The 57,671-nt window shown below is 34.1% G+C and carries 48 protein-coding genes and 3 pseudogenes (2 of these 51 only partly in view); 35 read left to right on the top strand and 16 right to left on the bottom strand.

Features of this window, described 5'->3' with window-relative positions:
- Together BM350_RS10740 and BM350_RS10745 are read right to left on the bottom strand one after the other, a co-directional pair.
- On the bottom strand, positions 1–261 hold the start of the coding sequence (locus BM350_RS10740; RefSeq protein ID WP_090912157.1) for an MFS transporter. The gene continues 945 nt to the left of window position 1, outside the view; the window shows 261 of its 1,206 coding nt (coding positions 1–261); the start codon lies at positions 259–261; its stop codon lies off the left edge, out of view.
- Positions 262–345: 84 nt separating this feature from the next.
- The gene (locus BM350_RS10745) at positions 346–924 is read right to left on the bottom strand and encodes a DUF2087 domain-containing protein (protein WP_090912156.1); all 579 of its coding nucleotides are present in this window, start codon (positions 922–924) and stop codon (positions 346–348) included.
- 1,284 nt (positions 925–2,208) lie between these two features.
- On the opposite strand from BM350_RS10745, the pseudogene BM350_RS10750 reads away from it, so the two are divergent.
- The 6 genes and pseudogenes from BM350_RS10750 to BM350_RS10770 form a co-directional block, all read left to right on the top strand.
- Positions 2,209–4,179 (top strand): annotated as a pseudogene (locus tag BM350_RS10750) (GW domain-containing glycosaminoglycan-binding protein); the annotation flags it as partial.
- Positions 4,153–4,788 (top strand): annotated as a pseudogene (locus tag BM350_RS27480) (glycoside hydrolase family 25 protein); the annotation flags it as partial. The pseudogenes BM350_RS10750 and BM350_RS27480, both read left to right, overlap by 27 nt.
- A 429-nt stretch (positions 4,789–5,217) precedes the next feature.
- The gene (gene mgtA, locus BM350_RS10755) at positions 5,218–7,923 is read left to right on the top strand and encodes a magnesium-translocating P-type ATPase (protein WP_090912630.1); all 2,706 of its coding nucleotides are present in this window, start codon (positions 5,218–5,220) and stop codon (positions 7,921–7,923) included.
- Positions 7,924–8,651: 728 nt separating this feature from the next.
- The gene (locus tag BM350_RS10760) at positions 8,652–9,680 is read left to right on the top strand and encodes an ABC transporter ATP-binding protein (RefSeq protein ID WP_090912152.1); all 1,029 of its coding nucleotides are present in this window, start codon (positions 8,652–8,654) and stop codon (positions 9,678–9,680) included.
- A complete protein-coding gene (locus BM350_RS10765) occupies positions 9,655–10,443 on the top strand; it encodes an ABC transporter permease (RefSeq protein ID WP_090912150.1) in 789 nt (262 codons plus the stop codon). The genes BM350_RS10760 and BM350_RS10765 overlap by 26 nt, the downstream gene beginning before the upstream one ends.
- Positions 10,444–10,448: 5 nt before the next feature.
- The gene (locus BM350_RS10770; RefSeq protein WP_090912148.1) at positions 10,449–11,249 is read left to right on the top strand and encodes an ABC transporter permease; all 801 of its coding nucleotides are present in this window, start codon (positions 10,449–10,451) and stop codon (positions 11,247–11,249) included.
- A gap of 386 nt (positions 11,250–11,635) precedes the next feature.
- Here BM350_RS10770 and BM350_RS10775 read toward each other — a convergent pair whose 3' ends face one another.
- Positions 11,636–12,091 carry a GNAT family N-acetyltransferase gene (locus tag BM350_RS10775; RefSeq protein WP_090912146.1) on the bottom strand — a complete coding sequence of 152 codons (456 nt, stop codon included), beginning with the start codon at positions 12,089–12,091 and terminating at the stop codon, positions 11,636–11,638.
- Positions 12,092–12,387: 296 nt separating this feature from the next.
- On the opposite strand from BM350_RS10775, the gene BM350_RS10780 reads away from it, so the two are divergent.
- A complete protein-coding gene (locus BM350_RS10780; protein WP_090912144.1) occupies positions 12,388–15,753 on the top strand; it encodes a trifunctional glycoside hydrolase family 18/polysaccharide deacetylase/glycosyltransferase family 2 protein in 3,366 nt (1,121 codons plus the stop codon).
- A gap of 284 nt (positions 15,754–16,037) precedes the next feature.
- Positions 16,038–16,616, top strand: coding sequence for a cysteine hydrolase family protein (locus BM350_RS10785; RefSeq protein ID WP_090912142.1), 579 nt, complete (start codon positions 16,038–16,040; stop codon positions 16,614–16,616).
- 323 nt (positions 16,617–16,939) lie between these two features.
- Here BM350_RS10785 and BM350_RS10790 read toward each other — a convergent pair whose 3' ends face one another.
- A complete protein-coding gene (locus tag BM350_RS10790; protein ID WP_090912140.1) occupies positions 16,940–18,187 on the bottom strand; it encodes an MFS transporter in 1,248 nt (415 codons plus the stop codon).
- A 111-nt stretch (positions 18,188–18,298) separates the two neighbouring features.
- Between BM350_RS10790 and BM350_RS10795 the strand changes: the two genes are divergently transcribed.
- From BM350_RS10795 to BM350_RS10820, 6 genes are all read left to right on the top strand, one after another.
- Entirely contained in the window at positions 18,299–19,156 is an 858-nt protein-coding gene (locus BM350_RS10795) for a LysR family transcriptional regulator (RefSeq protein ID WP_090912138.1), read from the top strand.
- 134 nt (positions 19,157–19,290) lie between these two features.
- Positions 19,291–19,959, top strand: a complete 669-nt coding sequence (locus BM350_RS10800; RefSeq protein ID WP_090912136.1) for a response regulator transcription factor — start codon at positions 19,291–19,293, stop codon at positions 19,957–19,959.
- The gene (locus BM350_RS10805) at positions 19,946–20,959 is read left to right on the top strand and encodes a sensor histidine kinase (RefSeq protein WP_090912134.1); all 1,014 of its coding nucleotides are present in this window, start codon (positions 19,946–19,948) and stop codon (positions 20,957–20,959) included. Before BM350_RS10800 ends, BM350_RS10805 begins: the two co-directional genes overlap by 14 nt.
- Positions 20,960–21,244: 285 nt before the next feature.
- Positions 21,245–21,994: an ABC transporter ATP-binding protein gene (locus BM350_RS10810; RefSeq protein WP_090912132.1), complete on the top strand. Its 750-nt coding sequence runs from the start codon at positions 21,245–21,247 to the stop codon at positions 21,992–21,994.
- A 5-nt stretch (positions 21,995–21,999) separates the two neighbouring features.
- Positions 22,000–23,988 carry an ABC transporter permease gene (locus tag BM350_RS10815; protein WP_090912130.1) on the top strand — a complete coding sequence of 663 codons (1,989 nt, stop codon included), beginning with the start codon at positions 22,000–22,002 and terminating at the stop codon, positions 23,986–23,988.
- A gap of 304 nt (positions 23,989–24,292) precedes the next feature.
- Positions 24,293–24,862 carry a response regulator gene (locus BM350_RS10820; protein ID WP_211482628.1) on the top strand — a complete coding sequence of 190 codons (570 nt, stop codon included), beginning with the start codon at positions 24,293–24,295 and terminating at the stop codon, positions 24,860–24,862.
- A gap of 58 nt (positions 24,863–24,920) precedes the next feature.
- On the opposite strand, the gene BM350_RS10825 is transcribed toward BM350_RS10820, so the two are convergent.
- Complete coding sequence (locus BM350_RS10825) at positions 24,921–25,466, bottom strand: 2'-5' RNA ligase family protein (RefSeq protein WP_170857681.1); 546 nt, start codon at positions 25,464–25,466, stop codon at positions 24,921–24,923.
- Between the two features lie 503 nt (positions 25,467–25,969).
- Between BM350_RS10825 and BM350_RS10835 the strand changes: the two genes are divergently transcribed.
- Positions 25,970–26,341, top strand: coding sequence for a hypothetical protein (locus BM350_RS10835; RefSeq protein ID WP_244547974.1), 372 nt, complete (start codon positions 25,970–25,972; stop codon positions 26,339–26,341).
- Positions 26,342–26,476: 135 nt separating this feature from the next.
- On the opposite strand, the gene BM350_RS10840 is transcribed toward BM350_RS10835, so the two are convergent.
- On the bottom strand, positions 26,477–27,322 hold the full coding sequence (locus BM350_RS10840; protein ID WP_090912125.1) for a hypothetical protein: 846 nt from the start codon (positions 27,320–27,322) through the stop codon (positions 26,477–26,479).
- Positions 27,323–27,470: 148 nt separating this feature from the next.
- Between BM350_RS10840 and BM350_RS10845 the strand changes: the two genes are divergently transcribed.
- Positions 27,471–28,508, top strand: a complete 1,038-nt coding sequence (locus BM350_RS10845) for an SDR family oxidoreductase (RefSeq protein ID WP_090912123.1) — start codon at positions 27,471–27,473, stop codon at positions 28,506–28,508.
- Between the two features lie 343 nt (positions 28,509–28,851).
- Entirely contained in the window at positions 28,852–29,364 is a 513-nt protein-coding gene (locus BM350_RS10850; protein WP_302847784.1) for a GNAT family N-acetyltransferase, read from the top strand.
- Positions 29,365–29,630: 266 nt separating this feature from the next.
- Here the strand turns inward: BM350_RS10850 and BM350_RS10855 are convergent, their stop codons facing one another.
- A complete protein-coding gene (locus BM350_RS10855) occupies positions 29,631–30,104 on the bottom strand; it encodes a hypothetical protein (protein WP_090912119.1) in 474 nt (157 codons plus the stop codon).
- A 237-nt stretch (positions 30,105–30,341) separates the two neighbouring features.
- Between BM350_RS10855 and BM350_RS10860 the strand changes: the two genes are divergently transcribed.
- The 3 genes from BM350_RS10860 (at position 30,342) to BM350_RS10870 (ending at position 33,294) form a co-directional block, all read left to right on the top strand.
- Positions 30,342–30,647 carry a hypothetical protein gene (locus BM350_RS10860; RefSeq protein ID WP_244547975.1) on the top strand — a complete coding sequence of 102 codons (306 nt, stop codon included), beginning with the start codon at positions 30,342–30,344 and terminating at the stop codon, positions 30,645–30,647.
- Positions 30,648–31,011: 364 nt separating this feature from the next.
- On the top strand, positions 31,012–31,590 hold the full coding sequence (locus BM350_RS10865; RefSeq protein ID WP_090912117.1) for a GNAT family N-acetyltransferase: 579 nt from the start codon (positions 31,012–31,014) through the stop codon (positions 31,588–31,590).
- Between the two features lie 429 nt (positions 31,591–32,019).
- A complete protein-coding gene (locus BM350_RS10870) occupies positions 32,020–33,294 on the top strand; it encodes an MFS transporter (RefSeq protein ID WP_090912115.1) in 1,275 nt (424 codons plus the stop codon).
- A gap of 145 nt (positions 33,295–33,439) precedes the next feature.
- Here the strand turns inward: BM350_RS10870 and BM350_RS10875 are convergent, their stop codons facing one another.
- Positions 33,440–33,841: an SMI1/KNR4 family protein gene (locus BM350_RS10875; RefSeq protein ID WP_090912113.1), complete on the bottom strand. Its 402-nt coding sequence runs from the start codon at positions 33,839–33,841 to the stop codon at positions 33,440–33,442.
- A gap of 319 nt (positions 33,842–34,160) precedes the next feature.
- Here BM350_RS10875 and BM350_RS27485 point away from each other — a divergent pair.
- Together BM350_RS27485 and BM350_RS10885 are read left to right on the top strand one after the other, a co-directional pair.
- Positions 34,161–34,292 (top strand): annotated as a pseudogene (locus BM350_RS27485) (protein kinase); the annotation flags it as partial.
- A gap of 512 nt (positions 34,293–34,804) precedes the next feature.
- Positions 34,805–35,857 (top strand): ParB/RepB/Spo0J family partition protein, encoded by a 1,053-nt coding sequence (locus tag BM350_RS10885; RefSeq protein WP_170857683.1) that lies wholly within the window; start codon positions 34,805–34,807, stop codon positions 35,855–35,857.
- Positions 35,858–36,729: 872 nt separating this feature from the next.
- On the opposite strand, the gene BM350_RS10890 is transcribed toward BM350_RS10885, so the two are convergent.
- The 3 genes from BM350_RS10890 to BM350_RS10900 all read right to left on the bottom strand — a co-directional run bounded on the left by BM350_RS10890 (position 36,730) and on the right by BM350_RS10900 (position 40,121).
- Positions 36,730–37,251, bottom strand: coding sequence for a DUF4367 domain-containing protein (locus tag BM350_RS10890; RefSeq protein WP_244547976.1), 522 nt, complete (start codon positions 37,249–37,251; stop codon positions 36,730–36,732).
- 234 nt (positions 37,252–37,485) lie between these two features.
- Positions 37,486–37,959 (bottom strand): hypothetical protein, encoded by a 474-nt coding sequence (locus BM350_RS10895; protein WP_090912108.1) that lies wholly within the window; start codon positions 37,957–37,959, stop codon positions 37,486–37,488.
- Positions 37,960–38,297: 338 nt separating this feature from the next.
- The gene (locus BM350_RS10900; RefSeq protein WP_090912106.1) at positions 38,298–40,121 is read right to left on the bottom strand and encodes an APC family permease; all 1,824 of its coding nucleotides are present in this window, start codon (positions 40,119–40,121) and stop codon (positions 38,298–38,300) included.
- A gap of 395 nt (positions 40,122–40,516) precedes the next feature.
- Between BM350_RS10900 and BM350_RS10905 the strand changes: the two genes are divergently transcribed.
- Both BM350_RS10905 and hflX read left to right on the top strand, forming a co-directional pair.
- Positions 40,517–41,317: a polyphosphate kinase 2 family protein gene (locus BM350_RS10905; RefSeq protein WP_090912104.1), complete on the top strand. Its 801-nt coding sequence runs from the start codon at positions 40,517–40,519 to the stop codon at positions 41,315–41,317.
- A 671-nt stretch (positions 41,318–41,988) separates the two neighbouring features.
- Positions 41,989–43,251, top strand: coding sequence for a GTPase HflX (gene hflX, locus BM350_RS10910; RefSeq protein WP_090912102.1), 1,263 nt, complete (start codon positions 41,989–41,991; stop codon positions 43,249–43,251).
- A 55-nt stretch (positions 43,252–43,306) separates the two neighbouring features.
- Here the strand turns inward: hflX and BM350_RS10915 are convergent, their stop codons facing one another.
- Positions 43,307–43,867 (bottom strand): GNAT family N-acetyltransferase, encoded by a 561-nt coding sequence (locus tag BM350_RS10915; protein WP_090912100.1) that lies wholly within the window; start codon positions 43,865–43,867, stop codon positions 43,307–43,309.
- Between the two features lie 259 nt (positions 43,868–44,126).
- Between BM350_RS10915 and BM350_RS10920 the strand changes: the two genes are divergently transcribed.
- Positions 44,127–45,344: an MFS transporter gene (locus BM350_RS10920; protein WP_090912098.1), complete on the top strand. Its 1,218-nt coding sequence runs from the start codon at positions 44,127–44,129 to the stop codon at positions 45,342–45,344.
- Positions 45,345–45,395: 51 nt separating this feature from the next.
- Here the strand turns inward: BM350_RS10920 and BM350_RS10925 are convergent, their stop codons facing one another.
- Positions 45,396–47,030, bottom strand: a complete 1,635-nt coding sequence (locus tag BM350_RS10925; protein WP_090912096.1) for a putative polysaccharide biosynthesis protein — start codon at positions 47,028–47,030, stop codon at positions 45,396–45,398.
- A gap of 183 nt (positions 47,031–47,213) precedes the next feature.
- Here BM350_RS10925 and BM350_RS26885 point away from each other — a divergent pair, with 183 nt between their 5' ends.
- The 3 genes from BM350_RS26885 (at position 47,214) to BM350_RS10935 (ending at position 48,695) form a co-directional block, all read left to right on the top strand.
- Complete coding sequence (locus tag BM350_RS26885; protein ID WP_170857684.1) at positions 47,214–47,390, top strand: hypothetical protein; 177 nt, start codon at positions 47,214–47,216, stop codon at positions 47,388–47,390.
- A gap of 106 nt (positions 47,391–47,496) precedes the next feature.
- Positions 47,497–47,760: a CD3324 family protein gene (locus BM350_RS10930; RefSeq protein ID WP_090912094.1), complete on the top strand. Its 264-nt coding sequence runs from the start codon at positions 47,497–47,499 to the stop codon at positions 47,758–47,760.
- A 296-nt stretch (positions 47,761–48,056) separates the two neighbouring features.
- Entirely contained in the window at positions 48,057–48,695 is a 639-nt protein-coding gene (locus BM350_RS10935; protein WP_090912092.1) for a FusB/FusC family EF-G-binding protein, read from the top strand.
- Positions 48,696–48,762: 67 nt separating this feature from the next.
- Here BM350_RS10935 and msrA read toward each other — a convergent pair whose 3' ends face one another.
- Together msrA and BM350_RS10945 are read right to left on the bottom strand one after the other, a co-directional pair.
- Complete coding sequence (msrA, locus tag BM350_RS10940; protein ID WP_090912090.1) at positions 48,763–49,299, bottom strand: peptide-methionine (S)-S-oxide reductase MsrA; 537 nt, start codon at positions 49,297–49,299, stop codon at positions 48,763–48,765.
- Between the two features lie 92 nt (positions 49,300–49,391).
- Positions 49,392–50,525: a CapA family protein gene (locus tag BM350_RS10945; protein ID WP_090912088.1), complete on the bottom strand. Its 1,134-nt coding sequence runs from the start codon at positions 50,523–50,525 to the stop codon at positions 49,392–49,394.
- Positions 50,526–50,831: 306 nt separating this feature from the next.
- Between BM350_RS10945 and BM350_RS10950 the strand changes: the two genes are divergently transcribed.
- On the top strand, positions 50,832–51,536 hold the full coding sequence (locus tag BM350_RS10950) for a CPBP family intramembrane glutamic endopeptidase (RefSeq protein WP_090912086.1): 705 nt from the start codon (positions 50,832–50,834) through the stop codon (positions 51,534–51,536).
- Positions 51,537–51,985: 449 nt separating this feature from the next.
- Here BM350_RS10950 and BM350_RS10955 read toward each other — a convergent pair whose 3' ends face one another.
- The gene (locus tag BM350_RS10955) at positions 51,986–52,747 is read right to left on the bottom strand and encodes a DODA-type extradiol aromatic ring-opening family dioxygenase (protein ID WP_090912084.1); all 762 of its coding nucleotides are present in this window, start codon (positions 52,745–52,747) and stop codon (positions 51,986–51,988) included.
- Between the two features lie 218 nt (positions 52,748–52,965).
- Here BM350_RS10955 and BM350_RS10960 point away from each other — a divergent pair, with 218 nt between their 5' ends.
- The 6 genes from BM350_RS10960 to BM350_RS10985 all read left to right on the top strand — a co-directional run.
- A complete protein-coding gene (locus BM350_RS10960; protein ID WP_090912082.1) occupies positions 52,966–53,889 on the top strand; it encodes an alpha/beta fold hydrolase in 924 nt (307 codons plus the stop codon).
- Between the two features lie 213 nt (positions 53,890–54,102).
- Complete coding sequence (locus tag BM350_RS10965) at positions 54,103–54,669, top strand: AAA family ATPase (RefSeq protein ID WP_090912624.1); 567 nt, start codon at positions 54,103–54,105, stop codon at positions 54,667–54,669.
- Between the two features lie 242 nt (positions 54,670–54,911).
- Positions 54,912–55,358 carry a GNAT family N-acetyltransferase gene (locus BM350_RS10970; protein WP_090912080.1) on the top strand — a complete coding sequence of 149 codons (447 nt, stop codon included), beginning with the start codon at positions 54,912–54,914 and terminating at the stop codon, positions 55,356–55,358.
- A 50-nt stretch (positions 55,359–55,408) separates the two neighbouring features.
- Positions 55,409–55,756 (top strand): YunG family protein, encoded by a 348-nt coding sequence (locus tag BM350_RS10975; protein WP_090912078.1) that lies wholly within the window; start codon positions 55,409–55,411, stop codon positions 55,754–55,756.
- A 111-nt stretch (positions 55,757–55,867) separates the two neighbouring features.
- A complete protein-coding gene (locus tag BM350_RS10980; RefSeq protein ID WP_090912076.1) occupies positions 55,868–57,175 on the top strand; it encodes a bifunctional S-methyl-5'-thioadenosine deaminase/S-adenosylhomocysteine deaminase in 1,308 nt (435 codons plus the stop codon).
- A gap of 157 nt (positions 57,176–57,332) precedes the next feature.
- Positions 57,333–57,671, top strand: partial view of a peptide ABC transporter substrate-binding protein gene (locus BM350_RS10985; RefSeq protein ID WP_090912074.1) — the start only. The gene runs 1,296 nt beyond the window's last position; the window shows 339 of its 1,635 coding nt (coding positions 1–339); the start codon lies at positions 57,333–57,335; its stop codon lies beyond the right edge, outside the window.

Here is a 57,671-nt window from a genome sequence, read left to right on the forward strand (position 1 = left end):
TAGAATTCTTATAAGGTCTGTTACAACTAATATTGTTTTTCTTGAAAATCGATCAGCCAACATTCCGCCTATTGGTCCGAAAAATAAAGAGGGGATGAGACGAATTGCTAAAGTCATTCCCACAGCAAATCCTGAACCTGTTAAATGTAGTAGCATCGCTAGCACAGCTACGGAACTAAATCGATCTCCAATACCATTTACAATGCCAGCTAAAAATAACCGCCGATATTGTTTTTCTTCATTTACAAATGAAATATTCATAGCTATTCCCCTTGTTTTATAAGTATCTAATTTCGTAATCATCTAATTAGATGATTAAAAAAATAAGGCGCTAGGTAACGCCCTTTATTTTAACCACCATAACTCAACGGGGTTTAACTCATATTGATTATTTTCTCGATACATATATTGGCACATAATGAGTTCACGTCTTAATGTTGCATAATCCTCATGAAATTGCTTTAAATATTCATTCATTTCTTTCTCTTGATAAACTTTTCCGAATTCTAATCCTTTAATCATATGTGCAAGTACCACAAGTTTTTTCTTTCGTTGTGCAGGATAGGTTTTTAGTTTTCCATCTTTTGTGAAGAAATTATTGATAATAGCTGAACGTTCCTTTTCAGTAACTAACATTTCCATATTTGAATCGCCTCCTGTTCCTACAGTAAAAATAGCCTTAGCATTCATCTCCAATATTTTTGTGTTAAGAGAAAAATAGATAGTATTTTTATCACGGCGTTCTTTTATAAGTCCAACATCTCGCAGCTTTGTCATATGGTGGGTAATTGTTGGTGGCTTAAGTCCTAACTTTCCAGCAATCTCTTGCCCACTCAAATGTCCTTGCTGTAGCAAGGCGATAATACGAACACGTGTAAGATCACCTAACGCTTTATGAAATTCAACAATTTTGTTTAATTGCATGTAGAAATCACCTACTTTTATGTTTGTCTAATTAGATTATAATCTAATTACTTTTGGCATTCAAGTAATGAAATGATAAAGGTGTTAATAACGGTAGGTAGGCTTATTTTTCTACTCTGTTTAAAGTGAGTACAATTGGCAGTGGAAAGAGGGGAGCAAAGAGATACACAAGGAGTGTATTGTATATATATCTTCGCAAAATCATATATTTTGAAGTTTTTTCGATTTTATTGAAAGAATTTCAAAAAACTACCCCCACAAAAAGATTAGTCGGTTCGAATATTATATATAGGGAAGGAGGAATTAGTGTAATACTTGGTATAAGATACTCATTCTGAATCTATTAAAGTATGAAATACCTTAATTTATTGTGTTATTGAATGTAAAGATGTTACAATGTGTTATTGTACGCTTAATTTCTTCATTAGCAGATTTATTAATGATTCTAGAGATTTTTAGTAGTGGTCTTCTAAAAGTTTTGAAGGTTTTATTATTTATTCTTTGTAATTGATGTTCTTGCTTTGATTTAAGAAGAAGTAAAGCATTCAATTGGGAAGTCAGGAAGTATAATGGGTACAACCTTTTTTTATCATCTTTCACTGTGCCTCTTATTTTATGTTTCTATGAATAGATTATTTCTTCATTACCTTGCCTTTGGATGAGCCATGGGTAAATTCTCTTAAATTTTAAAGTAGGAGACTAAGACCTAGAAATAGCGGGATACATTAATATTCGCTAAAGAAAGTACAATTACATATATATATCCAAATTAAAAAACCGACATAAAACCATTTTTTTTAGGTGGGCGAGAGCATCTGGTCATGCGTAGAAGCGGTCAGGGCCTTTTTCTGCCACATGCGCAGTGAAAACCAGAGATAGCAAGCAAGTACAGTTTCCTTTTTCTCTGCATAGCAGCAATCTATATGTCGAAAAATTAAAGTGGATTTATATAATATATGGAATAGATTATTTATATTAGAATAATAGAATAATATGTATTAGAAGGTGTCGTTCGTTTGTGTAAAACACGAATGAACGTTTCCATATAAAGGTTTTTGATGAGTGTGTATGTTAAAAATATTTCAAAATACTTGTCAAAAATACTATATTAAAATTTCTATAAAAATAGTAATATGTAAAGGTAGTAAAGAGGGACATAAATGTTAGGGATTTTAATTATTAGAACATATATTAAAAGATTACATAAAAATAGACCTCTTTCAGCTACAAGATTATTACAATTTAAGGAGAGGGTGTCTAGAAGTGAAAAAAATTTGGCTATCTGTGTGTACCGCGATTACGGTTTGTGGTGCCCAGACAGTAACTGTTGGAAATCCAAGCACTGCTTTGGCAGCTAGTACAGTTACAAATGAACAAGCAGTCAATTTCGATGGCTTGCTTAAAAATAACATGAATGGTAATGGTGTATGGACAGTACCATATGGTTTACAAGGAGCTAGTTACCTTGGAGACGTTACCAAATATAGTGGTAAGGTGATTCATGTTATTGGTAGTGTACAGGCTGGAGGTGTGCTTTGGTATCATGTACAGGTAGATGGAAAAGATGGAGGATGGTTTGATAGTAAAGTTCTATATACTACAACGAATGTTAATCAGAATCAGTTAATCGTCTCTACATCTGGGAACGGAGTTTGGTCTGTTCCATATGGTCTAAACGGCGCGAGCTACATTGCTTCCGCTAATAATTATGTAGGAAAAGACGTAAAGTTGATTCAGAAATTAACGCTTGGAAATGTCACATGGTATCAATTTAGCGTAAACAATCAAGTCATTGGCTGGCTCGATGGTCGTGTGTTAAGTAGCTTGACAAATATACAAGTTATCAATCAAGCGGCTGTTATGGGGGCGACAAATGACAATGGTATATGGAGCATGCCATATGGTCTTCCAGGTGCAAATTATTTAGGATCTACCAATCAATATGCTTTGCGAGATCTGCAGTTAATCCAGAGTACTACATATCAAGGTGTACAATGGTATAAGTTTAGTGTAAATGGTCAAGCTATTGGCTGGATTAGCAGTTATGCATTAGACAATACAGGTATAACAAAGCCGGCGAACTTTTCTGTTACTATCGGAAGTACGAATGGCAATGGTATATGGACAGTACCGTACGGCCTTGCCGGCGCAAAATATGTACAAAGTACAAATGATTATGCTTATCAAACGCTTCAAGTTGTAAAGACTGCAACAATAGGAAATGTTACTTGGTATCAAGTAGCGAAGAACGGTAACATATTAGGCTGGCTTGATGGCGGAAAGGCGCTTACAGATTTAACTAATATTAAAGATGAGAATCGAGCAGCAGTTATAAAGCCATCAACGAACGGTGATGGTATATGGACAGTACCTTATGGGGAATATGGAGCGAAGTTCGTAGCGCCTACAAATGATTATAAATTCCAAATGGTGCAAGTTGTACAAAGTGCTACAATAGGATCTACCACTTGGAATAAAATTAAGCAAGGCGATCGTATTTTAGGCTGGGTTGATGCGAATATACTATCTTCGCAACTTGCTTACACTCAGCTGGACCAAAACGGTGAAGTTCATTATAACTGGGGATCAGGAGGTCCTGCTGGTTTTCCTTCTCAACAGTTTCAGGCTGATTTTGTTCAGAATAAGCAACTGTCTGGAGGGGATTATTTTGTTCAATCGTTTGCAGATGATGGCGTAAAGGTTTCAGTTGATAATAATTTAGTCATTAATCGCTGGTCAGCAGCTGCTGGTGAAACGAATCGTGCCTTATTACCAAACCTAGCAGCAGGTTCTCATAGTATTCACACCCAATATTATCAAGAGGGTGGACAAGCAGCTGTGTTTTCAGATGTAGTACCATTTGGTAGTTGGCTTGCATATTACTATCCGAATGAATCTCTTTCTGGATATCCAGTTGCAGCTAAGGTTCTTTCACAAGCAGCAAATGGCGGCTTGCAAGAAGATAATGGATTTGAACGCTCACCGGCTACAGGTGTATCAGGAACCCATTTCTCAGCACGCTATGTCACAGCTAAGCGTTTGAAAGCTGGTCAGTATCTTCTGTATACGGGAGCGGATGATGGAATTCGTGTATATGTAGATGGTGTAAAGGTTGTAGATGCATGGGGATATCATGGTTACAATGAAAAAGCATTAAGAATGAATATTCAAGATAATCCAAATGCAGCAAATGGATTGACAGATGTTCACTGGATTGAAGTGGAATATATGCAAGGTACAGAAGATAGTAAAGTAACGACAACCCTGAAACCTTCTTATACATTTATTGACGTTTCACACTGGGAAGGAAATATAGATTGGAATCAAGTAAAGCAGTCTGGTATTAATGCTGCTTATATGAAAGCAACTGAAGGTGTTTCATATACAGATCCAACCTATGCACAATATGTACAAAATGCATCTGCAGCAGGTCTTTTAGTTGGAGCATATCACTTTGCTCGTCCAGAATCAAATGACCCGATTGTGGAAGCAAAACATTTTGTTGATGTATTGAATCGATATCATACGGATTTAATGCCTGTTCTTGATCTGGAGTCACCATCTAGTCCGACAGGCAATATAACAGGGCTGTATGTGTCAAACTGGGCACGTACTTTTATTAATTACGTACAGCAGACAACAGGAAAACGCGTTATGCTTTATACAGGGCCTTGGTATATAACTGGCTTTAATTTATCCGGACTTGGCGATGTACCTCTTTGGATTTCTAGATATAACTCTACTACTCCAACTAAATATAGTGATTGGAATAACTGGAATTCTTGGCAATATACAGAAAGCGGGAATGTAAATGGAGTAGAAGGAGCGGTTGATATTAACGTTACTACTTCATTAGATGGACTTAGACCATAACGGATTTCTTTCCTGTATAATCAAGGAGAAGCAAGAACGAAACTTAATGAAAAAGCAGACCTTTTTAGAAAAAGGTCTGCTTTCTTTTATAGACTACTTGAACTAGTAGTTTTATTAGTGTTTGTTTGTGTATTCAGGCCTTTACTCGTCTATGAGTAAAGGCCTTTTTTATTGGAATGATACACTTTTCTCTCAAACCTTACATAATATATTCAAGAAAATTGATTCGGATAAGGAGGTGGGGAATGATGTCACATGGAGACCCAAGCCCGATACCCATATGTTTTACATTTATATTTCATCATGTAGGTAGGAAACGACTTGTTCCTCCCTCTCCACAAAATAGATAGTCGAGAAACAATGAATTTTCTCCTGCGTGTATAAAGGAGGAAACTACCAATGTTACGTACAAAAAAACAAATGGACATCCATCAAGCAAATAAAGGTACACCAAAACGAAACAAACAAACTTCTCATCATCAAGAAATGATGAAGCTAAATAATGAAATATTGGTGGAAGTTGCTACAAGAGATGTTCAATCAGCATTCGTTTTTTTAGAAACAACTCCAAACGGAATTTCTGAAAAAGAAGCTGAAAGGCGTATGGATACACATGGAAGAAATGAAGTGGCATATGAAAAGCCACCAGCATGGTATCTTCAATTCCTTCTTTCGTTTAAAAACCCATTTATTTTCGTATTATTAGCTTTAGGAGTTTTATCCTTCTTGACTGATGATATGAAGGGAACAGTTGTTGTAACTGTAATGGTTGTTTTAAGTGCTACCATCCGTTTTTTACAAGAATTTCGTTCTCAACAAGCAGCAGAAAAATTAAAGGCAATGGTCCGTACGACAGCTACTGTTTTAAGAACAAAAGAATTCACAAATAACATAGATAAAAACGTTGATATAAATAATAACCAACTACTAGAACTTCCTATTGAAGATCTTGTACCTGGTGATATTATCACGCTTTCCGCGGGTGATATTGTTCCAGCTGATGTTCGTATCCTTTCAGCTAAAGATTTATTTGTAAACCAATCTGCTCTAACTGGAGAAGCTTTGCCTGTTGAAAAACACGAAAATTTCCATAATTCCAGTATTAATACAAAAAGAAATGATGACCCACTTGAAATGGGCAATTTATGTTTTATGGGAACAAATATCGTAAGTGGAACTGCAACAGCTGTCATTGTATTAACAGGTGCAAATAGTTATTTTGGTTCATTAGCCAAGAGTATAGTTGGAAAGCGTCCAGAAACAAGCTTCGATAAAGGAGTTAATAAAGTAAGTTGGCTTTTAATTAAATTTATGTTTATCATGACGCCAGTTGTATTTTTAATTAACGGGATTTCAAAAGGTGATTGGAAAGAAGCGTTCTTCTTTGCGATTGCAATTGCTGTAGGATTGACACCAGAAATGCTTCCAATGATTGTAACGGCAAACTTAGCTAGAGGCGCTGTGCAGATGTCTAAAAAGAAAGTAATTGTGAAACAGCTAAATTCGATTCAAAACCTTGGGGCAATGGATGTTCTCTGTACAGACAAAACAGGAACATTGACTGAAGATAAAGTCGTATTAGTCCGTCATCTTGATCCAACAGGAAACCAATCTAAAAGCGTATTACAACTAGCCTATTTAAATAGTTTTTATCAAACAGGATTAAAAAATCTTATCGATAAAGCTGTTATTAAGCATACAGAAGAGAAACATCGATTAGATACGAAGGAATTTCATAAAGTAGATGAAATTCCATTTGACTTTGCTCGGCGTCGTATGTCCGTTGTTGTTAAAGATACAAGCAATATGAGCTTAATGGTTTGTAAGGGAGCAGTAGAAGAAATTTTATCTATTTGTACACACACAGATATGAATGATGAAATACTTCCTCTTATGAAAGAAGCAACGAGCAAAATTAAGTATCTTAGTGAACAATTAAATGCGGACGGTATGCGTGTAATTGCAGTGGCTTATAAGCTTGAAGCAGCTAATAACGAGAAAGCTTATTCTATTCAAGATGAATCGGATATGATTTTTGCAGGATATATTGGGTTTTTAGATCCTCCCAAATCATCAGCGGCACATGCAATTCGAACATTGCAGGAACAAGGTGTACAAGTTAAGATTTTAACTGGTGACAATGAAATTGTAACGCGTAAAGTATGTAAAGAAGTAGGATTAGAAATAGGGGAACCTGTACTTGGTTATGAAATTGATCATTTACCTGAAAAGGAATTAGCACAATTAGCAGAAAGAACAACTGTATTTGCGAAATTAAATCCAATGCAAAAGTCGCTTGTCATTAAAGCATTGCAAGCAAACGACCATACTGTAGGTTACATGGGTGACGGTATTAATGATGCGGTTGCACTGCGCGATGCTGATGTAGGTATCTCCGTTGATACAGCTACAGATATTGCGAAAGAATCATCTGATATTATCTTGCTTGAGAAAAGTCTGAATGTACTGGAAAAAGGAATTATTGAAGGGCGTACAACATTCGGGAATATTTTGAAGTACATGAAAATGACAGCAAGTTCCAACTTTGGAAATGTATTTAGCGTGTTAGTAGCGAGTGCATTTATTCCATTTCTTCCAATGCTGGCTATTCATTTATTAATTCAAAACTTGCTATATGATTTATCTCAGCTTTCTATTCCATGGGATAAGGTGGACAAGGAGTTCTTAGAGAAGCCTAGAAAATGGGAGACTTCAAACTTGCGTAATTTTATTATTTGTATTGGTCCTATTAGTTCAATTTTTGATATTACAACTTTTATTGTGATGTGGAATGTGTTTGGCGCTAATACAGTTGCGGAACAATCTTTGTTCCAATCCGGTTGGTTTGTAGTAGGATTACTTACGCAAACGTTAATTGTGCATATGATTCGCACACAAAAGATTCCGTTTATTCAGAGTACGGCTTCTATGCCAGTCCTATTATTAACAGCACTCATTATGGGGATTGGTATTTACATTCCGTTTTCCCCGCTAGGAACTGCTGTAGGGTTACAGCCACTGCCACTTAGCTATTTCCCGTGGCTACTGGGAATTTTAACAGGATATGCTGTTTTGACTCAATTTCTTAAGCGGTTATATATTAAGAAATTTCATAGTTGGTTATAACATCTTCTTTTCTGGACATGTAAACCTGGTTTAATAGAGATTTTATTATATATAAATACAAATTAAAAAATCGGCATAAAAACCCTTTTTCTTTTTAGGCGGATGAGAGCATCTGGCCATGCATAGGAGCGGTCAGGGCCTTTTTCTGCCACATGCCAGGTTTAAAACAAAAGGAGAAAGCAAGTAGCGGTCATGTTGTATTCTGCATAGCAGCGATTTATGTGCCGGAAAATTAAAATGGATATATAAAAATAAGTTAAGGTATAAAAAATATATCTTAACTTATTTTTATATGTATCTCAGTTAAATTCCAAGAGAGTATTTCTAAAGATTATTAAGATTGGAAAACAAAGAAGTAGTTAATAAAGTGAAACTTCCATCAGTGGAGAGTTTTTTTATCACCTACTCTTTGAAAAACATAATGTTGCTACTTACTCAGTCATCTTAATAATGAGTTTTATTACTTTGCTTATTTCTGTTTAATTAAAAGAATGTCTTTGTATATGGTTTGTTACGACATACTTAAATTTGTTGATAATATTTAAATGCTACTGTAAAATTATACTAGTTTCTATTTATGCAAACGTTTTCGTAGGGGATGTTAGCTTATAATTTACAATTAATCCTTATTTTATAGGAGGCAGGTGTAAGAGGCGGAAGGAATGTATTTAATTACTCTAACGGTATAACGGCTCATATTTGTAAAAGGGGAAGGAGGAGATTTATAAATGATCGAAGTAAAGAATGTTACTAAAAGTTATAAGATTTTAGAGCGAAAACCAGGTCTAACAGGTGCAATAAAGGCTTTAATAAAACGTAAGTATTATGACAAGCAGGCAGTGCAACCGATTTCTTTTTCTGTTGAAAAAGGGGAAATGGTTGGGTATATCGGATTCAATGGTGCTGGAAAGTCAACCACTATTAAGATGTTGTGCGGAATTTTAACTCCGGATACTGGTGAAATTAAGGTGAATGGAATTATTCCATACAAAAATAGACAGGAAAATGCTAAAAATATTGGAGCTGTTTTTGGGCAACGCACACAACTTGCTTGGGATATACCGGTGCAAGAGTCTTTTGAACTATTAAAACATGTTTATGAAATTCCAGAAACAAAATATCAGGAAATGTTGCATTTATTTGAAGATGTACTGGATCTCGGAACTTTAATGCCATTACCTGTTCGTCAACTATCACTCGGACAAAAAATGCGTTGTGAGTTGGCCGCTGCCTTTCTTCATCAACCTTCTGTTGTGTTCCTAGATGAACCTACAATTGGTTTAGATATTGATGTAAAGGAAAAAATACGTAATTTTATTAAGGAAATGAATAAGAAATTGGATGCAACAGTGGTATTAACTACTCATGATATGCAGGATATAGAAGCGCTTTGCCAGCGGATTATTATTATTGATAAAGGGTCTATTATTTATGATGGGGACTTACAAGATCTTAAAGATCGTTTTTCTTATAACCGCATTCTATCTTTAGAATTAGAAGAGCGCACAAAGTTTGAGATTCCTGTATCATTACAAAATTACATCGTGATACAGAAAAATGAAACAGAAAATGAATCCCACGTAGAGCTAAGTTTTCACACAAAGACTGTTTCATCGGAATTTGTGCTTTCAGAACTTGCAAGGCACAATAAGATATCAGACTTGACTATTTCAAATCCTAAATTGGAGACGATTATTAAAGACCTTTATCAGCATGGAGGTGAGGAATCCCTTGAGGAAATATTGGGAAATGCTTAAAATGCAGATAAAACTAGATACCTCATATGCAGCGTGGTATTGGGCAGGTACGTTTGCGATTATCGTTAAATTATGTACGTTATATTATTTTTGGAATGCTGTTTACGAGAACAAAGAGACTGTTGGCGCCCTTTCACTATCTAATATGCTAACGTATATGGTTATTGCTTTGTTATTGGAACAATATGTATCTGGAGTAGGGAACAATTTAGCGAGAATGATTAAACAAGGTGACATAGCAATGGAACTTATGAAGCCATATCATTTGTTAGATAAACTTGTAGCGATGGATATAGGACAAAAAATTTCTAACTCTATGCGCACAACGTTTCCTATGCTACTGTTTGCTATTTGGTTTGTAGGGATTCAACTACCACAATCATTAGAGTCTTTTCTATTATTTATGGTAAGTGTAGCTTTAGGTATTTTAATTGGAACGCAATTAGATCTTATTATTGGTATATTAGCTTTTTGGACTGTTAATATATGGGGACTTCGACTTCTGCGAGAGTCTGTTGTTCAGTTTTGTTCCGGTGCACTTGTCCCATTATCACTTTATCCACAATGGTTTCAAGAAATTAGTATGTTTTTACCTTTTCAGTCTATGGTCTATATACCTGTTTCTATTTATACAGGTTCTATATCAGGAACTCAGGCTTATATGGCAATTGCGACACAATTCATCTGGTTAATTTTCATTACAGCACTTGTCAGATTCTTATGGACTTTAGCAATCCGGAAAATCACAATATTTGGGGGGTGAGTGAATTGTTACATACTCTTAAACGATACTCATTCTTATACATTGTCTATTTTAAGCAACACTTAAAAGTTATGATGGAGTATAAAGTAGACTTTCTAATCGGAATTTCTTCAGTCTTCATTCAACAATTTGCCTCCATCTTTTTCATAAAGGTGGTATTTGATCATATTGAAACTTTAAAGGGATGGAATTTTTATCAAATTCTCTTAATCTACGGTATTGCTTTTGCAGGAAGGGCAATCCATCATATTTTCTTTGATAATTTATGGACGATTGGATGGCAATACATTCGGACAGGAAATTTAGATCGTTTGCTTATCCGGCCTATTAACCCGTTGTTCCAAATTATAGCGGAGCGTGTTCAACAAGATGGATTAGGACAACTGATAATAGGGGGAATTGTTCTTTATTATTCCATTAGTAATCTAGATATTGCAATTACACTTGGAAATGTACTGATACTCATCATAATGATTCTATCAAGCGGTCTTATCTTTGTTGCGTTAAACCTGTTTTTTATTACTTTTTCTTTTTGGATGACAGATAGCCTCCCTGTTGTATCAGCGGTATTCAGTTTAAGTGATTTTTCACGGTATCCGATTACGATTTATAATAAAGTTATAGCATTTATTTTAACGTTTATTATTCCTTACAGTTTTACATCCTTTTATCCAGCAGCCTTTTTCTTCGATAAGGGGTATAAATGGGTTTCTTTATGTACACCACTCGTTGCTATCATACTATGTTTCATTGCTTATCGTTTCTGGAAATATGGATTAAGTGCATTTACTAGTACAGGAAGCTGATCTGAAGAATGGTATAGTAGTACAAAAAGATACTCTGTGATATTTTATGAAATGGAGAGACCAGCTGAAAATGCTTTCTTTCGATAGAATGCATTTCTACTGATCTCTTTTTCGTTATATTATTAATCTATTAGCATTTTTTAGGATCTTGTTTAACAGAGTAGACATTAAAAACTATATCATAATACACGACTTACTATTAATTCAAAGCAGGATGTTTTAATAAAATGTAGCCAAATGTTGTAGTAACATATCTAATTCCCAATCCAAATCTACAAATGATTTGGATTTTTCGCTATTAACCACCCCGATAAAGTTGGTATCAGCAAATTTCATACAAAGTTGCATTTACATCCTCACTTATAATCTGAAAATAAAGCTTGAAATCACGCGAATTTATCTATTTTCCAATTAATCATTGTTTCTGTAGTATCTATTTTTTTCATGTTTAGTTTTTCTAATACACGAATAGAACCATGATTGTCATGTAGTGTTTCAGCTATTATTCTATCAACTTTTGATGTTTCAAAAGCCCATTGAATTAAGGCTCCTACAGATTCTGTTGCATAACCATTATTCCAATAATTTTCAAGGAAACCATACCCAACTTCTACTTCTTTATTCTTATCTGGTTTTCCCTTAAAACCTATGTCACCGATGACAACACCATCTGGTTTTCGAATAACAAGCCAAGTACCCCAATATAATAGAGAGGAATCTTCTTTTAACTTCCTCAAATAATTTGAGATTTGCGGCCCGTTATCGTATTTCTGATTTATAGCAATCTCAACTGTTTCTTCCGTACACGGTATAATGCTTAGTCTTTTCGTTTCTAATTTCATGATTATTCCTCCTCGTTATGAAATGCAATCACCTCAATGAAAATAGATGTACAAAACATAAAATCCGCCCCTTTAACAGTTAATATTTCTCATTATATCATTTTTGGACTTTTCTGATTCTATTGAATATATAAATTTCAAAAAACTACCCCCACAAAATGTTTGATTGGACCGAATATTATACTAGGGAAAAGAAAGAATCATGTTAGTGCATGACATATCGTATTCATCCTTAGTTCAGGTAAGTAGTATCTATAGTTATTCAATAAGGAAATAAAAGGAGTATATAAAAAATAATGGAAAAAACAACGCAGCAAGAGAAACAACAATCTAAAGTTATTTTTTATGATGCTAAAGGAAGAAGGAAAATATTTTTTAATTGGTTTCTATGTCTTACGATAATTATTATGATTATTGTTTTTTACTTTTTCTTTCGAAGTATTTTATCAGATGTGAATTTTCCGTATACGGAATCTTTTATAACGCAAGATAAAAAAATTGTACCTATTAATGAAAAACTTAACGATCAGCAGTTACAGAAAGAATTAAAAAATGGAGGATATGAGTACTCTAATCCTAAAACGGATAACAATAAAAATTCTCAACATTCGGAAGTTAATGATAAGCAGCCTAAAGAAGTTTACGGTTTTTATGTAAACTGGGATAAAAATAGTACGACTTCTTTAAAGGATAATATTCGTTCATTAACTATGTTAATACCAGAGTGGTATCGTTTAAATGAAGATTTAACAATTAGTAGTGAGATTAAACCTGACATTGTAAAGTTAGCGAAAGAAAATCATGTAAAAATTATGCCTTTAATTAATAACTTTACTCAAAAAGGTTCTGGCGCGGATAGTGCATTAATTCATAAATTACTGCGTGCACCGGCTAATGTACAGACAAAGTTTATTAATGATTTAGTAAAACAGATTGAAACCAATCAATTTGCAGGTATTAATATCGACTTTGAGTCAATACCTGAAGAAGATCGAAATGAATTAACAAGATTTATGAAAGAACTTACTACTGTGTTTCATCAACATCATTTGCTTGTGACACAAGATGTTCCGGCTGCTGATAATACTTTTGATTACGGAGCTTTAGCAAAAGAAATAGATCGTATGATTGTGATGATGTATGATGAACATCATCAAACTGGAAGTTCAGGTCCAATTGCTTCAAATAAATGGTTTGAGAATATGCTTAATCATTTAGATATTCCTTCAGAAAAACTAATAGTTGCTTTCGGGAACTATGGGTATGATTGGGAAAGGAATAGTAAGAAACCGGCTAAGCCCTTAACTTTTTCAGACATTATGAAGATGACACATGATTCCAATGCAAAAATTCAATGGGATAAGATAAGTGGAAATCCTTATTTTCGATATAGAGAAGGTACACAGGATCATATTGTTTGGTTTTTAGATGGTATGACTCTTTACAATCAAATGAAAATAGCATTGAAAAATGATGTAAAAGGATTTGCATTCTGGAGATTGGGAGCAGAGGATCCGACTGTATGGAAATCATTAAGAAATCCTATCGAAATACAAAAGGATCCTAGTCCATTACGTAAAATTGATAGTATAAATCAAGTAAGTTATTCTGGGAAAGGTGAAATCTTAAAAGTTACGCATGAAGGTCAAAAAGGACTTAGAGATTTTAAAGTAGGAAAAGATAATTATCTTACAGATGAAGTGTATCAATCACTTCCATCGTCATATCAAGTGCAACGTTATGGACAACCAAAAGGAAAACAAGTAGTACTAACATTTGATGATGGACCTGATCCTAAATATACGCCGGAAATCTTAGATATATTAAATAAGTATAAGGTAAAAGCTGATTTCTTTGTAGTTGGTGAAAATGCGCAATTAAATACTAGTATTCTTAAAAGAATATACGATGAAGGGCATGAAATAGGTAATCATACTTTTACACATCCTAACATAGCGGATACTTCTTCAATGCGAACAAAAATGGAGTTAAATGCCGCTCAACGGCTTATTCAAGAAACAACAGGCCACTCAACGATTTTATTTAGACCGCCATATGAAGCGGATGCTGAGCCATATTTACCAAATGAGATAATACCTATTTTGCGTGCTCAAAATATGAACTATACAATGGTTGGGGAAAAGGTTGATCCTGAAGACTGGACTAAACCATCAACAAATGAATTGGTAAAACGTGTTCTTAAATCTGTTTATAGTGGTGAAGGGCATATTATTCTCCTTCATGATGCGGGCGGAGATCGTACTCATACAGTAGAAGCACTACCGATTATTATTGAAGACTTAAAAAAACATGGATATAGTTTTGTGACAGTTTCAGATTTAATGGGTAAAAAACGAGATGATGTTATGCCCTCCATTTCTTCTGAGGACAAGCCCTACCTATTTTATGATCGAGTTGTTTTTTCAGGAGCAGGATATGTGAATCACATATTCACAACTATTTTTTATATTGCTATTGGATTAGGTATTTTTCGGTTCCTATTTTTAATTTATTTTGCATTTAGACAAAAAAAGAAAGCTACATCCTATTTATCTACTAATTCTGCTTATCAACCTTTTGTTAGTGTTGTGATAGCAGCATATAATGAAGAAAAAGTTATTACTAAGACGATTCGTTCTATTTTGGATAGTGATTATCGGGATTTTGAAATTATTATTGTGGATGACGGGTCAAAAGATGGTACATCAAACGCAATTCAGGAAGCATTTCATGAGCATCCTAAAGTGTATGTAATCCAAAAAGAAAACGGTGGTAAAGCATCCGCAATGAATGTAGGATTCCAAAAATCGCGAGGAGAAATAGTTATTTCATTAGATGCCGATACCGTTATTGCTCAAGATGCTATTTCTTTAATGGTTAGACATTTCGAAGATGATAGCGTAGCTGCAGTTTCTGGTAACGTTAAAGTAGGAAATAGACGAAATTTGTTGACTACATGGCAACATGTTGAATACATTACAGGCTTTAATTTAGAGCGAAGGGCTTTTGATGAGTTAAATTGTATTACTGTCGTTCCCGGCGCTATCGGAGCATGGCATAAAAAACGTGTGGAAAAAGCGGGATACTTAAGTGAAGATACACTTGCGGAAGATACAGATCTTACTCTAACATTTTTACGTCAAGGATATCGAATTGTGTATGAAGAAAAAGCATATGCTTATACGGAGTCGCCCGAAGATGTAAAAAGTCTTGTTAAACAGCGATATCGTTGGTCGTATGGAACGCTTCAGTGTCTATGGAAGCACCGAAAAGCTTTATTTAATGTAAAACATAAAACATTAGGATTTATTGCACTGCCAAATATGTGGTTATTCCAATTTATTCTGCAATCGATTTCTCCATTAGCAGATGTATTAATGATTATGGGCATATTTAGTAGTCATCCTTTGAAAGTTCTAGGGTTTTACCTTTTATTCTTTGCAATTGACCTTCTAGCTTCACTCTTTGCCTTTCGATTAGAAAAGGAAAATCCTAAACCGTTAGTCTGGTTAATTTTACAACGCTTTATTTATCGCCAATTTATGACTTATGTTGTAATCAAATCTATATTTTCTTCTATTCGAGGAATAGCGGTAGGTTGGAATAAACTGAAGCGTATGGGAAGTGTCGAGGAATCCTCTTGTCACAATAAAGCATCATAAGAGAGCAGAAAATCTGCTCTCTTTTTGTCGTTAGTTGTGTTCCAGTTTATCGTATCGGGGAAAGTCCTTGATATCATGAGTATGGTAATCGCCAGCACCTACATAGATGCTTCGAAAAGGGGGGGAGATTTGATATTGCTAGAAACGGATTAAAGAAAACTCGAGTATTATCTAAACTCATTTTCATTTTGATGTTTCATAAAAAGTAAATGCTTCTATTTGCAAAAATATATATGTGTAATTTAGAATTTAATAGAATTTGAATATTTTAGGAGGGAATATACATGCTATATGAAATAGACAATGCAGCATTAATTATTATTGATGTCCAGAAAGCGTTTGATCATGAAAAATGGGGGGAACGAAATAACTTAGAAGCAGAAAAAAATATTGAAAGTTTATTAAAAATATGGAGAAAAAAGAAATATCCAGTTATTCATATTCAACATCTATCAGATAATATTCATTCTATTATGCACCCTAGTAATGAGAGCTCTAAATTTAAAGATATGGTAAAACCAATTGAGGGTGAAGTCATTATTCAAAAGAAGGTAAATAGTGCATTTATAGGGACAAACTTGGAAGAATATTTACGTTCAAATGGTATTGAAAAGGTTGTTATAGTTGGATTAACTACGCCTCATTGCGTTTCAACTACTACTAGAATGAGCGGTAATTTAGGATTTGATACATATCTTATTTCAGATGCTACAGCTGCATTTGGAATGAAAGGGCCAAATGATATTTACTATAGTGCAGAAGAAATTCATGCTATTTCACTGGCTACCTTGCATGAGGAATTTGCTACTATTCTTACAACGAAAGAAATGATGGGAATGATGGAAATAGGGATCTTAAAATAAAGTGAAACTTCCATCAGTGGGGGTCTTACTGCCCGTTAATGCGGGATAAATTCTTGTAGAGATAGCATCACGTTATTATTGAATGATGTGTAGTATGTGCAAAGAATTTATGTGCTATAAAACAAAAGAGATTAGATTTAGAACACATATTATACATGTTTAATATGTGTTCTTTTTCTTTATTTTCAACAACTACATTTTTTCTTTCTACTATGTTAAATAATACAGTTTATATTTGAATAGAACGAATGAATATTCTTTAGGTAAATAAAGTTATGATGGAAACTGAGGCATACTTCACTGCTGCATTAGCAATTATTATCTTAGAGCCCATCAGTGAATTGAATACGTAATTGTTTGTTACGATATTCGGTAATGGTTAACCATATTCCACTCAAAGCAATGAGAAGAGCTAGGATACTAAACGGAGCAGCATAACTATGTAGATAGTCAACAAGTATACCAAACAATGCAGGTGCAAGTACAATAGCAAATTGATTTAATGTTAAAGCAAAACTTACAGTTAAACCAATAAATTGCGGATCTGATCTTTCTGATACTAAAACGATAAATAAACTAAACCACCCGATAGCAAAGAAACCAAGAAAGAAGCATAAGATTACAAGTAACCAAAAAGTTATATAAGGCATGACAAAGCTCATACAAAGGAGCAATAAGATAGTGATACCGATAGTTATTTGTAGTGGAATGACACGATTTCCTTTAAATATGTTATCACTAGTCCATGCTAAAAGGATTCTCCCAATCATTCCGCCCAGCAATACTACACTTAATAATGTTCCAGCATGATGAAGATTTGTATGAACTTCATTTGTAAGATAACTCATTAGGTGGGAAACGAGCACCATTTGTAATGACATCATTGTTATTCCAATTAAAAAGATAGGGTAGAGAGAATCGTTTCTTCGTATCTGCTTTAACTTTGTCAGGAAGGAAGCCGTTTCTATTTTTTGAATGGTGGAACGCTCCTCACGATAAAATAGGATGAACAATAGGCCCCCACTAATAGTTACAATTGCTTGCACAAGGATTACAGAAGGGAGTCCATATTTATAAAAAAAGAAAGGAAGCGTACTAGAAGCTAAAGCGCCTCCAATTGGAATCCCAGTTTGACGAATGCCCATGGCAAGTCCTCTACGCTGAGGAGGAAACCACTTTACAATCGCTTTACTACCCCCAGGTTGTGCCGTTCCATACCAAATTCCTACAAATAGTAAAATAACTACTAGATATGTATAATTGGTGACTGGATAGGCAAGCAACATACTCGCTCCAAGAAAGACAGAACCTACACCTACAATCCATCTTTCGCCATATCGGTCCATTAAGTTTCCGAATGGCAGCATCGAGAAGATCGGTCCAATATTTACAGCTGATACAAGTAACCCTGTTTGAAACTGAGATAGGTGATGTACTTGCTGCCATAAAGAAGCTAAAGGACCAATTCCGTACGTAACAAACGTAGCAAATGTTTGTGAAATAGTTGCAATCAATAAGATAACCCACCTGTAAGAGCTAGTGGAATCATTTCTTGTTTTTTGTTTCTGCATTTTATCATTACCTCCTCTTCGCTCTTATTGTATGAATATAGAGGTATCATGTAAAATAAATAATAAAGATAAAAAGTATCAAAAAAATTGATATCATGAGAGGTGAGTTATGTGGATATTAAAGATTTGACTGTATTTAAAAAGGTAGCCGAAGAAGGAAGTATATCGAAAGCAGCAAAATCACTAAGCTATGTTCAATCAAATGTCACTATGAAAATTAAACAGCTAGAGGATGAGCTAGGAGTTCCTTTATTTTACCGGAATGGAAAGGGAGTTACTTTAAATTCTAATGGTGAGATTTTGTTAACATATGCTAGGAAGATTCTAGATTTAACTGAGCAATCAATCAGATTGGTACAAAGTAATCACTCTAAACCTCTTGGTACGCTGAAAATTGGATCTACCAACTCTACAGCTGCAGTCCGTTTACCCCCGCTTCTAAAAAACTATTATGAAAATTATCCTGAGGTCGAATTAGTATTGGAAACCCATACAAGCACTGAGCTAACTCAACTTGTGCTCGAACGTAAACTAGAAGGAGCATTCATTGTCGAGAATGTTCATCATCCAGATTTAACTTCTATTTGGTTTTGTGAGGAAGAACTAACGATTATTAGTCACCAACCTTTACATACTTTCCAAGAACTTGATAAAGTCACTATGTTAGCATTTGGGAACGGTTGTCACTATCGAAACATGATAGAAAAGTGGTTAAAAGAAGAAGGCATTTATCCAAAGCGTGTATTAAAATTCGGTACGATTGAAGCAATCATCGGTTGTGTGAAGGCTGGAATGGGCATAGCCGTCATGGTCAAATCAATTTTGAAAGACCATGAGCAATCTTTAACTTTGACGGCTCTCCCTGAGAAATATTCTAAAGTACCAACTTATTTTATCATGAGAAAAGATGTGCTTTTTTCGGCTGCTCTTCAGAAATTTGTTGAGATGATAAAAGAAAAAACTATGTAGCTTTTTTGTATATTACAATAAAAGTAGATAGCTAAGGCCATAATAATAATAATTTGAGAGTTGTCATATAAAGCAAATATGGTGTGCTATAATTGTAAATATTAACCGTAAGATTATTATAAAAGAGGATAAAGATGAAGAAAAAACTTTTACTTATAGAAGATGATGTTAAGTTAATAAAGTATATGAAAGAATACCTAGGTGCTTATGATTATTTGGTTGAGACAATAAAAGATTTTGATCATGTTGAGGAAGAAATATATAAGGCAGAGAGCGATTTAATACTTTTAGATATCAATCTTCCGAAGTTTGATGGATTTTATTTTTTGAAGGTAATTAGAAAAAAGCTACAAACCCCCATTATTATCGTTTCTTCAAGAAGTGAAGAGGGAGAACAAGTTAGAGGGATAGATTTAGGAGCAGATGATTACATCACAAAACCTTTTAGTATGGGTATACTTTTAGCAAAAATAAATGCAGTGTTAAGAAGAGTAAATAACTTAAATGAAAATATGATTGAAATCAAAAACGTAAAACTTTTTTGTGAGAGTATGGAAATAAGAGTAGGTCATGAGAGTATTCCTTTATCTAAGAATGAATACAAGCTTCTTAAAATATTCTTCACAAATTATGAAAAAGTGGTTACAAGAGAGGAACTGCTAGAAGAGTTATGGGATAAAGATGAATTTGTAGATGATAATACTTTAACAGTTAATATAACAAGGTTAAAGAAAAGGCTTAAGGAGAAGGGAATTCAATTAACTATCGAAACGAAGAGGGGAATTGGATATGTCCTTAAGTAAACTAGTAAGGGCTACTTTGAAAAAGGAGAAAGCTTCGATTTCTCTTTATTTATGTAGTTCTTTTTGTATCATCCTCTTTTATTATTTCTTATATGATAAGAAATTGATTCTTTATCCTATTTTGGTATGTTGCTTTTGTTTGGGTGTGTATTTAATTTATAAATTTTTTATATACAAATCATTTTATGAGTCCCTTGAAGAGATAAAGGCAAGTCCTGCTTATAATCAAGCTGAGGACAGCATTTTTGAAGACGTATTTGATGAAATCAGGGAGATTCATAACAATTATATTTCAAAAATATATGCCTTAGAAGTTAACAATGAAGAGAAGGAAAAATTACTTATAGAGTGGATTCATAATATGAAGACTTCTGTAGCAGTCATTCATTTGGCTTTAGAAAAATTACCTAATGAAGAAGCAATTAAGGATATTCGAGATGAAAATAGTTTATTGCAAATGAATTTAGAAGGTGCATTGAATATATTCAGACTAGGAGAGTTTTCTAAAGACTATGTTCCTGAAGCTATCTATTTAAAGGATTTAGTGAAGGAAAGCATTAATTCACAAAAAAGAAATTTTATTTATGCGAATGTATTTCCGGAGATTAATATTCCTGAAGATTATGTCATCCTATCAGATAAAAAATGGAGTAAATATGTGATGGAGCAAGTGATAAGTAATGCCATAAAGTATTCGTTTTCAGGAGGGAAAGTGTGCTTTTATGCAAAAGAAAGTGAGAATGAAGTTACGCTTTATATACAAGATTCAGGTGTAGGAATAAAAAAAGAGGAACTTTCTAGGGTTTTTGATGCATTTTTTACGGGAAGCAATGGAAGAAAAGAAGAAAAATCGACTGGCATCGGTCTTTATATGTGCAAATGCATTTGTGATAATCTAAATGATAAAATAGAAATTACTTCTGAAGTTTCAAGAGGTACAACGGTAAGTATTACATATTTAAAAACGGATCAATTCTTAAATTTGGACAAATTCTCTTAGGTTATGCCTTCCTCCCAGGTCTTTTATGCCCATCTTTACCTAAACACGCTCCTATTTTACAGGAAGCCAAGTATACTTTGGTTTCCTTTGTTGTTTTTTTCCTTCATAAAACTCCATCATCATTTCCCTTTTTGATTGTTTTTCACGATCTTCTGTTAGGAAGCTAACTAGAAACAAAAGAAACCTTACATCGGTGTAAGGTTAAGTAAGGAAAATCAATTTGAGAATATAATAATTAGGAATATACTTTAGGTAAAGTTTTGAAGGGAAACGAGGTAGATTTACATGAGAGTTTTAGAATGTAGAAGAGTCACGAAAGTTTATGATGCATTTAAAGGAGCACAAGCTATAAAAGCACTTAATGACATATCTTTTAAGATAGAAGATGGAGAGTTTTTAGGAGTTATGGGACCTAGTGGAAGTGGGAAAACAACTTTATTAAATATTTTAGCTGGAATTGATAAAGCTACAGCAGGTGAGATTTTCATAGATGGAAAGAATATTCTTACGATGAAAAAGGATGATATGGCTATTTTTAGAAGAAATCATATGGGATTTATATTTCAAGATTTTAATCTGTTGGACAGCTTGACGGTTAAAGAAAACATAGGGTTTCCATTAACATTAGACAGGATAAAACCGAAGATTATTGAAGAGAAGGTTAATGGATTAATAGAATATCTTGGTTTAAAAAAAGTGGAAAATAGTTATCCCTATAATATTTCAGGAGGCCAAAAGCAGAGAGTGGCGCAAGCTAGAGCACTAATTAAAGATCCTAAAATAATATTAGGAGATGAGCCAACAGGAAATTTAGATTCAAAATCATCAACGAATATAATGGAAAGCTTTAAAAAGATAAATGAAGAGAGAAAATCGACTATTGTTATGGTAACTCATGATCCTTTTGCAGCATCCTTTTGTCAGAGAATTATATTTATAAAAGATGGAATAATTAAGCTTGAAATAAATTCCAATGGAAATAGAAAAGAGTTCTTTGACAAGATTATAGAAGCACAATTAATTATAGGAGGATAAGAACAGTGGAATTTTCTTCAATGATTATAAAGAATATTAAGCATAATATTAAAAATTACACGGCATATCTTCTTGGTAATAGTCTTATTCAATGTATTTTATTTATGTTTTTTACTATCGTTTTTAGTCCGGAATTCATACAAATTGATAAAACTTCGGGTACCAAAGCAAATTTTATGTCTGTAGTAATATTAATGGTAGCTTTTTCAGGGATGTTTATCATTTTCACTACAGTTTCTTTTACGAAATATAGAGGAAGAGAATTTGGAGTATATTTTACAATTGGATTAACTTCAAAGGAGATCATAAAAATACTTTGTTATGAAAATGCTATTATTTCTTTGGCCTCATTTCTATTTGCATCTCTTGGGGGAAGCGTATTTTCAAGACTATTTCATATGGCCATCGGAAAAATATTGAAGATAGATCATATAAATATTCCTTTAAGTATGAAAGCTTATGGAACAATCTTTTTCATATCCGCTGTAATATTTTTATTTACAACTCTATATCAAATGTTTTTCTTAAAGAGATACTCAGTTGTTAATATATTAAAGTCAAAATCAAAGAAAGATGTGGGGCGTACAAGCACTGTTTTAGGCGTGATCGGAATCATTATTTTTGTAAGTTCCCTTATTGCTTTTCGTATGGCTGTGAATGGGGAAATAAAAAATAATGTAAGCTTAGTTTGTACATTATCTATACTAGGTACAGTCGTGTCCGTTTATTTATTAATCGGCTTTGCCATGACGGTTGTTGTAAAGATTTTGAGAAATTTTAAAAGTACATATAACAATAATATTTTACTTCTTAATTCTCTTTCGCATCGCTTTAAATCGTATCGAACAGTTTTGTATGTAGTTACATTAATGGTTTTTGGAGCAATGATGTTTATTTCTATTGCCTATAGCGTGTATAAGTCAACAGAAAGGCAAATTGATACAAAGTATCCTTATGATATAAGTTATATTGTTGATAAAAGTCAAATGAAAGATAAAAGCATGAAAGACTTTGTTGAAAAGAACTTAGCGGAAGTTAAAAATTATGTTGAGTTAGAAGGAATAAATATTCCAGAGATCAGGGTTTATGAAGGGAAATGCTTGTGGCGCGATCCTCAAATACTAGTGATTAGTGAAGATAGCTATAGAGCATTAGGGAATCATGAGTTAAATCTAAAACAAGGAAAAATTCTGTATTCACATATTGAAAAACAAGGTAGTTTTTTAGCAGGCGGCTTTATGTTAGATTTGTCGAAAAAACCAATGAAAGATGAATTGTCTTTAAAGGAATATAAAGAACAGCATAAGATGGATGAGTATATCTATGTAGCCAGAGAGAATAAAAGAGATCAAATAGGTACGATTGTAAATACTTTCTACAATGATAATTATCATAGAGGTGATGTTTTAGTTGTAAATAATGAAGATTATAACATAATGAAGAATAAGTTAGGGGACGAAGCTGTTACTTATGATGTACTTATGAATCTAAAGAATGGCAATGGATATAAGGGAATCAAGGATAAGTTAGAAGCTAATTTTGGAAAAAAGGTTAGCGATACATTAACGATTAAAGCAAATATACTTGATGATACGATACGAGAAAACGGCTTTATGCTATTTATATTTAGCTTTATGGGAATGATGTTTTTAATAGGAAGTGCAGCAGTTTTATACTTTAAGACAATCACATCTATTGAAGAGGATAGAGAACGAAGTAAACAATTAATGAAAATAGGTGTAACGAAGAAGGAAATTAATCGGTTATCAATGAAAGAATTAGGCGCAGTATTTCTTGTTCCTCCAATAATAGCGTTAATATGCACAGGGTATTATTTATCTACCATCTATAATGTTATTAATGGTGGGGAATATATGTGGGAAAACAGTTTAATTGTTTTTGGCGTATACTCTATCATTCAAATAATATTTTATATTTTAACTAGCAGTAAGTACAAAAAACAAATGAATAAAATTTATGTAAATCCAAGCTAAAAAAATGGCGTACCCCCTTTGGGTTATATAAATGCCAATTAAAAAAACGACATAAAAAACCCTCTTTTTAGGTGGAAGAGAGCATCTGGCCATGCATAGAAGCGGTCAGGGCCTTTTTCTGCTACATGCGAAGTAAAAACAGAAAGAGCAAACGAGTGTAGGTTACTTATTATTCTGCGTAGCAGGGATTTAGATGTCGAAAAATGAAGGTGGATTTATATAGTATAATCTAGGTATGGCTATTTCCAATAGTCATACCTAAGTTTTTATGGTAGGAGAGTAAACATGTATAAAATAATGATCGTTGAGGATTACTACACTTTGTAGCAATATAGTTGAGAGATTAACGAAATGGGGATTTCAGACAGCTACTGTTAAAGACTTTGACAATATTACTGTGAAGTTTACGCAAAGTAAACCAAATTTAGTTATTATGGATGTGAACTTGCCTTATTTTGATGGATTTTATTGGTGTAATCAGATAAGAGAAATATCAAATGTTCCGATTCTATTTGTTTCTTCAAGAGATACAAATATGGATATTATTATGGCTGTAAATACAGGTGCGGATGATTATATAACGAAACCATTTTCGATGGATATTTTAATTACGAAAATAAATGCATTGCTTAGAAGGGCGTATTCTTATGGTGGGGAGAGTTCTGATTTACTGGAGTGCGGTGGTGTTATATTAAATCTAACGGATAATACGCTTTTCTATCAGGAACAAAAAATAGAATTGACTAGAAATGAATTTAAGGTCATGCTGTTGCTTATGAAAAATAGAGGAAAAACGATATCAAGGCAGAGATTAATGAGGGTACTTTGGGAAGATGACAATTTTATTAATGATAATACCCTCACAGCACTCTGAAAACGCTTGGATAACTATTCAAGCGTTTTACTATTCTTTTAAGACATCGAATAAGAGTCTACATTTGAGCATGCTTTTTAAGTGGAATATCTAGATATTTTACATATCTGTTTGTTTCTTTTTCTTGATATATTCTTATGAAACTCACTTCAAATGTAGGATAAGGACTGAGCTCTTTTTCAGTAATTTTAGCCATGTTTTTTAATTCCTTACTAGATAACCCCCAATGTGTTTGTCCCATTGTTAAATGAGGTACATAATTATCTAGTTCCATATATTTTTTAATCAACTCATTATCAGGAGAAATGGCATTAACAATTTTTTGATGTAATTCAAAAATTTTCTCTGATGTAACACTCAAGAATAGAACACTTTCTCCAAAAAACATTGATTGATTTAGGGAGACATTGAACACAGAAAAACTTTCACAAACCTTTTTCAATTTTTCAATCCATTCTAAATCGGCAGTTAAGCCTCCTTGAGCTTTTACCGTAATGTGTGGTTCAACAACATCGACAAGTAAATTATTTTCCCATCGCTGTTGAACTTTAATTATTTTCTCTTTATATTCACCTGGAGGCACAATCCCAATAAAGTATTGCATATTTATTCTCCCTTTTTATCCCGCTATTCGTGGGCAGTAAGACCCCCACCTCAAGATTCAGAGAGAAGCAAAGAAGATAGGTGGGGAATAACCGCCCGTAAAAGCCCGATTGGGCGGGCTTTCCGTCAGTGGGGGATGAAGAAAACCCCAACTGACGGAAGTTTCACTTTATAGTTAATTAAAATATTTGTACTTAAATAAAATTTTCTTGTAGGTTAGTTGAAATTCATCTCTCCTAATCTTAATTTCTATAATTATTTTAACATGATTCTGAAAATATTATAAAATTTAAATTTTTTCGGTGTGTAAAGTTGTGATGACAACAATCTACCTTTGACATCCTTGCTCCATTATGAAGCATATAAGAATTGAACAGAGTTGTGAGTTGAAGTTCAGATTTCTATGAAAAGAGGATTCTTCACTTAGATTGCGAATGAAAATAAGGGATATACAATAAAATGTGGAAAATGATTATAAATAGATAGAACAGGAGGGGAATCACATTGAAACAACTGAAGATGATAATTCTCTCAGCAGTTGTTTTTTCCTCACTATTATTAGGCGGATGTCAAACGACTGATAAGCAAACAGGCAGTAAAACAAAAGCAACAGAAACAACGAAAGATATACGGGAAATCGCTTGGAATTCACTTTCTGATTCGCAGAAAAAAGAAGTGATTGGTGAATGGAAAGAAGCCCAAGTAAGTAAAACGGTTGCAAATGCTCAGGGATTTGCTTTAAAAGACCATTCCTTTGAGGGAAAAGAAGTGACACAGGTTGTGTTCCGTTCTACAAAGAGTAGTTTATTGGGAGATATCATCAAACTTGTAGATGAGAAGTCAGGAAAAGTTGTTGGAGCGGGTTTGAGGGAATAGTGCAAAGAGTGGAGAAGTGCCGACAAGGTAGTTCTCTCTTTTTATCTAATTCGCCGCTGTTTCCTCAAGCTTTAGAATTGTATTTTATAAAGAAAAAACAGTAAATGTCCTTGTTAAACAAGACATTTACTGTTTTTAGATGGAAAAGTGTTTTTTCTTTTCTTCAAGTCTTCTGGTTAGTTCGTTAAAATTTTGAACTACATCTGGCATCGATAATTGCTTTGCTAATGAACGGCCTTTGTGGATGGATTTAGCGGCTTCCTCCAATAAATTTGCTTTTATTTGAGCATCCGCAAGACAATACCAATAAAACCAGGCATCCATTTTTGAAATTTTATCGTTATAGAATTTTTTAATGGTAGGGTAGTATCGGGAATATAATTCTTCATCAAAAGCCAATTTTTTACCGTTCCATTTTAATGTATCTACAAGATAGCTATCAGCAAGATACCACTGCCAAACTGCTAAACCTACCTTTTGATTTCCGTTCAAAATATCCATCTTATGATAAGGAACATCCGCAATCTTTTTGAATGAGTTATCATTCCACTGGAACACTTCAAGTTTATTTCCTGCTGCTGCACCAATTGTAACACCGAATAAACATTCTTTTATACCATCACCAGTAATATCAGCTAAGCCTGAAAAATCTAAACCCACTCCTTGAGTTTTGGTCTCCCAAATTTTTTGCCAATTATTATTTTCTTTCTTCAAAACCATTATTCCAAACTGAGAAGGATGTTCTTTTGCTTTAATTTGAGAAGTAACGATTATTTCTTTCTGCCCATCCTGGTTGAAGTCGTAGAGTTGAATTGGCTGTGTAGAGAAAGGATTTTCAGGGCTTACAAGTAGTGAGTTTGATGGCTTAAACTCCTTAACAATTTTCATTAGATTTTCTTTTTGATTCTCGTTAGCGAAAATAAGTATCGAAGAAGAATTTAAAATTCCGAATGAGAGTAAGATAATTAGCATTATTTTCATTTCAAAATAGCCCCTTTAGAGTGGTATCAAAGGTTATAATTCCCTGACATTACTTTTCTTATCATCCCCGTAACTTTTTCGGTAGGAAAATCGTTATATAAAGTGAATGCTAATTTTATAGGTTATGAAAATGAATGGGGGGAATTTTATGAAGGTCCTTATATTGGGGGGGACTCGTTTTTTAGGAAGAGCTTTAGTAGAAGAAGCATTGAAAAGAGGGCATGAAGTCACCTTATTTAATCGTGGCACGAATAAAGATGTATTTCCTGAAGTAGAGCAGCTAACCGGCAATAGAGACAGTGATGTATCATGTTTAGCAAATCGAAAATGGGATGTTGTATTGGACACATGTGGATTTGCTCCGCATCAAATTAAAAAAATTGCTGCTGTACTTGGAGATAACATTGAACATTATACATTTATATCAAGTATCTCTACTTACAAAGATTGGATTCCACTTCATATTAAGGAAGGCTACCATTTACAGCCTATGCCACCTAGCGATAAGTTGAAAGCGGTTGAGGATGGGAAAATATCTCCTTACGAATATTATGGAGCACTTAAAGTCTTATGTGAAGAAGAAGCAGAAAAACATTGGCCGGGGTGTGTTTTGCATATAAGAGCAGGGCTTCTTGTTGGGCCATTTGACTATTCAGATCGACTCCCATACTGGGTTCAGCGTGTAGCACAAGGTGGGGAAATAATGGTGCCAGGGCGTTCAGACCGTCCTGTTCAACTGATTGACGTGAAAGATGTGGCAACCTGGGCATTCGATATGGCAGAAAACAGAAAAGTAGGCAAGTTTAATGTAACAGGGCCGAATAATGAATTGACGATAGAAGAACTATTAAATACTTGTAAAGCAGTAACAAATAGCGATGCTGAATTTGTATGGGCAGAAGAACAATTTTTAATTGAGAATAACGTAAAGCCATGGACGGAGTTGCCTTTATGGATTCCTGAAAATTTCCCATTAGAAGGAGAGAGAGAACCGTGGAAAGGCAGTTTTTTCATCAGTATAGAAAAAGCTGTTAACGCTGGTCTTTCTTTTAGACCTATTGAAGATACTATTTGTGATGTGTATCTATGGGAGAAATCGAGGCAGGATACAGAACGAAAAGCAGGTATATCAAGAGAAAGAGAGGCCGAATTGCTAGAGGTTTGGTTTCAGAAGGAGAAATTATGATGATAGTATATACTCATCAAGCAGAGAAAAATTTTGCAAGGAAATAGATTCGTCTAAATTGGGAGTCCAAAAGATCTGATATGATTGTGTAATAAAATTTAGATTTCAAAAAATATTTTTGCCCCGTTTTAAATTTAGACGGGGTGTTTATTTTGGTTAAATATGATTTTAAATTAAAATTGCGTATTATTGAAGAATATCTTGAACGAGTTAGACAATGGATTAACCTGTATAAAAAGTTTGGTGCTGATGAACTAAAAAGAAAAACTTCTCTCACTCTATTCGATTTATTCTGAATGTTATAAACTGGAATAAAAAATAATATAGGAGAAAGATGATGACAATGAAATTAGTGAAACCAACACACCAGCATAGCAAACAAATCATGGCTTATCGGCAGGCATTCCTAAATTCAAGAGAGCAACCGTATGGCAGTTGTTCCTTACAACGCTTTGATTCCATTGATGAATGGCTTGAAAAGGTCAAAATTCAAGAAAAAGGAGAAAATTTACCACCAAATCGAGTTCCATCCACTCAGTTTTTGAGTATTGAAAAGGGGAAATTACTCGGTTTAATCAATATCCGCCATCGATTAACGCCAGAATTACTGATGGAGAGCGGACATATCGGTTATAGCGTGCACCCTGACGAACGTCGAAAGGGTTACGCCGCTGAGCAACTTCGGCTTTCTTTATTTGAAGCAAAAAAATTAGGATTGGAGAAAGTGTTGATAACTTGTGACAAAGCAAATATCGGCTCTGCCAAAACCATTCAAAAAGTTGGAGGTATCTTAGAAAATGAAGTAATTTCCCCTGATACTGGTGAAATTGTTCAGCGTTACTGGATAGAACTATGATTGAGTAAGTTTTCAAAAATTATATTTGAAATCATATTGAAACTGGATAATAACTAAAAGAAAAATCGGAGTGAGGAATCACTCCGAAAAAAGTCTAACTTTTGGGATTCAGTACAAATTGCACCTCTTATTGTCATTAGATGGATAAGAAATGATTCTCTTTTTTTACCTTCGATAATACGCGTTATATCAATTTTACATATATGATATTCATACTTTAAATAAATGATAAAAGCGCTCTAATTTTAAGGAGAGCTTTTTATCATTTATTTTTGATCGAACACAAATATTTCTTTATATTTTCTTGCATGTATTTTTTGACCATTTTCTAACGTCTTTGGTAGGTCCTCTTGCCATGTAACAATAACCGTAATACCTTTTGCTTTTACTGACACAGGAAAATTAGGAAAATGACACTCATTAGTGGTGACTGTTCTCTCAGTCTCAAGCGCGTCCATATTTCCCCGCAAGGTTTTGGAATCGTTAAAGTTACTGTATATATCTACATCTAAATTATAAACATCTTTTCCTAGGTTCTTCACATCTAGACTATATGTATTTACTACGCCTGTTTTTGGTTTCGAAAGCCTTTGGTCATCGTCAGCTTTATCAATTTTCAAATGCCAATGTTTAGAGGACTTTGATATAGGAAGATTACTTAACGAGGCAGCTTCCGTTAATATATTGCTACTGAATATAAAACACACCATACAAAAAAGAACAACTGTTATCTTTCGCATATTCCAACCTCCAAAGTACAGGATTTTATCTTATTTACTATTTCTTTAAATAAAAGGTAATATGTATCAAATGATTAGTGGTAAAATACGGATTAGACGATATCTGCTTCCAATAGCACTGATTATGTGAAAAGAGAGGAGTCTGTAATGTTTTCTTGTATAAGATAGACATACACTATAAAAATGGGATTTAAACTGTATTATTAAAGTAAGTAATTTTTAATTGGAGTGTTTTATATGGCATTAAAAGAATTAGGTATCTTTGAGATGAAAAGTAATAAGATTTTTGTGAGTGACCCTTGTTATTCAATAGAATTTGCAGTTACGGAAGATGAATATGTAGCAGATGAGGATTTATCTTTACTGCTAACTCCTGCAAAACAAGGCAAGTGGAAAGCTACTGTATATTACTCCGAAGATGAAGTCGTTACAAAGCTTGTTGCTTCTCATATTGAAACAAATAAAGATAGCGCTTGGATAGAACTGAATAAAGGTATTTCTTCATCTTTTCGTCTCAAATTAGGTACAAGTATTATAAATTAGACGTTTCATCACATAAGTTGTAGTTAAAATAAGAATGTCACGTAAAGAAACAAGTGGAATTTTCATCTCATAACATAATATGGAACCACAGGCAGGTATAAAAGTCCGCTGCGTGGTTCTTTTTCTTTTTTCTTTTTTGGAGCAATATTTAAAGGGGACTCATTCAAATATTTAAAGACTTTCAACCAAATGGTAAACAACCGTTGCATATCCAGTTGATAGAATATGTTATAGCAGATGTTTAATTAGACTGTTAGAAGTTTAAAAAACAAGACTACATTTGATCAAGCTGTCAATGAAGTACAAACAGAGTACATAATGAATAAGGATATAGACTAAACATGTAAGAAAAGGGGAGTCTAGTATGGAACTTACTCTAAATCGGGTAAAACTTCAGCTCATGCAATTAGAACATGCCGAACAATTATATAAAATTATTGAGGAGACACCTTCTCTTTGGTCGTATATGCCAAGACAAATGAGAAGCCAACATGATATGGAAGAGATGGTGAAAGAAGCTTTAGAAAGTTATAAAGAAGGCACTGTACTTCCGTTTGTTGTTGTAGACCAGTTTACTAACAGTATCGTTGGTAGCACTCGCCTATACGATATATCTGCTGATTATAAAACATTGGAGTTAGGCTATACATTCTATGCTCCTAGTGTTCAAAGAACGAGTATTAATACAGAGTGTAAATATTTATTATTAAGGCATGCTTTTGAAACATTACAGATGGTTCGAGTTCAAATTAAGACAGACCTTCAAAATAAGAGGGCACAGAAAGCCATTGAGCGTTTAGGAGCTATAAAGGAGGGCGTCTTACGAAATGAAAGAACCTTATATACAGGACAAACAAGAGATGCCTGTGTTTATAGTGTTATTTCTAAGGAATGGCTTACTATTAAAGAGAATTTGCAGCTCTTACTTCAGAAAAACTACTAAATAATTTAGATAGAATCATGAAAGTTACGGTTTTAAGTTGTGGAAACGACATATTATTTTTAGTAGGAGTTCTGTTTGGTATATGTTATGTAATGAAATAAGGAGAAATATAATGAAAAGAGGTGCGATTTGCGCCTTTTCTACTTGAAGGAATAAAACAAACAGTCCGTAATGATATTAAGGGACAAGAAGTAAGTCCCAATGAAATGATTGAAATAGTACAGGAAATTAAGATAAAAATAAATAATAAAGTTATTGTTGAAGTTAAATATTAGTATATTAAAATGATAATATATCAAGCGTAGAATTTGGGCAGTTTTTTGTTTTTCTCTTTTAGAACAAAAAGAACGAATGGAAATGCTATTGAATATGAAACAGTAATCATAGTACATTTAAAAAGGGGAGATTTTTCATAAGGAAGGTGAGGGAATGCTAGATAAAGCTGATGATTCAATAATGAATCATATGTATACAGTAGAAGAACAACAAAAGTTATATAAACGGACGTTAGTAATCGTAAGTATTTCACAAATGTTTGGTGGTGCGGGGTTAGCTGCTGGAATTACGGTAGGCGCACTTCTCGCACAGCAAATGCTTGGGACAGATGCATTCGCAGGGTTGCCAGCTGCTATATTTACAATGGGATCGGCAGGAGCCGCTTTCATAGTAGGAAGGCTTTCGCAACGTTATGGGCGTCGAATAGGGCTCGCGACAGGATTTATGGTAGGAGGGCTTGGGGCTATTGGAGTGGTAATTTCCGCTTTAACAAATAGTATTATTCTCTTACTTGCTTCCCTGCTGATTTATGGTGCAGGTACAGCCACAAATTTACAAGCTCGTTATGCCGGTACAGACTTAGCAAATGAGAAGCAACGGGCAACTGCTATTAGTATTACAATGGTTATGACGACCTTTGGTGCGGTAGCGGGACCAAACTTAGTAGGTGTAATGGGGAGTTTTGCTCGTTCTATTGGTATTCCTGAACTTGCTGGTCCTTTCATATTATCAGCAGCTGCATTTCTTTTAGCGGGTCTCGTACTTTTCGTTATGCTTCGTCCAGATCCATTACTTGTAGCAAACATGATAGAAACATATAAACAGAAGCATATATATAAAGAGCATTCGATAGCTAAAAAATTAATAACAAATAAAAGAGGCATTACAGTTGGGGCAATCGTTATGATACTTACGCAAGTTGTCATGGTTGCTATTATGACGATGACTCCCCTACATATGAAACACCATGGTCATGGCTTAAATGAAGTGGGTCTTGTCATTGGGTTTCATGTAGGCGCAATGTACCTTCCATCACTCGTTACAGGAATCCTTGTTGATAAGATTGGTCGAATGGCAATGAGCATTGCTTCCGGAGTTATACTACTTACTGCGGGAGTGTTAGCTGCTATTGCACCGAGCGATTCTTTAATACTTCTGGTTGTTGCCCTTTCTTTACTAGGATTAGGATGGAATCTCGGTTTAATAAGTGGAACGGCTCAAATTGTTGATTCAACAGAACCTGTAACACGTGCAAAGACGCAAGGAAAAGTGGACGTTTTTATTGCATTGGCAGGGGCTTCTGGTGGAGCGATGTCCGGCATGGTGGTAGCTAATTCAAGTTATGCAGCATTATCATTAGCTGGAGGAGCTTTAGCCTTATTGCTTATTCCTGTTGTGATATGGTCTAGAAAAGGTGGAGAACATTAAATAGAGTAGAGGGCCAGAAAGTTTTGTAGATGGACATAAAAAGAGAGAAGAGGCAGAGAATAAATTGGGTTAATTAAAAAAGCATCTCACAAAGTTATTAGTGGAATGCTTTTTCTGTTTTAAATAAAGTGAGCATTAAACGGATCTATAATTCTCTCAAAAATATTCTTTCAGCTAATTCTCTAAAACTTTTTTCGTCTCTTGGTATAATTGATAAGTCCTCATGCCAGATTTCAACAATTGACCAGTTATTTGTAGTTTGAAAGCCTATTGCATCACCAGAAAAGTTATCACCAAATAATAAAATATTTTTTATTTCTGGGTTGTCATTTGCATCATATATTTCATCAGCTTCGATTAGTCCTCCATAGAACATAAAATATCCATCAGAAACGGATCCATATCCAACTTCTTTTAAGAAGTTAATATAATCTTGGGGAATACCATCCAACATTGAGTCTTCATCAATAACGGAATCAATTAATTTATCAAATTTATAATCAGTAGGTGTATCATGGATTTTTTTTAGGATCTCTTTGTATACCACATCTCAACACTCCAAATAATTTTTTGAAAATCCCATATTATATTTCTACATGCTTTCGCTGACTTTAATTTTTCTTATAAACCACAAATATTATGTAATTTTTGTAGTTACCTATATATATTAATTCTAGAAATACAGGCTTACTATTATTGGCACAATACAATAGGACTATTTAAATTTACTATATACTTCATTTTTTCTTATAGCAACATTGACGTGTTGTTCGGATTCTCTAAAATCTGTAATTCTTAATGAACTCATCATATTTTAGAGTTAAAATTAAATAAAGATGCGTATGAAGAATTGAAGGTGAGAAGCTTTGGATTTAGTTCAAAAATTAACCCGTATTTATGGCTTAGGGCTTTGCTGTGGGTTGTGGAGTAAAGCTGAAGTAATTCAATGGTGTGATAAAGTGATTGAAGCAAGTGACAGTCCGCCATATGAAATAATTTTTCGCATTCAGTTATTGCTTCTCCGACAGGTTTATAACTAATCTTATACCAAAACTTTTCAAAAGACTGCTGTTCTTGAGCTTTAGCAGGAGTATTAATAACACTGATAATTAAAGCGAAAAGTATTGATATCAATATTTTATGTCTTTTACTCATTAATGGGTTCTCCTTAAAAATACTTGCAATATACTGTATTGTTTATCATGTCCTTTAATCTCAATATCATTTTTCACTTCCGATAACATTGAGGATAGCCCTTAAGTGTTTTGCATATAGTGAGGATGAGGTGATGATTCCCCACTTAAACTCGGAAATGAATCATACGGCACAATAAAAACTGAAGAAGCTCATTAGAAGTGTATTTTATAAAGAAGAAGGATAGTAAATCTCCTGGTTGAACAGGAGATTTTTTTATTATGTGTGGTGCAGCATCGGCTGGTGAAGTAAGAGGTCTAGGACAATTTGAAAACTACATATTAGTAGGAAAAAGGCAAAAGGGTGGTGGGAACGAGTGGAATATAAAAAAGTTGCATTAAAAGAAATCAAGTGCGATGTAACAGCTCGAACACATCCAGATGATGAACGATTGTGTAATAGTATTGAACTAGAAGGAATAAAGGAGCCTTTGCGTGTAGAAGGACCAAATCAAGAAGGGAAATATTACATTATTGATGGGTATAGAAGATGGACTGCTTTAAAGAAATTAAAGAAAGGATCTTTTCTAGTTCCAGTCATTACTTCTGGAAAGTGTACGACTGTTCAACAACGTAATATTGCTCGTTTTAACTTACAAAATATAACGAGAAGAACGACTGGTATGGATAAGACTTTTTTAGTAGAACAAATTATGAAACAAGGAAATATGGAAGTCGAAGAAATTCGTATTGCATTAAATTTGACGAGAACACAAATGAATAAAATAAAGAAAGCGCTAGCGATTGCTGAAGAAAAGCGCCAAGCGGTAGCTAAAGTCAGGGGTAGCAACGAAGCACTAGAAATAATTGAGTCTGCGCCATTTTCAGCAGAGATTAAAGGTTGGCTATTTGATCTTTTGTTAGAGAGAGATTTAACAGGAGAAGGAGCACGAGCCATTAAAAAAATCGTTAGAATAGATATGTATAGTTTGCTATCTGAAGAACAAAAACGAAAGCTTATTGAAGATACGCTACGTTGTTATAAATTTGATGATAATAAGGCGTATTATCTTGTTATGGAAGAATTAATGAGAACAAATCCAAAACATCACAGTGAAATATTGGAAGAATGGATAAATTATATTTGTTGGCAAGCGGATATATTAAATGAGCTTATCGATCCTAATTTAAAAAATATGATTAGTAGTAAGCACTTACAAAAATTACAAAAAAGCTTAAGTAAGCCGTATATAAAAGTTTATACATCAAAATCTGTGGAAGATGTATCAGAGAGAAAGCAGGATAAAACATTTGAGAAAAAAGATACATCAACAGGTTTTACGATTTATATGAATGCAGAATCTGTACGATCTTCCAAAAAACAAACAAAAACAGAAGAGAATAATCAGCAGCTTGGTTTTTGGAACTAAGCTGTTTTTTTTATTCTTGAGCTTTGTTAAAGTCTCATGCTTGAAAAGTATTAAGAAATATGACACACAAAAAGCTCAGTCAATCATACTTTTCAGCTGAGCTTTCATATGTTTGAAACAAGAGTGTCATCAAATGCGCATTCTGTTCTTCGAGCACTTTTATTTTTTGAAGCAATTTTCTTATGATATTGTTCTTTAATCAGGCTGTATTCATTGAGGGGGAATCAATAAAAAGATCTTCTAGCGGGAACGGTTTTATTTTATGTACAAATAGCAGCTCATTTCATCACAATTTGTAATTCATGTTCTCACTAGGTTTCACGCAACAAGAGTATAAAGGAATATCCCTAGCATACCTTATAACCGAAGGGGTGGACAAAGAGAGGGCTTATCCCTTGTGATTTCTAGCTTCTTGTCTTTGGGTAGGAAAATCAAATACGTATGTAAAAATTAATTTCGGTTTTTAGAGAGGGACAATTCAAGACAAGTTTAAGATCTTCGGTTTTTAGTGTATAGATATTAAGATGCACTTTCAAAGTTTGATAGGGATTTTTGTAATTTGTACAGTTCGTATGTTGGAGAAGTAAGAACGAAGTTAGATGGTTTTAGGAATAATGAAAACAGTCAATCCAGTTGTTTGAATTTTAGCTAAGAAAGTTTTTCATATAACGTTTGTTATATGAGAGTTTTCCAATTTACTGACACATAAATGTTTTAGACTATAGGATAAGGTATTAGACTGTTAAAAAATAGGTGTAGATTGAAAAGGTGTTTTTTGTACGTGAAAACCCCTTTTTGTTCAATAACTAATTTTTCATGAAGCAATATGTAATTAGGGCGTTGAAAACTATGTCATAAATAAGTTTTCCATTCTATTCATTTTTATGCGCTTCCATTGAACGTGCTATTTCTAACATTTTCTCTTTCGATATCCTTGAACTATCCATTTGAATATATGTTCCTTTTTGTGTCCAGCTAAGTAAACCTCCAGTAACGAGTTCTCCTTTCTTATCTAATTCACCGCTGTTTCCCCATTCTTCAAAATATCCTTTATAACCATTGATATCTACTTGCTTCGCATGTGGATGTGTATCTTCTGTGCTCGAAGTTTTTTTTCGTTGCTCAATGCCGAGTAATAACTTCTCGTCTTTGCTATCCATATAATGCAGTCTAAAATAGGCAATGTTTTCTTTTTCTCTCCAAGGATACGTTTTAATTTCTAATGTCCAATTATTTGGTACTTGTTTTGGAACATATACCTTAAATCCTACTTTCTTTTTAATTTCAGATACAGTAATACTGTTGTGATTATATTTAATTTCTTTGGTTTGGACTAAAATTGGATTGATTGATATGAGAATGGAAGTAACTAGCAAATACATCGGAAATTTCATGTTATCACCTCTACAGATTTTGTATTTGGATAGATAGTTTTTCCTGTCAAAATTGTTTTTAATAAGTTCCTTCAAGTTGTCTTTTCAACATGAAATCAATATATTTTATTTACTGTTTTGAATATCATACGTCCTGTGACAATGAGTTTTATTGTGATTTTTTCATGTGTTTGGAGAATACCAATAATATTATGTAACAAGGTCTAAATAAAAAGCCCTGCCTAACTGCAGAGCTTAATTTTCAGTAAATACAAATGTTTGTTTGTGCTGTCTTCCTGCGTACTCTGGATATTTTTTGTGATTAAATTGTTTTTCTTCCCATTTTATAACCACTTCAATTTTTGTTGCCCTAACATCTATCGGAACATTTTCATGAGTGAAACGTGCTGTATACTTAAAAAGTCCGTTTTTTGTATCACTAAAAAGGAAGTAAGATGTTTTTGCATCTAGTTCGTTTCGGTATATTTCAATAGTTGTATTTTGGACATCTTTTCCAATGTTTTTTACAAATACACTATATGTGTCAAACACTCCTTTCTTAGGTTGCTGTGAACCAGGGGCAGTGTTTTTTGCTTTGTCTATTTTGACATACCATTGTTCTGAGTTCTTTACGGTCGGTAATTTTTCGAATGTAAGAGCTTGTGTTTGTAAAGGGATTCCTAATGAGAAAAACATGATACAGACTAGGATGGTTATCTTTCTTTTCATAATTTAATCTCCAATCAAATTTATTGTCATTAGCTGCTATTTTAGAACTAGCACAATTTTAATGTATCTAGAGGTATTTTTTGCGTCTTGTTAGTGAAGCATACATTCATTTGCAAAAACTAAGCATCTCAAATGTGATGTGAAAACTAAGAAATAAGAAAAACTCACAACACTTACTCATTGATTTTACTTAGAACATTACTCCTGCTCCATATAAGGGGTGAACACGGTCGGAGAAATTGGAGAATCAAGTAAACAAAAACGCGACCCCTAACTTATTTATAGTTAGGGGTCGCGTCTTTATAGAACAATAGAAACTTTTAATAGTTTCTATTGTTCTATTTTTTAAATCGATACGGAACAGTTGAAACAATAACATTCTTTTTATATAAAAGGTATATCCTTAATAAAACACTTGATTGGTTGTGTAAAAAGTTATGCCAACTTTTCTTTGTTATAAACTGCGGAATAAGAACAGTAACGGAATGATGATTTTCTTGTGCTTTCTCTTGAATCATTGCTACTAATTTTGTAATAGGTCTCATTAAGCTTCTGTAAGAAGAAACGACTGTAATAAGACGAACATCAGGTTTCCATTCTTTCCATTTTTGCTGCATCTTTAATTCACTTTCTTTATCAAAGGCTACATATACAGCGATGACAGTATCACCGATAGCCTCAGCATAATTAATGGATTGTTCGACTACCTTTGTAATTCCAGCAACGGGTACGATGACAATGTTTTCTTCGATTTTGTGCGGAATTTCATTTGGATCGATACGTAGTTGTTCTCCAACTGCATCGTAATGTTTATAGATACAATGAAAGATGTACACAATAATTGGTAGGAATATAACAACAGACCATACTTGTGTAAACTTTGTGATAAAGAAAATAAGTAATACAGATAATGAAATAAGTGCGCCCACTAAATTTGTTAGTAATTTAGGTAACCATCCTGCTGGTTTTTCGCGCAACCATTTTATAATCATTCCCGTTTGTGACAAGGTGAAAGGAAGAAATACACCAACTGCGTACAGCGGGATTAATTGTTCTGTTTTTCCTTGAAACGCAATAATTAAAATAATGGAAGCAATTCCTAGGGTCATAATTCCATTTGAATATCCTAATCGATCACCGCGCATTAAAAACATGCGAGGCATATATTTATCTGATGCTAGGTTGTAAGCTAGTAATGGGAATGCGGAAAATCCCGTATTAGCAGCTAATACTAAAATAAGTGCAGTTGTTCCTTGAATAAAGTAATATACATAATTTCTTCCGAATATATCCGAAGCAATTTGAGAGACAACAGTCTCATCGTGTTTCGGAGCAATACCGTACCAATATGCTAAAAAGGTGATACCAGTAAATAAGACTGCAAGAATTGCTCCCATCATTACTAAAGTAGTGGCTGCATTTTTAGCAGCTGGCGCCTTAAAGTTAGGAATTGCATTTGAAATCGCTTCTACCCCTGTTAATGCAGAACACCCAGATGAGAATGCTTTTAATAAAAAGAATAATGTAATTCCTGGTGCTACCGTACCAATAGGTGTATGCAAAGTTGCTGGCGCTTGTCCAGTTGCGATTTTAAAGACTCCAACAGTAATTAATACGATAAGTGCTAATACGAAGAGATAGACAGGATAAGCTAGAATAGAAGCAGATTCTGTTACTCCTCTAAGATTCAGAATGGTAATAAAAATAACAAGTATTACAGCGATTAGAACGGTGTACTGATGTAAAACTGGAAATGCGGATGTAAGTGCATCTGTCCCTGCTGATACACTTACAGCTACGGTAAGAATATAATCTACCAGCAAGGATCCACCGGCAACAAGCCCAGCATTTATACCTAAATTCGTTTTGGAAACAACGTAAGCTCCTCCGCCATGTGGATAAGCATAAATAATCTGTTTGTACGATAAAATAAGTGCCGTTAACAAAACGAGAACTCCGATTGCGATTGGAATGGAATACCAAAAAGCGACCGATCCAATTGTTGCAAGAACTATTAAAATTTGTTCTGTTCCATAAGCAACAGAAGAAAGAGCATCAGATGAAAGAATGGCTAATGCCTTTAATTTATTTAATTTTTGTTCACCTAATGCATTTGATTTAAGAGGTCTACCAATTAAAAACCTTTTGAATACTGAAAACATGGATGCACCACCAATATGTAATTTTTCCAATGAAAAGAATATCACAATTGGTAGTGGGTGAATAGATATTTTTATTATGAATTCATTCTTTTTTTTTAGTAAATTGACAAAACAGTGACAGAATACCCTTTTTTTCTACGTAAAAAGAATGGAATTTTACTTTATCAAGTATGGAATTCAATCGTTTATCTCGTTCATTTGTACATTAACACCTACATGATGAATCACTAGTTTGTTCGAAAAATAAAGATGAGGTTGGTAAATACAGTTCTTTTTAGATGATATAAATAATTAAGGTTATAGTTAATACGTTTTGATATTTGATATGTGTATTCGTAAAATACTGAAAATTATGTTAAAATAATTGTTAATTGTTTGAAAAGGAGGATTTTATTATGAAAAATGGTCGTCTTGCAAAAATAGATTTAACGAAAAGAATGGAATCAAAAAAAATATACAATAAGAAGCTCGAAAAATATCAAATGCGTTTACTGGCGTTGCAGCAAATTTTACGAAAAGAAAAAATAGCCGTTATTATGGCTATGGAAGGTTGGGATGCTGCTGGAAAGGGCGGAGCAATTAAACGAATTACCGAGCATCTTGATCCACGCGGCCTGCAAGTAAATCCAATTGGTGCACCTGCTCCTCATGAAAAACGCTATCATTATATGCAGCGATTTTGGCGAAAAATCCCGCAATATGGTCAAATCACTATTTTCGATCGCTCATGGTACGGTCGTGTATTGGTTGAACGCGTAGAGGGTTTTGCTACAAAGGAAGAATGGACGAGAGCATACGGTGAAATCAATGATTTTGAAAAACTATTAACAGATGATCGTTACATAGTAGCAAAGTTCTTCTATCATATTAGTAAAGATGAACAGTTAGCACGGTTTAAAGATCGAGAGCAAAATCCTCTTAAGAAATGGAAAATTACAGATGAAGATTGGCGTAATCGTGAAAAGTGGGATGAATATGTCGAGGCCATGGAAGATATGTTTGAAAAAACAGACAAACCAAATGCGAAGTGGCATATTATACCTGGCAACGATAAGTTGTATGCGCGTGTGAAGACATTGAAAGTGATCATTTCATTAATTGAAGATTATTTCTTAGAACATGATATAGAACTGCCATCATACTATCATGAAATGAAAGAAGAAAAGCAAAAGGAAAACGACCAAGTGAATATATAAGTAAGCCAACTACCCGCTGCTTAAACGCTAACATATTTTAAAGTACAAGATTAAAAAAATGTTGTTGTCTAACCTTAGCCTTTTGCGTTTTTAATAAGACATACATTTATTTGCAAACTATACACCCGACATTTGTCTTCATTTGTAATTGTTATAGATTTGTTCATATAAGATTGTTGCGCAAAAAATGATGAATAAAATAGAAAAATGGCGATTTTCTTTATGTTAATAAATGGAGTTTATTCTTGTATCAGCTACATAATTATGCTAAAATTTATGTAACTTTTAATGAACGGAGGGGTCTCCTTTGATCTTAATCAGATTACGTCTCAATACTTTGTGCCAATAATTGAATAGCGCTCAAAGGCTCTGTCTGTGTACAGAGTAAACGGGATTGGTCTGTCTTTTTAAAGGAACCCTATTGAACTTATATGTGAAAAGAGGGAAGGACGAATACGCCTTCTTTTTGTTTTACCTTTAAAACAGAATGATGCAATGCATGTATACAAACATTTTTTATGTTGTATGATGCTGGATTTGACGACCATTGAACACGCAAGAAGCGATGCTTCTTTATGTTTATTTGTTATGCTTTCATCCGTTTATGAAAAACACAGGCAGCAGCTTGTGTTTTTTTAGTTTGCGCGTAATCGAAATGGAGGAATAAATATATGGAACAGCTAGTACAAAGAGCAATATTAGTTGGAGTGAATTTAAATAGTGAAAGTGATTTCGAATATTCAATGGAGGAGTTAGCGAATTTAACAGAAGCGTGCGATGTTGAAGTGATAGGGAAAGTAACACAAAATTTACATCGTGTAAATCCATCTCATTATATTGGAACGGGTAAGATTGAAGAAGTGTCAGCGTTCGTAAAAGAAGCAGATGCGAATTTAGTCATTTTCAATGATGAGTTATCGCCTTCACAAATTCGAAATTTAGAAGCAGATTTAGATTGTAAAGTGATTGATCGTACGATCTTAATTTTAGATATTTTTGCGCAGCGTGCTAAGACGAAAGAGGCGCAACTACAGGTTGAGGTAGCACATTTGCAATATATGATGCCTCGTTTAATTGGCCTTCGTGAATCGTTAGGAAGACAAAGCGGTGGTGTTGGTACGAAAAACAAAGGTGTAGGGGAGAAAAAATTAGAGCTTGATCGCCGTAAGATTGAAGAGCAAATTGCTGTGTTAAATAAAGAGTTAGAAGCGCTCGTTGCACAGCGTCAAACACAGCGTAAACAGCGCAAGAAAAATGAAGTACCTGTTGTTGCGTTAGTAGGGTATACAAATGCAGGGAAATCAACAACGATGAATGCGATGCTTGAAATGTTTAACGGATCTGCAGAGAAACAAGTATTTGAAAAAGATATGTTGTTTGCGACGCTTGAAACAGCTGTGCGAAATATTCAATTGCCAGATAACAAATCGTTTTTATTAACGGATACCGTTGGATTTGTTAGTAAATTGCCGCATCATCTTGTGAAAGCGTTCCGTTCAACGTTAGAAGAAGTAGCGGAGGCGGATCTATTGATTCATGTTGTGGATTATGCAAATCCGAACTATGAGCATCTAATTGAGATTACAAATCAAACGTTAAAACAAATCGGTGTAGAAAATATTGCAACTATTTATGCCTATAATAAAGCAGATGTTATTGATATTGAAATTCCAAAAGTACAAGATAATCGCGTGTATTTATCTGCGAAACAAAAAGTAGGTATCGATGAACTTGTGCAAATGATTCGCACGCAAATTTATAAGGATTATACAAAGTGTGAAATGTTAATTCCTTATGATCAAGGACAGTTAATTTCGTATTTTAACGAGCATGCTCATGTTTTATCAACAGACTATGAAAATGAAGGTACGAAGATTACCCTGGAATGCAAAATGAGTGATTTGGAAAAGTATAAAAGGTATGTAATAAGTTAAAGAGTTCACTTGAAAGAAGAAAAGAAGAGCTGCTGGATAGTAGCTCTTCTTTTCCTTATCTTTTCGTTGCATATATATATGTATCTCTTAATTCCGTCCCATCTACTGAAACGCTGTTATTCTCTAAAATACCTTCTAATTTAAAACCTAATCTTTCAGGTATGGCACGACTTTTGACATTTTTTGAGTCACAGCGAATTTCTACTCGATTTGCTTGTAATTCATGAAAAGCGAAATTTACAATTCCTGTAACAGCTTCTGTCATGTATCCTTTTCCGCTAAAACGGGAGTCAATCCAATACCCAATTTCAAATTTTGGAATATCCCAGTTAATGCGGTGTAACCCTGAAGAGGCAACAAATTCACCTGTGTCTTTAAGGAAAATGAGTAATCGTAAATCTTCACGCGCCAAAAATTTTACGTGAGAATCTCTAATATTTGCTTCTACTTCTTGTTCCGTTTGTTCTTTTTGTGCAAAAGGCATCCAAGGTTTTAATTCTTCAATAGATTCATTGATAGCGTTATATACTTCTTTTCCATCTCCAGGTCTTGGCATCCTTATGAAAAGTCTTTCCGTGTAGAACTCCGAAGGGAAATTTAATAGTAGTGGATTCATGAGAAACGCTCCTTATTTGTTATTTTATATTATGATACATGAATGGATGTATATGGTAAATATTTTTTCTGAATTTTAATAAAAGTAAAGTTTTATTAGGTTTTGAGGGGTATATTCATTTTGCATGGTAGTAAGCAAAGAAGTGGAAAAAGATGAAAAAGAGGTATAGAATATATTTTGTTTAAAAAGTCAGAAAAGTAAATGTGTGTGAAACATATGCAGAGGTTGTTTTGAGCACAAAAGGAGAGGAGCGTGTAGCATGCAGACAATAACAAAGCCGAATGCGATGAATGCACCAACGATTTACCGTATTTTATTTGCGATTAGTTTAGGGCACTTTCTGAATGATTCGATGCAGGCAGTTGTACCGGCACTGTTTCCCATTTTAGAAAAGTCGATGAATTTATCCTATATGCAGGTGGGATGGATTGCCTTTGCTCTCAATATGACATCATCCATTATGCAGCCGGTGTTTGGGATGTATTCAGATAAGAAACCTTCCCCGTATTTGCTGCCACTAGGAATGTTTTCAAGCATGCTTGGGATGATTGGACTTGCGTTTGCACCGAACTTTTTTATTATTATTTTATCCGTTTTATTTATTGGACTCGGATCTGCAGTCTTTCATCCAGAAGGCGCACGTGTTGCTTATATGGCAGCGGGAGCAAAACGTGGTTTAGCACAATCCATTTATCAAGTAGGAGGAAATACAGGGAATTCGCTTGCGCCCATTTTTACGGCACTTGTATTTGTTCCGCTTGGTCAAATTGGAACAGTATGGTTTACAGGCTTTGCGATGGTTGGAATTATCTTATTATACTTTGTTTCTACATGGTATAAAGGCGAGTTAGCAAGCGGGGCTGTAAGAAGTAAGAAACGTGCTGCACTAGAAGCTGAAAGTTTAGTAATAAGCAGCCGAATTAAGTTTGTCATTGTTTTACTTGTATTTTTAACATTTGTTCGCTCGTGGTACGGAGCAGGGATTGGAAACTTTTATCAGTTTTATTTAATTGAGCATTATGGATTATCTATTAAGAATGCACAGTTTTACGTATTTGCTTTCATGATTGCTGGCGTACTTGGAACGTTTTTTGGCGGGCCATTAGCAGATCGGTTTGGAAAGCGAAATATTATTGTTTTTTCCATGCTCGGTTCAGCACCTCTAGCGCTATTATTGCCACACGTTTCGCTCGTCTGGGTTGTTCCATTGTTTCTTTGTATTGGATTTATTAGTTCTAGTAGCTTCAGTGTGATTGTTGTGTATGCACAGGAGCTTGTTCCAGGAAAGGTTGGTATGGTATCTGGATTAATTGTCGGACTTGCATTTGGGCTTGGGGCGTTAGGAGCAGTTATACTTGGAAAATTGGCAGATATATATAGCCTTAACTTTATTATGATATTATGCAGCACTCTGCCGTTAATTGGCTTATCATCATGGTTATTGCCAAATGACCGTAAAACGATGAAAAGAGTGTAGTCAGCGTATAAAAAGGTGCAACTTGACATATAAGTTACACCTTTTCAATATCTATAGTTTTAATTTTTTCAACAATGGTAGTCGATTGATACGATCGCCAAGAATGTCAGAAGCAAGGCCGCTTGTAAATACAAAAGCGAAGTAAACAAGTCCGCCAAGGGCACCGCATACGACCACAATTAATAATGACTCCATATATGACTGGCCAGGAATTAACCATTTTAATAACGTTTTTACGCCAACTACTATAGCAGACATCGCAGCCGAGTAAATGGTAATAAGTAATATTGTTTTACCAGTTTTTACGATGTTAAACTTTGTATATTTCACAATGCAGTATAACATGATTACATCAGAAACGAGGTAACCAAGTATAGTTCCTAATACAGCGCCGTGTCCACCGAGTAGGTATAGAAGCGGCGTGTTGACAATAACTTTTACAATAATACCAACAGTAAAAGCAATCATTGTTTTACGCTGATAATCAATACCTTGTAAAATAGCAGCTGATACGGTGAAGATTGCACTCATTACAGCGGATGGTGCATATGAGATTAAATATTGTGAACCATCTAATGCTGTATTGTGATCAAAATATACCATGCGAAATGCATCGTATGCGATGCTCGCAAGTCCAAATGATGCTGGAATTGTGAAAAATAATAAGACTGTGAAAATCTTTTCAATTTGGTTTTGCAACTCTTCTAATTTACCACCCGTAAATGACTGTGTAATTGCCGGGATGATTGTAAGTGAAAATCCTGTTGCTAGTGATGCTGGTATCATAATTAATTTTTGAGCATAGTTCGTAATGTAAGCGAACACAGCGTTTGCTTTATCAAGCGGCGTACCGATTGCCCGCAGTGCATCGGCAACTGTATATTGATCCACTAATGTATAAAGTGGAATGGCAATACCTACAAAGACAATTGGAATCGCATACCGAAGCAGTTCCATATAAATCTTTGTTAAGGAAAATGAAGAAGAGCGGGTTTTTAGTTCTCCTTCTGGCGGACGAAGCCCATTGTATTTTCTCCAGTACATAATGAGCATGGAAACACTAGCAATTGCTCCAATAACAGCGCCAAATGTTGCAACTGCTACAGAAGATGCTACTGATCCGCCTAATAGTTTAGAAACGATAAAGCTTCCAACTAAAATAAAAATAACACGAGCAATTTGTTCCACAACTTGTGAAACAGCACTTGGTTTCATATATTGAAAACCTTGGAAATAACCGCGGGTAACACTCATTGCTGGCACAATAATAAGTGCAAAACTTAGCGCACGCATTGTTAATGTTACATTTTCGACAAATCCAGGTTCAGGTGTTTTAGATCGGATAATTAATTCCGATACGTATGGTGCACCGAAAAATAAAATTAAGAAACCAAGGAATCCCATAAACATCATTACTTTTAAGCTGGAATTGTATAATTTTTTACTTGTACTGTAATCTCCTAAAGCGTTATATTTGGCAACAAATTTGGAAACGGCGATAGGAATACCTGCCGTTGAAAAGCTTAGTAAAATTCCATACCAGGAGTACGCATAAGAATATAAAGCAACTCCTTCACTTCCAACTAAAGCTTGAAATGGGAAGAAATAAATAAAACCTAAAATACGTGAAATCATTGTCGCACCGCTTAGCAGGGCAGTGCCTTTTAATACTTTTGAAGTAGACAAAATACTTCCTCCTACTCTGGTTGCTTAAGAATCATCTTTTTCTACTATAAACTTGTCTTGGTATTTTATAAAGTAAAATACTAAATTTAGTATTAAATAATTTTTACAAAGCGTGTTTTTTTTGCGAAATTTTAGTAGGGAATTGTAATTTTGAGGGAAGTGTGATAATTTAGATTATTCTTGATGACACAATTGTTAAAAAGACATGAAGATGCAATTAGGAAAAATTTATCATATAATAAGATTGATTCAAAAGAGATATTGGGAGGTGTTGATATGGCGATTACAATGAAATTGCTAGATACTGCAGCGTCTCATGCAAAGCCAAGTATGGAAACGGCGATACTTTGCATGAGGTAGACAAATAATCTAACATACAATCGCCTAAATGGACTTGTATCATTTCTTTTATATTTGGCTTTGCACCTTATTTAGATGAAACATAAAAAATAAGGGGCGAGCGGAAATGAAATATGTAAAAGCAGCGACTGTTTTACCTGAAAAGTTGATTATAGAAATTCAAAAGTATGTGCAAGGCGAAACGATTTATATTCCAAAACAAGAAAATGCTTATCATAAGTGGGGCACGCGCTCTGGAGGGAGAAAGCAACTTGATGATCGAAATAAAGCAATTAAAGATGCTTTTAAAAACGGAACATCAATTTGTCAATTAGCTGAAGAATATTTTCTCTCCATTGAAACTATAAAAAAAATAGTATACTCCAAATAAAGATAAAAGCACTGAGTTTTTTTATATAAAATACTCAGTGCTTTTGTATGTAAAGTTTGTTTCTAAATTATCTTCTGCATTTTATAAAGCAAATGCATTGTATAAAATAAAAAATAGATAAAGTGAAACTTCCGTCAATGGGGGGGGCTTTATCCCCCACTGACGGAAAGCCCGCCCAATCGGGCTTTTACGGGCAGTTATCCCCCACCTATCTTCCTCGTTTCTCTCTGAATCTTGAGGTGGGGGTCTTACTGCCCGTTAATGCGGGATAAACAATTTTGTATGGAGTGATAGAAATGAATGCTTTTATTAGAAGTGATCAATACAACTTTATAAAATCACAAGCTTATATTCTAGTGAATGGACATGCAACTGCGAATGATAGGGGAGTTATTGCTGCGCTGAAATCCCTGGCGATAGAAAAAGTATTACATCTGTTTGAGGATCTTACAGATGAACAAAAAGAATTAATGGATATGATTTTGAAGATTGAAAATAGGGAGGATGCAGAATCATTTTTGTTCAAGTTAACCCCATATGTAATACCGTTCCAAGAGGTGTCCCAGCAAACATTAAAAAAATTATTTCCTAAGGCTAAAAAGCTTAAACTGCCCCAAATGGAAGAAATCAATATGAAAAAGACATCTTACTTAAGTTGGATTGATAAAGGGACGAACAGAAAATTTATTATAGTTCGGAATAATAATAAGCTCGTAGGCGTGCAAGGTACATTTCAAAGTATAAACAAAAAAGGGATTTGTGCATTGTGTCATAAACATGAAGAAGTGGGAATGTTTCTTGTTGAAATAAAAGGTGATGTACCAGGTACTTTTATTAAGAAGGGAAACTATATTTGTCAGGATAGTACAGTGTGTAATTGTAATATCACTTCACTTGATAAATTACATGATTTCATCGAGAGAGTGAGAAAATAAGTGATGGATACAGTTGTGAATAGGGAAAAAAGGACACTGCTATTTGTGTCCTTTTTTCCTTATTGTATTATTTCTTTTGCCAGTTTGCTTTAATAAAGTCTTCACGACCAGATTCTTTCCGCTCTTGTGCATATTTTTCTGGATTCTTTTTATAAAAATGTTGATGATATTCTTCAGCCACGTAAAATGGTGCAGCGGGGCGAATTTCTGTTACAATTGGGTCTTTAAACATACCGCTTTCTGCTAAAGTTTGTTTTGATTTTTCAGCAAGTTCTTTTTGCACTTCATTGTGATAAAAAATGGCTGTACGATAAGATGGACCACGGTCAAAAAATTGTCCTCCATCATCTGTTGGATCAATTTGTGGCCAATATAAATCTAATAATTTTTGATAAGGAAATATAGTAGGATCAAATGTAATTTGAACGACTTCTAAATGTCCTGATTTCCCTGATTTTACATCTTCATATGTTGGGTTTTCAATATGTCCTCCTGCATAACCTGAAAGGACTTTATGTATACCAGGCAGTTCATCGAATGGTTTTACCATACACCAAAAGCAGCCGCCCGCAAAAGTTGCAAGTTCATATTGTTTTTCTTCCATTATATTTAATCCTCCTAAATTGATATGTTTTATACAGTATCGTATATGTTTTGAATCATCGCAAGAGAAAAGTCAGGAAGAATAATAAAAATTTATTGTGGTCGTTTATTTATAATATCTCCATTTTGATTAATTTGTACTTCATTGGAAATAGATTGTAAATATTGCAGCATGTTTTGTTTTTCTGTACCTTGAAGCGGTGTAATTTGGTTATTGCGAATCATATAAGGATTAAATGACATGCGGACGTCGCTTCCTTTAAATTTAATCGTAAGAACTCCAGTTTCTGCACTATGTCCTTTTACATAATCAGGGAAGAGGAAGTTTCCAAGTGAGTATGCAACAGGAACTTTGTTGTAATATTCAAAGCCTTGTAACCAATGGGGATGACTTCCAACGATCGCATTTGCACCTGCTTCTACTATTTTTTGTACATATTCTTTTTGATAAGCAGCAGGGCGATTTGTTTTTTCGACTCCCCAATGCATATACACGATCATATAATCGGCATCTTTCTTTTGTTCTTTAATTGTTTTTGTGACTAGGTTTAAATCGTAACCATTTGCAATACCAGGTTTGTTATCTGTAGCTGCCCATGCAGCGTCAGGCATAAAACGAACGAAAGAGAGAAATTTGAATTTTTTACCTTTAATTGTAACTTCTCTCGATGTATATGCATCTTTTGCATTTTTTCCTGCACCGATATACGGAAATCCCATTTTTTCAACATGGGAAATTGTATCCAATAAGCCTTCTTGATAATAATCGAGAGTATGATTATTTCCGATATTAACAATATCATAGCCTGTATTTTTAATAGCTTTTAGTGTAGAAGGGTCGCTTTTAATCCAAAACAGTTGGCCAGGATATTTTTTCTCGTGAGTTGTAAACGCAGATTCTAGATTTACAAATGAGTAGTCTGCTTTTTCTATTTCCGGTTTTACATGCTGAAATGGATAATCAGCACCTTTACTTTGAATAACAGGTCGCAATTGCCAATCAAACATTGTATCACCCGAGAATGTAAGGGTAATCTCAGGATCTTCTTTCGGTTTTTTTGTTTGTTCTTTTCCTTTTGCTTTTTCTGTTTGTTTACTTTTTACTTCTGTATTTTGTTCATTTTTTGTTTCTGAATTTAGCGCATAGTTGATTAATAAGATTATCGGGGTGAAAAGTACGGCTAATACTATAGTGCGTTTTAGTAATGTTCTTTTGCGAATTTTCATAAGTAGTCCTTTCTCTATAAAGTTAATAGTATGTAGGAACATTAATTTTTGAATTATATTTAAATATTAACTTTTAGTGATTTGATATTAAGGGAACTCGAGAGGTTTCATTAGAACAATGAGGGTGTTTAATAAACTAGATTTTTATAAATCTATAATTCTACCTATAACTTTATATGAAAGTGGATTTGAAGGAAAGTAAAAAAATCGAAATTTTTAGAAAAATATCAAAAAATGAAGGTTGTAAGTGACGTTACGTCATCTATTATAGTTAGGATATAGAATACAAAGAAAGAGGAATGGTAAATGAAGAAAAGCGACATGAATTGGAAGGAGCAAGACCATTGGGGATTAAAAGAATTTTTATTAATGATGCTACTTGAATTTGTATTTGTTATAGGATGCATAAAATTCTTAGTAAAGCCTATTTATTCTCAGTGGTTTGATAATGAGTTATATTCAGGAACTTTAACAGGATTAACAATAGCGATTGTTTTAGTTTTAGGTGTATATTTTATCGTTCTTCGTCCAAAGAAGCTTTCTTGGAGTGAAGTAGGAATCAGGTCATTGTCTATGAAGGATTGGAAAATTATTGTCTTACTAACTATTATATTAATGGTTGGTGATGTAATAGTGATGGCACTTACTAGCTTTATTGGGAATACTTATGAGAACAGCAAAACTGAGGCTATGCAGCAAAACGTAAATTTCTTTACAGTTCTTATTGCCTTTATTTCTGCGGCGGTCATTTCACCAATATATGAGGAAATATTTTATCGTGGTTTTTTATATCGATGGCTACGTACACGCTTAGGTATGATAGTGGCCATTTTTCTAAGCTCAGTAATCTTTACAATTATCCACATTCCAACTTATAACGCGATGCCTGTAAACTTCTTGAGTGGTATAGTCTTTGCATGGGCGTATGAACGAACCAATTCAATCTGGGCACCAGTCATCATTCATGGTCTAACTAATGGAATTATGGTGCTGCTGACAACGATGGGATAGTAAAAGTTGTTGTAAGCAGGTGAAGTATCCAATGCCACTTTATACATGCTTTTAAAGCATCCTATTTTCACTTTAGATAGTGAACTATATTCAAAATCAACTATCGGGGAGTTTTAGTTGAGTAAAAATAATCAAACTTTTTTATAAAGTACTATACTAATTAATAAGCAAAGAAACCATTTTAATCAAACTTTTTTCAAAATGGTTTCTTTTTATTTATCATAAATTAAGGGTTTATGAGGTGTTTTTAATCAAACTTTATTCCAAACTTACATCAACACATAAGTCGCTGCTATGCAGAATACATTTTGACCGCTACTTGCTTACTCCTTTTGTTTAAATATGGCATGTGGTAGGAAAAGGCCCTGACCGCTTCTATACGCGGCCAGATGCTCTTGCCCTCCCAAAAGAAAGAGAGTCGGTCGGTTTTTTACTTTTAAAAATAGTAATTAGAATTGTAAACAAAGATAACTTAAAGTTCCGAATTCATAGCTTCGATGAATTACTTTTGGCTTGGCATTACCACTTCCCGTTGCAATGAAAAGAGGTACAAAGTGTTCTGCCCTTGGAACAGCTAAACGTGCATGGGGAGCTTCAGCTTCCCAGTTGAATAGGGTGTCTGTATTGTTATTCTGAATTTGATCAATGAGCCATTCATCAAATTCAACAGCCCATGGTTCAGGTGTAGTTTGTTCCCATTTTAACATTCGCAAATTGTGCACGGTAACACCGCTGCCAATAACTAAAATATTTGCTTCTCCAAGTCCTTGAAGAGCTTTTCCAATTTCATATTGTTCTCTTGCAGGAAGGAAAGGGTTTACTGAGATTTGAACAACAGGTATATCAGCTTTTGGATACATACGGTGCAGGAGTGTCCAAGAGCCATGATCTAATCCGCGTGTTGTATCTTTTTGAACCGCAATTCTGCGGTTTTTAAATTTTTCTTCTAGCATTGCTGCAATAGATGACGAACCTTTTGCTGCATATTTTATTTCATATAGTTCAGGAGGAAAACCGCCAAAATCATAAATTGTTTCATATGCATTGTCTGAAGAAGAAATAGTTAAAATCTCACTTTCCCAATGAGCTGTAAAAATGACAATTGCTTTTGGTTTGTATGTTTCACCAAGTGTTTGTAAAAAACTCGTATAGTCTGTATCTTCAATGGCTAGCATAGGAGAACCATGTGCTAAAAATAATGATGGCATCATATTTATTACCTCCAATAATTTAATTACTTTATGTAAGTAACTATATAACTTTATGTTTGTTTCGTCAAGAATGAAGTGGCAGAAATGAAAATTTCATGATTTGTAATAAGGAAAGCTTTTACATATAATTTATAGGGAGAAAAATGAATCATAGTTCATTTTATGGGGGATAGATTCATATTGTTGTGAGATAGATTATAGGCTTGGGGGAGTCAAGAATGAATAGACAAGAAAGATTCGTTATGACATCGGATGGATCAGAAATTTATTTACGTCAATGGTCACCAGAAAATGAACCTCGTGGGATTGTTCAAATTGCACATGGTATGGCGGAACATGCTGGTGCATATACAGAATGTATCGAAGCATTATTGAAAGCTGGATATGGAGTATATGCTCATGATCATCGTGGGCATGGAAAAACAGTACAGCAGGAAGAAGATTATGGTCATTTTGAGCCAAATATAGGTTGGAATCAAGCTGTTTCTGATGTGATTTTCGTTTCAGAGCTTATTTGTAAGGAACACACTCATCCACTTTTCTTATTAGGACATAGTATGGGTTCTTTCTTATCAAGACGTGCCGTGCAGCTTCGCGGTGAGCTATATAATGGATTGCTTATTTCAGGAACAGGAGGGAATCCAGGACTTTTAGGAGTCATTGGCCATAAAGTGGCAACGATTGAAATGAAGCTTCGCGGAGAAAAAATGAAAAGTCCAATGCTAAACTTCTTATCATTTGGTAATTTTAACTCACACTTTAAGCCAAACCGTACGAAGTTTGATTGGTTGTCTTCAGATACGAAGCAAGTTGATAGATATATAGAAGACTCATTATGTGGATTTATTTGTACAACGAGTTTTTACCGTGAATTATTTAACGGTGTGCTGATGGTGAACAAACTTGAAGCATATAAGAAAACACCAAAAGAACTTCCTATTCATATTTTTTCGGGGGACCGTGATCCAGTTGGAAACATGGGGAAAGGGGTTCAAGAAGTATATGAAATGTATAAAAAATGTGGTGTTAAAGATGTTACCATCCGTTTATATGAGAACGGACGGCATGAAATGTTCCATGAGGTAAACAGACAGGAAGTGTTCCAGGATGTGATTTCTTGGTTAGACGAGCGTATTGTGTAAGAGAGGAATTTACCTAAGTAATTTGCTATGAAAGATATCCTATATCTCAAATAAAGTCGCCTTAACAGAAATGGCGACTTTATTCTAGGGGTAATGGATTTTTATGGTAACAGTATATTAGGGATACAATATTGCTTCTTCAACTAACGGAGCAGCTTAATGGAATAATTTATGTTGTAACAAAATGAGGATGTAACAATGGAGGTTGAAGTTATGAAAAGATTAGTAATTATTACAGTAGGTAAAACCCATAGTGGGAAAACTACATTTGCAAGAGCTCTAGAAAAAGAGCTAAATAACTCATTTGTTATGGACCAAGATAATCACGCTGAATTTATAAACACTTATTATAAGAACTTACAACCAAAACAAGGACCCAATATTATTAAGCATGCTCTTTCAAAGCTAATTGTCGATCATGCCAAAGAACACACTGATTTAAATCTTATTATTTGTAACTCAAATCGAAGCCGAAATGGCCGATTGTATTTGCTTGAAGAGTTGTTTAATAAAGATGAATTTGTCCGTATTTTGGTTCATTTTGATATTCCAGATGATGTTCTTCATGAACGAGTTACTCAAAGCGGGCGAAGTACCAATATATTTAGGGGTGCTTATTCTAATTTTGAGGAAGTGCTTGTTCGGCAACAAGCTGAATCCCTAAAAGAAGATGTAACAGATCCAGTAGAAGGTGAAGCAGATCATTTATTTGTCATTAAAGACAATGAAGAAGTTGATTCTGTTATTAAAGAAATTGTTCATATTGCTGAATGTTTATGATTATTCTCAGTTTGTTGATAATTATCAAGTTATGTTTCAATTTTTAGAAAATTTTGATCATTTAAAAAGAGGAAGTTATTAAGCTAACGGGGGGAGTTAAAGAAGGACACAAGTAAACCCGTTATTTATATAGGTGGGGTTTCTTTTTTGGAATGGGAATAGAAAATAATATTAAAATTAATATTCAGAAATAAAAGAATTTTATCCTCTGTGTGTATAAAAGAAAAAAGGGAGATGAATCAATGATTGTTAGAAAAGCATTATTGGAAGAAGCGAACGAGCTCAGTAACCTCGCAGTATCTTCAAAAGCAACTTGGAATTATAGTGAAGAATTTATATTAGCATGTAAGGAAGACTTAACAATTACAGAACAATATATTAAGAATAATTATGTTTATATTTTAGAAGAAAATCAAGAAATGATTGGCTTTTTTTCCTTTCAGAGAAAAGAAGTAGACAGTCTTGATTTTCTATATCTGCACCCAACTTACAAAGGAAAAGGCTATGGCAGAATTCTTTGGGAAAGTGTTGTTCGGAAAGCAGTTGAATTAAATATGAAGAGTTTTACGATTGATAGTGATCCAAATGCGAAAGGGTATTACATAAAAATGGGAGCGAAATTAATAGGAGAAACACCTTCTACGGTTTTTAAAAATCGCTTATTGCCACTTTTGCGGTATGATGTGTAAATTGAGTCAGTCTAATCGGATATTTTGAATTCAGTTAGGAGATGCTAAGTATGATGTATATGGAAATAGAACAGATGAGAGAGGTTTTGTTTCAATCTTGGTCAAAAGAGACCAGTTCAAAATGGACACTAGCCAATCCAGCGAAAGGGCAATGTGGTGTAACAGCCTTAGTAGTTCATGATTTCTTTGGAGGAGAGATTATGAAAACGAAAGTTCCTGAAAGTTGGCATTTTTATAACAAAATCAAAGGTAAAAGATATGATTTTACAGCATCACAATTTTTGGACGAGATAGCATATAGGGACATACCTTCTAATAGAAAAGAAGCATTTGCAGATACAAATGAGATGCAATATGATGCTTTAAAACAAAACGTTCGTATCCATATAAAGGAATAAACCTTGTATTAATTTATCTTTTGACTCTTATCGGTAAATAAGTTACTATAACGGTAGTAACTTATTTGAGAAGAATATTTATTTCTAAAAGAGTCGAGAGGGGAAATATTTATGAAAACAGCATATGTAAGCGCTGCAATCGTGACTTTGAATGAAAAAAATGAAGTGTTGAAAAATGGATATATCATTGTAGAAGATGATCAAATTATAGAAGTACAATCAGGAGACTTACCGAGCGGAAAAGAAGTGGATCAAATTATTAATCTTCATGGAAAGTGGGTATTGCCAGGTTTGGTGAATGCGCATACGCATGTCTTGATGAGTATTTTACGTGGAATAGGTGACGACATGCTCTTAAAGCCATGGCTTGAAACGAGAATTTGGCCGCTTGAAAGTCAATTTACACCAGAACTTGCTGTTGCGAGTACTGAGCTTGGTTTATTAGAAATGGTGAAAAGCGGAACAACAACATTTTCTGATATGTTTAATCCAATTGGAGTAGATCAAGATTCTATTATGGAAGCTGTTCGTAAAAGTGGCATGCGCGCTGCTGTTTCTCGAACATTATTTAGCTTCGGAACGAAAGATGATGAAAAGAAGGCAATTCAAGAAGCGGAAAAGTATGTGAAACGTTATGCCAATAAAGATAGTATGTTAACAACGATGGTTGCTCCTCATAGTCCGTATGCGTGTTCTACGGAAATGTTAGAAGAGTGTGCACGAATTGCAGTGGAAAATAAGACGATGGTTCATATTCATCTTTCTGAAACAGACCGTGAAGTTCAGGATATTGAAGCGCAATATGGAAAACGTCCAGTAGAGTATGTAGCAGATTGTGGATTGTTCCAGAGACCGACAGTAATTGCTCACGGTGTTGTGCTGAATGATAATGAGCGCATTTTCTTAGCGGAACATGATGTGCGCGTTGCTCATAATCCGATTAGTAATTTAAAATTAGGATCGGGTATTGCAAACGTTCGCGCGATGTTAGAGAGCGGCATAAAAGTCGGAATTGCAACAGATAGTGTTGCTTCTAATAACAATTTAGATATGTTTGAAGAAATGCGCATTGCGACTTTATTGCAAAAAGGTGTTCATAAGGACGCGACAACATTACCTGTTGAAACACTTCTCACATTAGCAACAAAAGTAGGGGCAGAGGTAATCGGGATGAACCAAACAGGTTCATTAGAAGTAGGCAAGTGTGCTGACTTTATTACAATTGATCCATCTAAAAAGCCACATTTACAACCTGCAGAAGAAGTATTATCACATCTTGTATACGCAGCAAGTGGCAAAGATGTTTCAGATGTTGTTATTAATGGAAAACACATTGTTTGGAACGGTGAGTGTAAAACGTTAGATGAAGAACGTATTATTTTTGAAGCGAGCCGTTATAAACAAGGATTGAATATGTAAGTAATAAGAGAACGCTATACTTTCATCAAGTGAAAGGTAGCGTTCTTGTTTATGTTTGAAAAAAATAAAAATTCGGTGGAATGTAACACTTTTAAGATAACTATTCTGTTATAATATAAAACGTTTTATAAATTATTTGAATTAAAGGAGCCGATTTATGAAGCAGCATGAACGATTACTGATAGGAATTATACTTGCCACCTCTTTATTGATTTCAGCTTGTAGCAATAATTCGAGTAAAGCGAAGGGGGAAAGTGAAGAACAAGTATTAAATGTAACGATATCAGAAGAAATTCCGTCCTTAGATACTGCAAAATCCATGAACGGTACATCAGCGCATGTCATGCAAAATATATTTGAAGGATTATATGTACTTGATGAGAAAGATAATCCAGTGCCTGGTGTTGCAAAATCTTTTGAGAAAAGTACAGATGGAAAAACATATATATTTCATTTGCGTAAAGATGCCAAATGGTCGAATGGAGATGCTGTAACA

Origin of the sequence: Bacillus sp. 103mf (genome assembly GCF_900116295.1) — a bacterium.
In the GTDB taxonomy this organism is placed as follows: domain Bacteria; phylum Bacillota; class Bacilli; order Bacillales; family Bacillaceae_G; genus Bacillus_A; species Bacillus_A bruguierae.

Excerpts from the sequence above, each read along its gene's own strand:
- BM350_RS10890 (WP_244547976.1), bottom strand. The coding sequence starts at position 37,251 with ATGAAATTTCCGATGTATTTGCTAGTTACTTCCATTCTCATATCAATC.
- BM350_RS10860 (WP_244547975.1), top strand. The coding sequence starts at position 30,342 with ATGGCATTAAAAGAATTAGGTATCTTTGAGATGAAAAGTAATAAGATT.
- BM350_RS10975 (WP_090912078.1), top strand. The coding sequence starts at position 55,409 with ATGATGTATATGGAAATAGAACAGATGAGAGAGGTTTTGTTTCAATCT.
- BM350_RS10905 (WP_090912104.1), top strand. The coding sequence starts at position 40,517 with ATGAAAAATGGTCGTCTTGCAAAAATAGATTTAACGAAAAGAATGGAA.
- BM350_RS10970 (WP_090912080.1), top strand. The coding sequence starts at position 54,912 with ATGATTGTTAGAAAAGCATTATTGGAAGAAGCGAACGAGCTCAGTAAC.
- BM350_RS10745 (WP_090912156.1), bottom strand. The coding sequence starts at position 924 with ATGCAATTAAACAAAATTGTTGAATTTCATAAAGCGTTAGGTGATCTT.
- BM350_RS10775 (WP_090912146.1), bottom strand. The coding sequence starts at position 12,091 with ATGAAATTAGAAACGAAAAGACTAAGCATTATACCGTGTACGGAAGAA.
- BM350_RS10825 (WP_170857681.1), bottom strand. The coding sequence starts at position 25,466 with ATGCAATACTTTATTGGGATTGTGCCTCCAGGTGAATATAAAGAGAAA.
- msrA (WP_090912090.1), bottom strand. The coding sequence starts at position 49,299 with ATGGAAGAAAAACAATATGAACTTGCAACTTTTGCGGGCGGCTGCTTT.
- BM350_RS10915 (WP_090912100.1), bottom strand. The coding sequence starts at position 43,867 with ATGAATCCACTACTATTAAATTTCCCTTCGGAGTTCTACACGGAAAGA.
- BM350_RS10780 (WP_090912144.1), top strand. The coding sequence starts at position 12,388 with ATGGAAAAAACAACGCAGCAAGAGAAACAACAATCTAAAGTTATTTTT.
- BM350_RS10950 (WP_090912086.1), top strand. The coding sequence starts at position 50,832 with ATGAAGAAAAGCGACATGAATTGGAAGGAGCAAGACCATTGGGGATTA.
- BM350_RS10930 (WP_090912094.1), top strand. The coding sequence starts at position 47,497 with ATGAAATATGTAAAAGCAGCGACTGTTTTACCTGAAAAGTTGATTATA.
- BM350_RS10760 (WP_090912152.1), top strand. The coding sequence starts at position 8,652 with ATGATCGAAGTAAAGAATGTTACTAAAAGTTATAAGATTTTAGAGCGA.
- BM350_RS10855 (WP_090912119.1), bottom strand. The coding sequence starts at position 30,104 with ATGCGAAAGATAACAGTTGTTCTTTTTTGTATGGTGTGTTTTATATTC.
- BM350_RS10960 (WP_090912082.1), top strand. The coding sequence starts at position 52,966 with ATGAATAGACAAGAAAGATTCGTTATGACATCGGATGGATCAGAAATT.
- BM350_RS10965 (WP_090912624.1), top strand. The coding sequence starts at position 54,103 with ATGAAAAGATTAGTAATTATTACAGTAGGTAAAACCCATAGTGGGAAA.
- BM350_RS10920 (WP_090912098.1), top strand. The coding sequence starts at position 44,127 with ATGCAGACAATAACAAAGCCGAATGCGATGAATGCACCAACGATTTAC.
- BM350_RS10810 (WP_090912132.1), top strand. The coding sequence starts at position 21,245 with ATGAGAGTTTTAGAATGTAGAAGAGTCACGAAAGTTTATGATGCATTT.
- BM350_RS10945 (WP_090912088.1), bottom strand. The coding sequence starts at position 50,525 with ATGAAAATTCGCAAAAGAACATTACTAAAACGCACTATAGTATTAGCC.
- BM350_RS10865 (WP_090912117.1), top strand. The coding sequence starts at position 31,012 with ATGGAACTTACTCTAAATCGGGTAAAACTTCAGCTCATGCAATTAGAA.
- BM350_RS10790 (WP_090912140.1), bottom strand. The coding sequence starts at position 18,187 with ATGCAGAAACAAAAAACAAGAAATGATTCCACTAGCTCTTACAGGTGG.
- BM350_RS10850 (WP_302847784.1), top strand. The coding sequence starts at position 28,852 with ATGAAATTAGTGAAACCAACACACCAGCATAGCAAACAAATCATGGCT.
- BM350_RS10845 (WP_090912123.1), top strand. The coding sequence starts at position 27,471 with ATGAAGGTCCTTATATTGGGGGGGACTCGTTTTTTAGGAAGAGCTTTA.
- BM350_RS10955 (WP_090912084.1), bottom strand. The coding sequence starts at position 52,747 with ATGATGCCATCATTATTTTTAGCACATGGTTCTCCTATGCTAGCCATT.
- hflX (WP_090912102.1), top strand. The coding sequence starts at position 41,989 with ATGGAACAGCTAGTACAAAGAGCAATATTAGTTGGAGTGAATTTAAAT.
- BM350_RS10980 (WP_090912076.1), top strand. The coding sequence starts at position 55,868 with ATGAAAACAGCATATGTAAGCGCTGCAATCGTGACTTTGAATGAAAAA.
- BM350_RS10870 (WP_090912115.1), top strand. The coding sequence starts at position 32,020 with ATGCTAGATAAAGCTGATGATTCAATAATGAATCATATGTATACAGTA.
- BM350_RS10900 (WP_090912106.1), bottom strand. The coding sequence starts at position 40,121 with ATGTTTTCAGTATTCAAAAGGTTTTTAATTGGTAGACCTCTTAAATCA.
- BM350_RS10800 (WP_090912136.1), top strand. The coding sequence starts at position 19,291 with ATGAAGAAAAAACTTTTACTTATAGAAGATGATGTTAAGTTAATAAAG.
- BM350_RS26885 (WP_170857684.1), top strand. The coding sequence starts at position 47,214 with ATGACACAATTGTTAAAAAGACATGAAGATGCAATTAGGAAAAATTTA.
- BM350_RS10895 (WP_090912108.1), bottom strand. The coding sequence starts at position 37,959 with ATGAAAAGAAAGATAACCATCCTAGTCTGTATCATGTTTTTCTCATTA.
- BM350_RS10840 (WP_090912125.1), bottom strand. The coding sequence starts at position 27,322 with ATGAAAATAATGCTAATTATCTTACTCTCATTCGGAATTTTAAATTCT.
- mgtA (WP_090912630.1), top strand. The coding sequence starts at position 5,218 with ATGGACATCCATCAAGCAAATAAAGGTACACCAAAACGAAACAAACAA.
- BM350_RS10785 (WP_090912142.1), top strand. The coding sequence starts at position 16,038 with ATGCTATATGAAATAGACAATGCAGCATTAATTATTATTGATGTCCAG.
- BM350_RS10935 (WP_090912092.1), top strand. The coding sequence starts at position 48,057 with ATGAATGCTTTTATTAGAAGTGATCAATACAACTTTATAAAATCACAA.
- BM350_RS10805 (WP_090912134.1), top strand. The coding sequence starts at position 19,946 with ATGTCCTTAAGTAAACTAGTAAGGGCTACTTTGAAAAAGGAGAAAGCT.